Here is a 57,671-nt window from a genome sequence, read left to right as displayed (position 1 = left end):
GTCTGAGAACACGGCGGCAACCGTCGGCGTGGGCTCTATCGGCCTGGCTGCGCTGGTCACGGTGTATGTGGCGATGGATTTCTTCGCCCAGAAAGCCGCCGGCGTGCAGCTGTTCGAGCAAAGCCTGTGGACCTGGATGGCCGTCGGCAACTTCAATATCGGCGTGACCCTGGTGCTGGACGGCCTGTCGCTGACCATGCTGTCGGTGGTCACCGGCGTCGGCTTCTTCATCCACATGTTCGCTTCCTGGTACATGCGCGGTGAAGAGGGCTATTCGCGCTTCTTCGCCTACACCAACCTGTTTATCGCCAGCATGGTGGTTCTGGTGCTGGCGGACAACCTGCTGCTGATGTATCTGGGTTGGGAAGGCGTGGGCCTGTGCAGCTACCTGTTGATCGGCTTCTACTACAAAGATCCGGCCAACGGCGCGGCGGCGATGAAAGCCTTTATCGTCACCCGCGTGGGCGACGTGTTCCTGGCGTTCGCGCTGTTCATCCTCTACAACGAGCTGGGCACGCTGAACATCCGCGAGCTGATGATCCTGGCGCCGCAGAAACTGGCGGTGGGCGATACGGCCATCACCTGGGCGACGCTGATGCTGCTGGGCGGCGCGGTCGGTAAATCGGCGCAGCTGCCGTTGCAAACCTGGCTGGCGGACGCGATGGCGGGCCCAACCCCGGTTTCCGCACTGATCCACGCGGCGACCATGGTGACCGCAGGCGTCTACCTGATCGCCCGCACGCACGGCCTGTTCCTGATGGCGCCGGAAGTGCTGCATCTGGTGGGCATCGTCGGTGCGGTCACTCTGCTGCTGGCCGGCTTCGCCGCGCTGGTGCAGACCGACATCAAGCGCGTGCTCGCTTACTCCACCATGAGCCAGATCGGTTACATGTTCCTGGCGCTGGGCGTGCAGGCATGGGACGCGGCGATCTTCCACCTGATGACCCACGCGTTCTTCAAGGCGCTGCTGTTCCTGTCGTCCGGTTCGGTGATCCTGGCCTGCCACCACGAGCAAAACATCTTCAAGATGGGCGGCCTGCGCAAGAGCATCCCGCTGGTGTACGTCTGCTTCCTGGTGGGCGGCGCGGCGCTGTCTGCGTTGCCGCTGGTCACGGCCGGCTTCTTCAGTAAGGACGAGATCCTGGCGGGCGCGATGGCCAACGGCCACATCAACCTGATGGTTGCCGGCCTGGTCGGTGCGTTCATGACCTCGCTGTACACCTTCCGTATGATTTTCATCGTGTTCCATGGCGAAGAGAAAATCAAAGCGCATGCCGGTAAAGGCATCACTCACCACCTGCCGCTGCTGGTTCTGCTGGTGCTGTCCACCTTCGTCGGCGCGATGATCGTGCCGCCGTTGCAGGGCGTGCTGCCGGAGACGACCGAGCTGGCGCACGGCAGCGTGCTACGGCTTGAAATCACCTCCGGCGTGGTGGCTATCGTCGGCATTCTGCTGGCGGCCGCGCTGTGGCTGGGCAAACGCAGCCTGGTCAACAGCATCGCCAACAGCGCACCGGGGCGTTTCTTCTCGACCTGGTGGTTCCATGCCTGGGGCTTCGACTGGCTGTATGACAAAGTATTCGTCAAGCCGTATCTGGGCATTGCGAAGCTGCTGCAACGCGATCCGCTGAACTCGCTGATGAACCTGCCGGCCGTCTTCTCCCGTTGGGGGAACCGCGGTCTGACGGTGAGCGAGAACGGCCAGGTGCGTTGGTATATAGCGTCTATGGGTGTGGGTGCAGTGGTCGTATTGGCTCTGTTGATTCTGGTTTAATTGAATAATTTAAACAGACGCATTTTTCGGGCGTAGCGCCGGGCAGGCGCTACGTACAAAGTTTGAAATTATTCGTATAAGGGACACAAAACGCCATGCTATTACCTTGGCTAATTCTTATCCCCTTTATCGGCGGTCTGCTGTGCTGGCAGCTTGAGCGCTTCGGTACTAAGGTGCCGCGCTGGATAGCGCTGATCGCAATGGGGCTGACGTTGGCGCTCTCTCTGCAGCTGTGGATGCAGGGCGGCTATACATTGACCACGCCGAAAGGCATTCCGCAGTGGCAGAGCGAATTCCTGCTGCCGTGGATCCCGCGCTTCGGCATCTCCATCCACCTGGCGCTGGACGGTCTGTCACTGCTGATGGTGGTGTTGACCGGTCTGCTGGGCGTGCTGGCAATCCTCTGTTCCTGGCGTGAAATCCAGAAGTATCAGGGCTTCTTCCACCTCAACCTGCTGTGGATCCTGGGCGGCGTTATCGGCGTGTTCCTCGCCATCGACATGTTCCTGTTCTTCTTCTTCTGGGAAATGATGTTGGTGCCGATGTACTTCCTGATCGCGCTGTGGGGCCACAAGGCGTCGGACGGTAAAACCCGCATCACCGCGGCGACCAAGTTCTTCATCTACACCCAGGCCAGCGGTCTGGTGATGCTGATTGCGATCCTGGGCCTGGTGTTCGTGCACTACAACGCCACCGGCGTGTGGACCTTCGATTACGAAGACCTGCTGCAAACGCCGATGTCCCACAACGTGCAATATCTGCTGATGCTGGGCTTCTTCATCGCCTTCGCGGTGAAAATGCCGGTGGTGCCGCTGCACGGCTGGTTGCCGGACGCGCACAGCCAGGCGCCGACCGCAGGTTCCGTCGACCTGGCGGGCATCTTGCTGAAAACCGCGGCCTACGGCCTGCTGCGTTTCAGCCTGCCGCTGTTCCCTGAGGCTTCACACGAGTTCGCCCCAATCGCCATGTGGCTGGGCGTGGTCGGTATCTTCTACGGCGCCTGGATGGCGTTCGCGCAGACCGACATCAAGCGTCTTATCGCTTACACCTCGGTCTCGCACATGGGCTTCGTGCTGATCGCCATCTACACCGGCAGCCAGCTGGCTTACCAGGGCGCCGTGATCCAGATGATCGCGCACGGTCTGTCCGCCGCCGGCATGTTTATCATCTGCGGCCAGCTGTATGAACGTCTGCACACCCGCGACATGCGTCAGATGGGCGGCCTGTGGGGGCGTATCAAGTTCATCCCTGCGCTGTCGCTGTTCTTCGCCGTGGCTACGCTGGGGATGCCGGGTACCGGTAACTTCGTCGGCGAATTCATGATTCTGTTCGGCAGCTACCAGGTGGTGCCGGTGATCACCGTGATCTCCACCTTCGGTCTGGTGTTCGCTTCGGTTTACTCGCTGATCATGATGCAGCGCGCTTACTACGGTGCGCCTAAGTCAGACCAGCCGCTGCAGGGCATGACCGCGCGCGAACTGTTCATCATTCTGCTGCTGGTGGTGTTGCTGGTTCTGCTGGGGGTTTACCCGCAGCCGATTCTGGATACTTCCAACGCGGCGATGAGCAACGTGCAACACTGGTTTGGTTCGTCAGTTTCAGCAATTTCAACAACAAGGCCGTAATTCGCCATGACAATAACTCCTCAACAACTGATCGCACTGCTGCCGCTGTTGATCGTCGGATTGACGGTGGTGGTTGTGATGCTAGGCATTGCGTGGCGACGCGACCACTTTATCAACGCCACCCTGACCGTGATCGGTCTCAACCTGGCGCTGCTTTCGCTGTACTTTGTCGGCCAGGCAGGCCCAATGGACGTCACCCCGCTGCTGCGGGTTGACGGCTACTCGATGTTCTACACCGGGCTGGTGCTGCTGGCGAGTCTGGCGACCTGCACCTTCGCGTATCCGTGGCTGGTCGGCTATCCGGATAACCGCGAAGAGTTCTACCTGCTGGTGCTGATCGCCGCCATGGGCGGCATCCTGCTGGCGAGCGCCAACCATCTGGCTTCGCTGTTCATCGGTATCGAGCTGATCTCGCTGCCGCTGTTCGGCCTGGTGGGCTACGCCTACCGCCAGAAGCGCCCGCTGGAAGCCGCCATCAAGTACATGCTGCTGTCCGCCGCCGCGTCGTCGTTCCTGCTGTTCGGCATGGCGCTGCTGTATGCCGAATCCGGCGATCTGTCGCTGGCCGGCCTCGGCAAGAGCCTGCAGGAAAACATGATGCACCAGCCGCTGATCCTGGCCGGCATGGGCATGATGATCGTCGGTCTGGGCTTCAAGCTGTCTCTGGTGCCGTTCCAACTGTGGACGCCTGACGTGTATCAGGGCGCGCCTGCGCCGGTCTCGACCTTCCTGGCGACCGCCAGCAAGATCGCGATCTTCGCGGTCGTGATGCGCTTGTTCCTGTATGCCCCGGCCGCCGACAACGAAGCGCTGCGCATGGTGCTGTCGATCATCGCGTTCTGCTCCATCTTGTTCGGTAACCTGATGGCCATCAGCCAGACCAACATCAAGCGTCTGCTGGGCTACTCGTCGATCGCTCACCTGGGCTACCTGCTGGTGGCGCTGATTGCGGTGCAAACCCATCAGCTGTCGCTGGAAACCGCCGGCGTTTATCTGGCCGGTTACCTGTTCAGCAGCCTGGGCGCCTTCGGCGTGGTCAGCCTGATGTCCAGCCCATACCGCGGCCCGGATGCGGATTCGCTGTTCTCTTACCGCGGTCTGTTCTGGCATAAGCCAATCTTGTCCGCGGTAATGACGGTGATGATGCTGTCGCTGGCCGGTATTCCGATGACGCTGGGCTTTATCGGTAAGTTCTTCGTGATCGCGATGGGCGTCAGCGCACACCTGTGGTGGCTGACCGGCGCAGTCGTGGTAGGCAGCGCCATCGGTCTGTACTACTACCTGCGCGTGACCGTCAGCCTGTTCCTCAGCGCGCCGGAATCGCTGCAGCGCGACACCCCGAACAACTGGGCGTTGACCGCCGGTGGCGTCGTGGTGCTGATCTCCGCCGCGCTGGTGCTGCTGTTGGGTGTTTATCCGCAGCCGCTGATTTCGCTGGTGCAGATGGCGCAGCCGACGTTCTGATAACGCTTCAGACAGTAAAAAGGTCGCTTCGGCGGCCTTTTTTATGGGCGAAACGGCACTCAGCCGTAATGGGCGCTAAACGACGTTTCCAGCGCCTGCACCACCGCGCGCACGCGGGCGGCGCGTTGCAAATCGGGATGCAGCACCAGCCAGATATCCACCCAGTCTTTGTTCTCCGGGAACAGGCGCACCAGTTCCGGGTCTTTATCCGCCAAAAAAGCGGAGAGCAGGCCGATGCCCAGTCCGCTGCGGGTGGCGGAACGCAGCAGCAGCTGCGAATTGCATTGCAGCACGACGTTGGGCTCGTGCAGGGCCTCGCCGCAGAAATTGTTCCAGTGGCGCGGCACCAGCTCGCGAGGGAACATCAGCAGATCGTGGCCGCGCAACTGCTCGCCCTTGACCGGCATGCCGCGCCGCGCCAAGTAGTGCTGAGTGGCATACAGGCCCATTTCGATGGTGGCTAACCGTTTGATGATCAGCTCATCGTCATCGGGACGGGCGCCGCGGATCGCCAGATCTGCGCCGTGGTAAGAAATATCGGCGATGTTGACCGCCGTCAGCAGCGTGACGGTGATGGCCGGATAGCGTTCCCGCAGATCTTGCAGCGCAGGCATCACGAAGGCTTCGGCCAGGGTATCGGTGGTGGCGATGCGCACGTTGCCGCACAGGCTTTCGTCACCGCTGGCGGCTTTACGGTTGATCGCCTGCACCGCATTTTCCATCTTCATCACGTCCGCCAGCATTTCCTCCCCCAGCGGGCTGAGGGCGAAGGATTTCGGCGTGCGGATAAACAGCTTGGAGCCGAGCGCATCTTCGAAAGCGGAGAGCCGTCGGCCGACGGTCGCCTGATCGACATGCAGCTGGCTGGCGGCTTTGCGTAGCGTGCCGCAGCGCGCAACGGCGAGAAAAAATCGGGCGTCGTCCCAGTTCATTGCGCACCTCCTCTGTACAGACTGGCGGGAGGGGGAAGGAAGCGGTGTGATGCGGTGTTTATTCTGGTGTGGAGACCGAAAAAAATGCTTCGTATCATCATTATTTATAATGTTTCAGGATATGTATAAATGCATCACCGTGAAGCGGTTTTGCACCTTTATTTTTGTCTGGTAATGCTTATTCTTATCGGCGCTTATGCTGCGACCCGACGCACATTTTACACCAAGGCCACCCTAATGCATAAGCAATACGAATAAGAGCCGGTTCCCGTTATTTCTGGGCGACCGCCAAGTGGGATCGACTCTGAATCAAGTTAGCTCACGATGATATGACTGGATATAAAAAAATGGAGTCTCACGCAGAGATGCTGTGCCCCCCCGTTGCGTTGGCGACGGAGGACGGAGTCAGAGTTACCGTGGCGCCAGGCGCCGAGAAGATGGAACGCAACAACGCCGATTTCATTATTCAAGGCCTTGCAGCGCGCGGCATTCAACATATCTTTTTGGTCCCTGGCAAACTGGTTTACCCGTTAATCACTTCTATTGACCGTTCCGAGATTGTCGGCATCGTCGGTGCCCATGAAACCGCATGCGGATTTATGGCCGATGGCTATGCCCGCGCCAGCCGAAAGTTTGGCGTCTGTTTGGGCATTTCAGGCCCCGGCACCATGAATTTCCTGCCGGCGATGGCCGCCGCGCAAGCCGATAAGATCCCCGTGCTGTACCTGGCCGGCAGCATCGCCACCTATCATGAGGCGCAGGGCGCTTTTCAGGACGGCAGCAACAGCGGCATCGATGAGCTGACCATCGTCAAACCGTTGCTTTGCGCCGCGATAGAAACGAAAAACAACCTGACCTTGCAGCATGAGCTGCGCCGCAGCCTCTCCAGCCTGAACCCACAGCGGAAAGGGCGCGCCTATCTGAGCGTGCCGGTCGACATGCAGAAGAAAACCGCGTTCGGCGATCGTCGCGACCAGCCTGAGCGAGTGCCGCAGCACCGTGAAGCGGCCGTGGATGTGCAAGCGGTGGAACAACTGCTGCATGATTATCTGCTGCGCGGCCTCAACGTCGCCTGCCTGGTGGGCAACCGGATGAACAATCCGCAGGATGCCGCGCTGTTGTTGCGGGTAGCGGAAAAATACCGCTTGCCTGTCGCCACGACGTTGTCCGGCAAGGGCGCGTTTCCCGAAGGGCACGCCCTGGCATTAGGGGTCTACGGTTTTGCCGGGCATGCCCGCGCGGTAGAAACCCTCAACGGTGAAGGCGTCGACGTGCTGCTGGTGCTGGGCTGCGATCTCAGCCAGCGCGACAGTCTGAACTGGAACCCGAGACTGCACGGCAATAAAACGCTGGTGGCGATCGACGAAGACTTCGACAAAGTGAGCTCGCATTACCAGCCGGATCTGCAGATATTTTCCAGCCTGAGCGGTACGTTGCACTGTTTGTTGGCCGCGGTTGGCGATGAGGACGCGCGGCTTGGCGACGCGGCTCACCTGCGTGACGCCTGGTTGGAAGGGGTTCGCGCACTGCCGCTGGAACAGCCGCAGCCGACGTTGCAGGCGCGCATCGCCCAGGGCGAAAGCCGGCTGTATCCCGGCGATGCGATTAAACACATTCGCAGCCGCATGAACCCGGATACCAACGTCGTGGTCGATTCGGGCGCACACCGCATTTTCATGGCGCATCACTGGCTGGCGGCCGGGCGGGGGGATTATCACACCTCCAGCTCCCTGGCGCCGATGGGGTGGGCCATTTGCGCGGGCATCGGCATCAAGCTGGCGGCACCGCAGCGGGATTGCCTCGTGGTGACCGGCGACGGTTGCATGCTGATGCACGGCATCGAAATTCAGACCGCCGCGCGTTATGGCGTGAAGGTGGTGTTCGTGGTGATGAACAACAGCGCGCACGGCGCCATGCACATCGACACGCTGCAAAATCGCGGCATTTCCGCCGACTATACCGCCTTGCCCAACCATGACTGGAAAGCGTTTGCCAACAGCCTGGGGGTCGCTTCCGCGAAAGTGGAGACGCTGGAGGATCTGGACGAGGCCCTCGGCGCCGCAGCGAAACATCCGGGGCCGTACCTCATCGAAGTGATGGTGGGCAACTTTGCGGCGCCTAACCGCTACTACGCCGAGAGCATCGCAGAATACGAGCAGCGCATCAAAGGACTGTAGCACAACGCTGTTTTTTCAACTCGCCAGGTTCACCGCGCGCGGCGCCTGGCATTTTTACTCGCGGCAGTCAGGGAGCGATAAGATGGTTAAGTGGGGCATTTTGGCATTGTTGGCAGTATTTCAGGGGCCGGTTCAGGCTGCCGAGGGGCATGGCGAAGGCATCGTCAAAACGACGTTGCTCAAGACCGACAGCGCATGGGAGGGCTCGGCATATCGTCAGTATCCCGCCGGCGCGCCGCAGATCACCATGCTGAAGGTGACGGTAGAGCCGAACAAGGTACTGGCCTGGCATACGCATCCTTGCATCAGCGCAGTGTACATGAGCGGCGGCAGCGTTTCGCTCACCGTCAGGAAAACCGGTGAACGCCGCACGTTCCGGCAGGGGGATTCGTTTACCGATACCGTGGATATCGTGCATCAGGGCGTTTCCGGCGAGCAAGGCGCCGAAATGCTGGTGTTCTTCGCTTGCGCGGACGATAAACCGTTGACGGTGAAAGCCGCCGGGTAGTGTTGATACGGCCCTGACCAAAGGCCGTTAATAAGAGAAGATCATGGTAGCTTTGTGGATGGTCGTCGCCAGCGGATTCTTTGCGCTGATGGGTGCTTGCATCAAGTTGGCGTCGACGACGGTCGGATTTTTCGACATCATTTTTTATCGTTCTCTCATCAATGTGCTGATCGTCGCGGCGCTGATCAAGATCCAGCGCCTCGGTTTTCGCACCCGTCATCTCGGATTGCATATGAAGCGGGCGGCGATAGGCAATGCGGCGATGTACTGCGGCTTTTATTCGCTGATACATCTGCCGATCGCCACCGCCACCACGTTGGGTTACACCAACCCCCTCTTTCAGTCGGCGATCGCGTTCATCACGACCCGAGGGCAGCTGACCGGTCGGCTGTTGTTTTCCGTGCTGTTGGGCTTTACCGGCATTTTGGTCTTGCTGCGCCCCGACGCCCCCAACGGGGAGTACGTTGCCACGCTGGTCGGGCTGGCGGCCGGTCTGTTGACCGCGCTGGCTTACTTTAACGTCGGCAAGCTGGTGCGGCGCGGTGAGCCGGAACTGCGCGTGGTGTTCTATTTCTCGCTGATGGGAACGCTGGTTGGCGGCCTGATGACTGCGTTGCTGGGCTTTTCCTTGCTGGACGGCGCAATGCTGCTGTGCGTCTGCGCCATTGGCGTCTTCGGCAGTCTGGGGCAGATCGCCATGACTCGCGCCTACGGGGGCGGCAATGCGGTGATTGTCAGCATTCTCTCTTACAGCACCATTATTTTCTCTACGCTGCTTGGCTATCTGATATTTGGCGAGCAGCTGTCTTATATCGCCGCCGCCGGTATGGCGCTGATCGTGTTGTCCGGCGCGTTGGCGGTGCGCAAGCGTGCTTCGGCCAAGTCCGAGCAGGCGGCGGTGGCATAACGTGATAAGGAACGAAACAATGAACATGCGTCCGGTTGGCGTCATGGCGATGGCGGTCGTGTTTGGCATAGTGGCGACGCTGACGATGGATGGGGTGAACAGTGTCGCCTCCAGCGTCGGTCTCATCGGCAAGCTCAACCTGGCCTTCATCGGCAAACTGATGAATCAATGGCTGCAGGGGCAATTTTGGTTTTTGCGGCCTGGCGACATTCCCGATGTGCCAGAGGCTCTGATGATGGGCTACGGCGCGCACTATTTTGCCGGCATTAGCCTGGCGATCCCGTTCTATTGCCTGATCTGCCCGCACGTTAAGTCGGGGGGCGGCCTGCTCGTCGGGGCGCTGACGTATGGCCTGGCCTGTTCGCTGATCTCGCTGTGCTTCATTTATCCCTCGGTGGGGTTGGGGCTTTGGGGAATGGCCGGCAAAAATCCGGCTTTGCTGATCGCCAGCCTGGCCAACCATGCAGTGTATGGCGTGGCATTGGGCGGTTGCGCCATCGCTTGGCGGCGTCGCATGCTGCAGAAATGCATGCCTGACGCTGCGATGCTGCATTAATGAATCACGATGATGCATTCTTGGCTATTTTGGGCGTGATAGCCCAACGCTATGATAAGCGCGCTTCCTGAAGCCGCGTGGCATGCGGGAAGACGCATTTATTTAGGGCGAATGCCTGATCGATTCGGGAGTTGAACATGTCAGAAAGTATCGCCGTTGAAGAAACGGCTAAAGCGAAGGCGGGTACATCGCATTTCGCTATCTTGCTGTTTCTGGCGTTGGCATTGATGTCAGCGCTGTTGAACAGCAGCGCGCCGACGCCGCTTTATCCGCTTTATCAACATGAGCTGGCGTTGAGCTCGGTCAGCCTGACGATCATCTACGGCGCTTATGCCGCCGGCGTGCTGATTTCGCTGTTCGGCGTAGGCAATATGGCGGGGAAAGTAAAAGACCTGCGCAGCATGATCGTGCCGGCGCTGTTGGTGGTGTTGCTTGGCGCGCTGCTGTTTTCGGTGGCGTCGTCGTTCTTCATGATGTTTATGGCACGGCTGCTGGCCGGCGTCGGCACCGGCGCCCTGACCGGTGCGGCGAATATCGCGTTGGTGCGTTTCGGGCCGCAGGACGGCGGAAAAAATGCGGCGTTGATCGCGACGCTGTCCTTTACCACCGGATTGGCCCTGGGCCCGATCTTTAGCGGCGTCGCACTGCAAACCGGTTTTCATACCACGTCATTGCCGTTCATCATCATCATGGCCATTGCCGCCGTCGCCGCACTGGGCGTGATGCTGCGCTGGCCGCGAGAGGCGGTGGCGGCGCAGGCCGATAGCGCAGCGGCGGATAATGCGCCGGTGGCGAAAAGCTCTCTGGCGGATGGCCTGCGCGCGACCGGCGGTAAATTCTTCCTGTGCGCCGGGGCGTTGTTCATTTGTTGGGCGGTTGCCGCCAGCATTCTGGCGATAGGGCCGAGCGTCGCCGAAAAACTGTTGGATATGCAGAGCCGTGGCGTCTTTGGTTATGTGGTCGCCGTCTATCTGGTGATTGCCGGCATCAGCCAGATTTTGAGTCGTCGCATCAACGCCCGCCATTCGCTGATGTTCGGCTGCCTGGCTCAGGCTTTGTCGGTCGGGGTGTTCGCCGTGGCGATTCAGATCCATTCGCTGGCGCTGGCCGCCGCAGGCATGGTGATCGCCGGTTACGCCTATGGCGCGATCTTCGTCGGCAGCGCCACGCTGGTGAATCTGATTTCACCGAAAGCCAGCCATGCGCGTTTGATCTCCCTGTTCTACGTGATTGCGTATATCGCTAACTGGGTGCCGATCCTGTTGGGCGTTGTGATCGACCACGCCGATTTGCATTTGGCGACCCACTTGTTATTCCTGAGCAGCGCCGTGATTTGTTTGATGTTGAGCGTCATGGTAACGCGTGCGGGTTTCCCACGTTGAAACCGGCGTTCGGGAGGGGGGCGACAGGCGTCGCATGTAGGCATTTCATTTGAGATCGTGATTTCCCTGGTGTTGTGTTATTCCAGCGTGCTCGTCACGCTGGCTTTTTTTGTGATATGTATTGCTTTTTTGATATTTACATTTCCTTATTTGCATTTTTTTCGTGATTTTAGTCACGAAAAAATCACTCGCTTCGGGTAAACTGCGCGCTTTATTTTTGCCGCGGGTCACTTTATGAACGTTCTTTTCGCCATTGCCGTTACTACCGGGATCCTCTCCGGCGTTTGGGGCTGGGTTGCCGTCAGCCTGGGGCTGATCGGTTGGGCCGGTTTTCTCGGCTGCACGGCGTATTTCGCCTGCCCGCAGGGCGGGCTGAAAGGGCTGTTGATCGGCGCGTTGACCTGCTGCAGCGGCGTCTTCTGGGCAATGGCGATCATCCACGGCAGCGAACTGGCGCCGCAGTGGAATCTGCTGGGGTATCTGCTGACCGGCGTCGTGGCGTTCCTGATGTGTATTCAGGCCAAACAGCAGTGGCTGGGGTTCGTGCCCGGCACCTTTATCGGCGCCTGTGCGACCTTCGCCGGCGGCGGCGATTGGCCGCTGGTGACGCTTTCCCTGCTGGTGGGCCTGCTATTCGGCTATGCGATGAAAAACAGCGGTCTGTGGTGGGCGGCACGCAGCGAAAAAGCCCACGCTACGCCGCCGATTGGCCCGAATGCCGGCTCAAACGGTGCTGCCGAGTGAGAGACGGCAGTTCACCACCAGCGTTTGGTTACCCGGCGTTTGGGTTACGCCGGCCCATTGTGCGATGTCCTGTCGCGTAACGCGGAGGTGTTTCATTCGGTGGCCTTCACGGGCGGTGCGGCAAGGGGGATAGCGGCATGTTAACCCATCGATTTAGCGATAACAATGAATGTACTTCTATTGAAAATAGCCGTTTTTCAATCGGATAGATAAGTTTTACCCGCTGGCTGCCTGCGTGAGATCACGTTAAGGGTAACAGGGTTTCGTAACATGATTTTCAGTGATTTCCATCACGTTTTTACCGGTAACAATCGGCTGAGATAGAAGCCTGTCCGATTGGAGGCCTGATGGCCGGGAATCACTATGAACAATCTGTTTTCACTGGATAACAAGACCGTCTTGATCACCGGCGCCTCGCGCGGCATCGGTTTTCTGCTGGCACGCGGCCTGGCGCAGCAAGGCGCGCATATTCTGGTCAACGCCACCACCGAAGAGCATGCCCGGCACGCCGCCGAACGTTTGCGCGAAGAGGGGCTGCGCGCCGAGGCGGCGGCGTTCGATGTCACCGATTCCCAGGCGGTGCATGCCGCCATCGACCGTATCGAAGCTGACATCGGCGCGATAGACGTTTTGATCAACAACGCCGGCATCCAGCGCCGTCACCCGTTCACCGAGTTTCCGGAGCAAGACTGGGACGACATCATTGCCGTCAACCAGAAGGCGGTCTTCATCGTGTCGCAGACCGTGGCGCGTTACATGGTGCCGCGCCGGCGCGGCAAGATAGTCAACATCGGCTCGATGCAAAGTGAGCTGGGCCGCGACACCATCACCCCTTATGCGGCGTCCAAAGGGGCGGTGAAAATGCTCACGCGCGGCATGTGCGTGGAGCTGGCGCGCTACAACATTCAGGTCAACGGCATTGCCCCCGGCTACTTCAAAACCGAGATGACGCAGGCGCTGGCCGACGATCCGGCCTTCACCGCCTGGCTGACCCAACGCACGCCCGCCGCGCGCTGGGGCGATCCGCAGGAGCTGATCGGCGCGGCGGTGTTCCTGGCTGCCGACGCCTCCGCCTTCGTCAACGGGCAACTGCTGTTTGTCGATGGCGGCATGTCGGCGGCGGTGTAATCTTTTTCCGTGGAGTCTTGCGATGAAAATTCAAACTCAGTCCTGTGTGGTCAACGGCAAGCGAGACGTGGCGGTGATCGCGCAAGAAGTGGATTATCGAGGGCAGGGAACGCTGGTGAAAATCAGCCGCGGCGGCATCTGCGGCTCGGATCTGCATTACTTCCAGGAAGGCAAGGTCGGCAATTTTCAGGTGCGTCAGCCGATGGTGCTGGGCCATGAGGTGATTGGTGAGGTGGTCGCCAGCGATTCGCCGCAGTTGCCGGCCGGGCAGAAGGTGGCGCTCAATCCCAGCAAACCCTGCGGGCAGTGCAAATACTGTCTGGAGCAGCAAAGCAATCAATGCGTCGAGATGCGCTTTTTCGGCAGCGCGATGTATTTTCCGCACGTCGACGGCGCTTTTACCCAATACAAAGTGGTGGATAGCGCGCAGTGTATTCCTTACGCCGCCGATCGCGACGACAGGGTGATGGTGTTCGCCGAACCGCTGGCGGTGGCTGTCCACGCGGCTAAGCAGCCCGGCGATGTGGCGGGGAAAAAGATCTTCGTGTCCGGCGTCGGCCCGATCGGCTGTCTGCTGGTGGCGGCGCTGAAAGCGCTGGGCGCCGCCGAGATTGTCTGCGCCGATCTCAGTCCGCGCTGCCTGGCGATCGCCAGCCAAATGGGGGCCAATCGGTGCCTGCATGCCGCGGACGACGATTTTAGCGACTATCAGCAGGACAAGGGCTATTTCGATGTCGCTTTCGAAGTGGCGGGACATCCGCTGTCGCTGCAGCGCTGTCTGGAGATCACCCGCGCCAAAGGCACCGTGGTGCAGGTAGGCATGGGCGGCGGTTTCCCTGATTTCCCGCTGATGTTGTTGATCGCCAAAGAGTTGAACCTGCTCGGATCGTTTCGCTTCGTGGCGGAATTCGCGCTGGCGGTGGCCTGGCTGGCCGGCGATGTGGTCGATCCGCTGCCGCTGTTGTCGGCGGAATTCGCCGGGGACCAACTGGCGCAGGCGCTGGAGTTTGCCGGCGACAAGCGCCAGGCCGCCAAGGTGCAATTGGTGTTTTAGGGTAAAAGTCCGATGGCAGCAGGCGACGATCCTTGTCTATAGTGTAGGAACGCTTAATTTTTCAACCACGGAGATCTCACTATGGCAAGACATTCGGATGCTGAGCAAACTACGCTGGATGACGATCTGAGAATGCTGACCGAGACGCTGGAAGAAGTGTTGCAATACACCGGCGATCGCGCGGATCAGGCCTACATTGACATCAAGTCGCACGCCGAGCAGGCGCTGAGTGAGGTCAAGGCGCGCTGGGCGAACACCGGCGAATCCTACTATGCGCGCGCCAAAGAAGCGGTGCACCGCACCGACGACTACGTGCGGGATAAACCCTGGCACAGCGTAGGCATCGGTGCCACCGTCGGGCTGGTGCTGGGGCTGCTGCTGGCCCGCAAATAAATCATGTCATCGGGGCGGCGCAGGCCGCCTCGTGCTTTTGTGCAGACTGTGTCGTTCATCCCGCCGTTTCCCGATCGCTTTCCCTTATCCCGCCTATACTTCCCGCTGGCCGCCGTTGGAGCGCCTTTATCTCCCTTGTTTTTGTATGGACGGATTGAGCCGGCGTCGCCGCAAGTGTAAAGTGTTTGTGTTTTAATTGTTTGTTTTTTGTTCTAAATCAAACAATTATCTGGTGTAAACACCCAGGGATATACGGCGTTCTTGCGCTGGCGCAAAAGCCGTGAAAATAACACCTCATATAATACAGAACGTAACTACAGGCGCGGCGTCCGTCGGCTGCGCCGGGGACGATCTCTGCTAACTGACTTGTGAGCGAACTATGTCGACAAGTGTTTTTAATCGCCGGTGGGCGGCTGTGCTGCTCGAGGCGCTGGCCCGCCATGGGGTGCGGCATGTTTGTATCGCTCCGGGATCGCGCTCCACGCCGCTGACGCTGGCCGCTGCGGCCAACCGATCGTTTATCTGCCATACCCATTTTGATGAGCGCGGGCTCGGCCATTTGGCGCTCGGGCTGGCGAAGGCGGCGCGTGAGCCGGTGGCGGTGATCGTTACGTCCGGCACCGCGGCGGCGAACCTTTATCCCGCGTTGATCGAAGCCGGCCTGACCGGTGAACGGCTGGTGTTTCTCACCGCCGATCGGCCGCCGGAACTGATCGACTGCGGCGCCAATCAGGCGATCCGTCAAAACGGCCTCTACAGCAGCCACCCGACGTTGGCGATCGATCTGCCGCGTCCTACGCCGGATATTCCGGCCGCGTGGCTGGCCTCCTGCGTCGACAGCGCGATGGCGCGCCTGCAGCATGGCGCTTTGCATATCAACTGCCCGTTCGCCGAACCGCTGTACGGCGGCGATGAGCGTCACTATGCCGATTGGTCCGCCGCGCTGGGCGACTGGTGGCAGAGCGATCGTCCGTGGCTGCAGGAAAGCGAGACGCGTGCGGCGCCATTGCCACAACCGGACTGGTTCTCCTGGCGGCAAAAGCGCGGCGTGGTGCTGGCCGGTCGCATGAGCGCACAAGAGGGCGCGCGGCTGGCCGACTGGGCCGAAACGCTGGGCTGGCCGCTGATCGGCGATGTGCTGTCGCAGACCGGGCAACCGCTGCCCTGCGCCGATTTGTGGCTCGCGCATCCGCAGGCGCAGCGCGTACTGCAAGATGCGCAGCTGGTGGTGCAGTTCGGCGGCAGCCTGACCGGCAAACGCCTGCTGCAATGGCAGGCGCAGTGTCAGCCGGAAGAATATTGGATTATCGACGAGCTGCCGGGGCGGCTCGATCCGGCCCAACACCGGGGGCGGCGCCTGCGCGCCGGCGTGGCGCAGTGGTTGGCACAGCATCCGGCGCAACCGCGCGCGCCGTGGGCCGCCGGGCTGGCGGCGCTGGCGGATAAAGCGCTGACGGCGGCGTCCACGCATCTGCACGATAACTTTGGCGAAGCGCAGCTGGCGCACCGCCTGCCGGAACTGCTGCCGGAGAACGGCCAGCTGTTTCTCGGCAACAGCCTGGTGGTGCGACTGATCGACGCGTTAACGACGCTGCCTGTCGCTTACCCGGTATTCAGCAACCGCGGCGCCAGCGGCATCGACGGTCTGATTTCCACCGCCGCCGGCGTACAGCGCGCCACCGCCAGGCCGACGTTGGCGGTGGTGGGCGACCTTTCCGCTCTGTATGACCTCAATGCGCTGGCGCTGCTGCGCCACTGTTCGGCGCCGACGGTGCTGATCGTCGTCAATAACAACGGCGGCCAAATTTTCTCGTTGTTGCCGACGCCGGAAGAGGAGCGCCAACGCTTTTACTGCATGCCGCAGAACGTCGAGTTCAGCCACGCGGCGGCGATGTTCCAGCTTGGTTACGCGCGGCCGGAAAACTGGCGCCAACTGCAACAGGCGGTTGAGCAAGGCTGGCGGCGCGGCGGCGCCACGCTGATAGAACTGCAGGTGTCGCCGAGCGCAGGGGCCGAGAGTCTGCAATTCCTGGTGCAACAGATGGCGGTGCAATGATGCTGGCGACGCGAATTTTGCAACAGGGCGAAGCGGGGCGTCCGTGGCTGGTATGGCTGCACGGCCTGCTGGGCAACAACAATGAATGGCGGGTGATCGCCGCGCGTTGCCCGGAATGGCCGTCGCTGGCCATCGATCTGCCCGGCCACGGCGATTCCGTGGCGGTGAGCTGCCGCGGCTTTGACGACATCAGCACGCAAATCGCCGCGACCCTGCAACTGCGCAATATTGAACGTTATTGGCTGGTGGGCTACTCGCTCGGCGGGCGCATCGCCATGTATCACGCTTGCCACGGCCGCCACGACGGCCTGCAAGGCGTGATCGTCGAGGGCGGCAATCCGGGGCTTGAGGACGAACAACAGCGCCGCGATCGTTGCGAGCAGGATGCGCGATGGGCGGCGCGTTTTCGCAGTGAGCCGATTGCCGAAGTCCTGGCGGACTGGTATCAGCAACCGGTGTTCAAAGAGCTTAGCCATGTGCACCGCCAGGCGCTGATCGCCGCGCGCTCGGTCAACAGCGGCCCGGCGATTGCCGACATGCTCGAAGCCACATCGCTCGGGCGGCAGCCTTATCTGGCGCCGCAGCTGCGCCAACTGACCGTGCCGCTGCGGGTGCTGTACGGTGAGAACGACCCCAAATTTCAACGGCTGGCGCGCGACGCCGGGTTGCCGTTGCGCATCGTGCCGCAGGCCGGCCACAACGCGCATCTGGCCAATCCGCAGGATTTCGTCGCCGAGCTGCAGACCTTTCTCGTTAACCCTGGTTAAAGGAACCGAACATGCTTTATCCGAATGAAGAACAGCTGTATGCCGCCATCGCCTGGCAGGATTGCACCGGCGATTTCGAAGACATTCTGTATCACAAGTCCGCCGACGGCATCGCCAAAATCACCATCAACCGGCCGCAGGTGCGCAACGCGTTTCGCCCGCAAACGGTCAAAGAGATGATCGACGCGCTGGCCAACGCCCGTTATGACGACGGCATCGGCGTCATTATTCTCACCGGCGCCGGCGATAAGGCCTTCTGCTCCGGCGGCGATCAGAAAGTGCGCGGCGACTACGGCGGCTATCGCGACGACAGCGGCGTACATCACCTCAACGTGCTGGACTTCCAGCGCCAGATCCGCACCTGCCCGAAACCGGTGGTGGCGATGGTGGCCGGCTATTCGATCGGCGGCGGCCACGTGCTGCACATGATGTGCGATCTGACCATCGCGGCGGATAACGCCATCTTCGGCCAGACCGGCCCGAAAGTGGGCTCGTTCGACGGCGGCTGGGGCGCGTCTTACATGGCGCGCATCGTCGGCCAGAAGAAGGCGCGCGAAATCTGGTTCCTGTGCCGCCAGTACGACGCCGCCGCCGCGCTGGACATGGGCCTGGTCAATACCGTGGTGCCGCTGGCCGATCTGGAAAAAGAGACGGTGCGCTGGTGCCGCGAAATGCTGCAGAACAGCCCGATGGCGCTGCGCTGCCTGAAGGCGGCGCTGAATGCCGACTGCGACGGCCAGGCCGGTTTGCAGGAGCTGGCGGGCAACGCCACCATGTTGTTCTACATGACCGACGAAGGGCAGGAAGGGCGCAATGCCTTCAACGAGAAGCGCCAGCCGGATTTCAGCAAATTCAAGCGTAACCCGTAATGAGCGGGGCAAACCGCAGCGCGGCGCTATACCGTTACAGCCTGCCGATGGAGGCGGGCGTGGTGCTGCGCAATCAGCGGTTGAAAACGCGTGACGGATGGGTGGTGCAGCTGTGTCAGGGCGAGCGTGAGGGGTGGGGCGAGATCGCGCCGCTGCCGGAGTTCAGCCGGGAAACGCTGGAACAGGCCGAACGGGCCGCATTGGACTGGCTGCAGGCGTGGCTGGCGGGCAACGAACCGGATGACAGCGAGCTGCCCTCGGTGGCCTTTGGGCTCAGCTGTGCGCAGGCCGAGCTGGAGCAGCGTTTGCCGACGCAGGCGGATTTCCGCAAGGCGCCGCTGTGTACCGGCGATCCGGACGAGCTGTTCGAGACATTGAGCGCTTTGCCGGGCGAGAAAATCGCCAAGGTGAAAGTAGGGCTGTATGAGGCGGTGCGCGACGGCATGATCGTCAACGTGCTGCTGGAGGCGCTGCCGGATCTGCGGCTGCGGCTGGATGCCAACCGCAGTTGGACCCGCGCCAAGGCCGACGGCTTCGCCAAATACGTCAACCCGGCGTGGCGCGATCGCATCGCCTTTTTGGAGGAGCCCTGCAAGACCCGTGATGAATCGCGCGATTTCGCCCGGGCGACCGGCATTGCCATCGCCTGGGATGAGAGCGTGCGCGAGGCGGATTTTGTGGTGCAGGCCGAGCCGGGCGTGGCGGCCATCGTGATCAAACCGACGCTGGTCGGCAGCCTGGCGCGTTGCCAGACGCTGGTGGCGCAGGCGCACGCGGCGGGCCTGACGGCGGTGATCAGTTCCAGCCTCGAATCCAGCCTGGGGTTGAGCCAACTGGCGCGCATCGCCCATTGGCTGACGCCGGATACCGTGCCGGGTCTGGACACGCTGGGATTGATGATGGCGCAGGTGCTGCGCCCGTGGCCGGGCAGCGCGTTGCCGCTGCTGGATGTTTCGGCGCTGGAGTGTCTATGGCGCGGTTAAGCGATTGGCCGTGGCGGCACTGGGCGCGCCTTCAGCCGCAGGCGACGGCGCTGTTGCTCGGCGAACGGCCGCTGAGCTGGCTGGCGTTGCAAAGCCAGGTGGATGAACTGGCGGCGGATTTTCAGCACCAGGGCGTAGAACCGGGCTGCGGCGTGGCGCTGTGCGGTAAAAACAGCTATCCGCTGCTGCTGGCCTATCTGGCGCTGCTGCAGTGCGGCGCGCGTCTGTTGCCGCTCAATCCCGCCTTGCCGACGCCGCTGCTGGCGCAGCTGTTGCCGGAGTTGGATATGACCTTTGTCTTCGGCCCGGATCCGTTGCCGGCGCTGCCGGAAGAGGTGATTCGATTGACCCCGCCCTCGACCGAGCCGCGTTGGCCGAACCTGCCGATGTGGGAGGCGCAGCGTCTGGCGACGCTGACGTTGACTTCCGGTTCCAGCGGCATGCCGAAGGCGGCGGCGCACAGCTACGCCAATCATCTGGCCAGCGCCGCCGGGGTGTTGCAGCTGATGGATTTTCAACGCGAGGATTGCTGGCTGTTGTCACTGCCGCTGTTTCACGTCTCCGGCCAGGGCATCGTCTGGCGCTGGTTGGCGGCGGGCGCGCGGCTGGCGGTGCGCGAGACGCACCCGCTGGCGGAGGCATTGGCAGGATGCACGCATGCTTCGCTGGTGCCGACGCAGCTCTGGCGGCTGTTGGCGCAACCGCTGACGGGCATGACGTTGAAAGCGGTGCTGCTCGGCGGCGCGATGATCCCGGTGGAGCTGACCGAACGGGCGGAGGCGGCGGGGATCCGCTGCTGGTGCGGCTACGGGCTGACCGAACTGGCCTCCACGGTGTGCGCCAAGCGCGCCGATGCGCGGCCGGGCGTCGGCCTGCCGCTCGACGGCCGCGAAGTAAAACTGGTGGACGAAGAGGTCTGGATCCGCGCCGACAGCCTGGCGCTCGGCTACTGGCGCCATGGGCATCTGCAGCCGTTGGCCGATGAGCAGGGCTGGTTCGCGACTCGCGATCGCGGCGTGATGGCTGAGGGGGAACTGCGCATTCTCGGCCGGCTGGACAACCTGTTTTTCAGCGGCGGCGAAGGGGTGCAGCCCGAGGATATCGAACGCGTGCTGGCGGCGCACCCGCAGATCACGCAGGCGTTTGTGGTACCGATGGCGGACGCTGAGTTCGGCCAGCGGCCGGTGGCGGTGATCGACGGCGATCCGGCGCTGTCGTTGGGGGCGCTGCTCGCCTGGTCGCAGAACCAGCTGGCCAATTTCCAACGCCCGGTGGCGTTGCTCCCGTTACCCGAGGAACTGAAAAACGGCGGCATCAAGATTTCGCGCCGCCAGTTGCAGCAGTGGGTGGCGCAGCGTCTCTCCCAGGCATAAAAAAGCCGCCCGAAAGGGCGGCTGAGTGGATGGCTGCAGGGGGTTATTTCAGCCCCAACGCCTTGGCGACACCGGCACCGTAGTCCGGGTGCACCTTGGTGAACAGCTCGACCTGACGGCGCTGGATCTGTTCCGGCACCTGCGACAGTTCGCCGGCGATGCGGGTGAACATGCGCTGGTGCTCTTCGGCGCTCAGCAGGTTGAACAGCGCGCGCGGCTGGCTGTAGTAATCGTCGTCTTCACGATGGTTCCAGTGGTCGGCCGCGCCCTCAATGCTCAGCGGTGGTTCGCTGAAGTCCGGCTGCTCCTGGAACAGGCCGAAGCTGTTTGGTTCGTAGGTGGCGCCATTGCCGCTGTTGCCGTCCACGCGCATCGCGCCGTCGCGATGGTAGTTGTGGAACGGGCATTTGGCGCCGTTCACCGGGATCTGGTGGTGGTTGACGCCCAGACGGTAGCGGTGCGCATCGCCATAGGAGAACAGACGGCCCTGCAGCATTTTATCCGGCGAGAAACTGATGCCCGGCACCACGTTGGCGGGGTTCATCGCCACCTGCTCGACCTCGGAGAAGTAGTTGTCGGGATTGCGGTTCAGCTCGAAATAACCGACGTCGATCAGCGGGTAGTCGCCGTGCGGCCACACCTTGGTCAGATCGAATGGGTTATACGGCGTCTGCGAGGCCTCGTGTTCCGGCATGATCTGAATTTGCAGCTTCCAGCGCGGGAAGTCGCCGCGTTTGATCGCCTCGAACAGATCGCGCTGTGAGCTTTCGCGATCCTTGGCGATGATCGCTTCTGCCTCTTCATCCATCAGGTTTTCAATGCCTTGTTCGCAGCGGAAGTGGAATTTCACCCAGAAACGTTCGTTGGCGGCATTGATAAAGCTGAAGGTGTGGCTGCCGAAGCCGTGCATGTGGCGGTAGGACTTCGGAATACCGCGATCGCTGAAGTCGATGGTCAGCTGGTGCAGCGATTCCGGCAGGTGAGAGAAGAAGTCCCACTTGTAGACCGGGTTGCGCAGATTGGTATGCGGATCGCGTTTCACCACGTGGTTGAGATCGGGGAATTTCAGCGGATCGCGCAGATAGAACACCGGCGTATCGTTACCCACCAGATCCCAGTTACCTTCTTCGGTATAGAACTTCATGGCGAAGCCGCGAATGTCGCGTTCGGCGTCGGCGGCGCCGCGTTCACCGGCGACGGTGGAGAAGCGGATAAACATGTCGGTCTGCTTACCGATTTCGGAGAAGATCTTGGCGCGGGTGTAGCGGGTGATGTCGTGGGTGACGGTAAAGGTGCCGTAGGCGCCGGATCCCTTGGCGTGCATGCGGCGCTCGGGGATGACCTCACGGTCGAAGTGGGCCAGTTTTTCCAGGAACCACACGTCCTGCAACAGCATCGGGCCGCGTTTGCCCGCGGTGATCACGTTATTGTTATCGACAACCGGGGCGCCGGCTGCGGTGGTCAGTCCTTTCTTGCTCATCACTTGCTCCTTATCGTAGTGCAGTTAAGTAAAGACTCGGGCGGTTTAAGCGTTCATCAGCATAGTCCTTTGGCGGGGCTTCTTCCCCTGACCTTGGTCAAAGCCACTACTAGTTGTAGCCCTATTGCCGAGCGACGGCAAATAGGTCTCGGTTATCGTTGGCATCGCCTTGACGAATATGGATTGTTGTTTGCAAATATTTACATTTATTTGATTATTGAAGAATTTTTTCGCTTTTACCCCTTAAATACGCATTGAGCTTTGGTATAGACTCGTGACGTTATTATTATGCGTTGATTCGATCATTCGGTACGGATGACAAACCAGAGGGAAAGATGATGAAAAAGACTTGGGTCGCGTGCGCGGCAGGATTGCTGTTGGTGACCGGCGCGGCGAACGCCATCAGCGTGTCGGGCGAAGCCGGGCAGCACTACACCAATCTGGGCGTTGGCATGAGCACCGGCTCTTCAGGTCTGGGCCTGACCGGCAACTGGGCGCGCAGCGACCATGACGGCAACGTCGGCAGCGTGGGGTTGAACTTCGGCGTGCCGCTGGGGCCGTTGACGGCGACCGTGGGCGCCAAGGCGCTGTACCTCAGCCCGAAAGACGGGAAGAGCGGCGGGGCGGTGGCGCTGGGCGGCGGCCTGGAGTGGGAGATTAACCGTTACTTCAGCCTGCACGGCGAAGGTTACTTTGCCCCTGAGTCTTTCACCAGCGGCGTGAAGGCCTATAACGAAGCCAGCGGCGGCCTGCGCTGGAAGTTCCGTCCGCTGAGCGTGGACGTGGGCTACCGTTACATGCAGATGGAAGGCAAAGACGGGCGTCGCGACAACACCCTGGCCGATGGCCCTTATGTCGGCGTAGGGCTGAGCTTCTGACGCTCAGCAAAAAGGGGCCATTGCGGCCCCTTTCTCTTTATCATTTCTTGTCTTTCGTCGCTTACCCGACCGCCGGCAGCATGCCGCTGGCGATGCCCAGTTGGATGGCGATCACCGTTACCCCGCAGACAAACACCAACGCCAGCGCAGGGGTGCCGCCCCAGACGCGATACTGCGCCTGATGTTTTTGACGCGTCTTCCACACCAGCAGCGAAGGCAGCAGCAGCGCCAACACCGACAAGGCGATGGCGGCGAATCCCAGCGCCAGCACGAAACCGCGCGGATAGAACAGCGCGAAGGCCAGCGGCGGCAGGAAGGTGATGGCGCCGGTTTGCAGGCGGCCACGCACGTTATCTTGCCGCTTGAACAGGTCGGCCAGGAAATCGAACAGCCCGAGCGCCACGCCGAGGAACGAGGTTGCCAGCGCCAGATCGGCGAACAGATGCACCGCCAGTTCAACGTGCGGCGAAGCCACCGCGTCGCGCACCGCCTGCAACAGGCCGTTCAGCCCGGCCTGCTGCGCCAGAATGCCGACGAAGGTGTCGGAGCTGATGCTGCCCAGCGTCGCCAGTTGCCAGAAGATATAGGCCATCAGCGGGATGGCGCTGCCGATGATAAACACCCACCGCAGTTTGCGAATGTTGCCACCCATGTAGTTGACGATGCTCGGCACGCTGCCGTGGAAACCGAAAGAGGTGAAGATCACCGGAATGGCCGACAGCGCCAGGCCTTGCTCCAGCGGCAACGTCATCAGGTTGGTTTGGTGGATATTCGGCAACATCAGGCCGAGCATCACCACCAGAAACACCACTTTGGCGCTGAACAGGATGCGGTTGAACAAGTCGACCGAGTGGGTGCCGATGCACACCACGCCACCGGCCACCAGGGTGAACAGCAGGACGCCGAGCGACACCGGGAAGTCCTGTGACGTCCATTGGCTGATGCTGGTGGCAAGCAGTTCGCCGGCGCCGCTAATGTAGGCGGCGGTGAGGGCGTACATCAGGAACATCATGCTGAAGCTGGTCAGCCACTGGCCGCCGCCGCCGAGATAACGTTTGGCGAGGGTACCCAGGCCGGTATCCGCCTGCTCATGCTGGTAAACCTCTACCAGCAGCAGCGCGGTGTAACACATCAACAGCCACAGCCCGACCAGTAAGGCCAGCGTGACGCCGAAGCCGACGCCGGCCGCCGCCAGCGGCATCGCCAGCATCCCGGCGCCAATGGTGGTGCCCGCCACGATAAAAACACTGCCAAGAGTGCGATTCTTCACGTTTTTTCTCTACCAGCCGAAAGATTTTGAAAATTATAGGTAACGATTTATGAGGATGGCAGGATAGTGGAAGCCCTAATTTGTGTCAAACCGGCGTTACGCATGGTGTATATAAATATTTACATCGTGGCGGCCGGCATGGCACATGAGAAACGAACCCATGGCTGAAATTATCCGCAGGCGGCTAGTGAAAAGTTATTTACGGGCTTCTATAGTGGAATGACCAAAAAATGTGGGAGAGATCAATGTTAAGGGTGGAGATGCTCAGCACCGGCGATGAGGTGCTGCACGGGCAAATTATTGATACCAACGCCGCCTGGCTGGCGGACTACCTGTTCCAGCAGGGGGTGCCGATGAGCGGGCGTGAAACGGTCGGGGACAGCCTCTCTGCGTTGATCGAGATCCTGCAGGAACGCAGCCACATCGCCGATGTGTTGATCGTCAACGGCGGCCTGGGGCCGACCAGCGACGATCTCAGCGCGCTGGCCGCCGCGAAAGCCAGCGGCGTAGAGCTGGTCGAACGGGCTGACTGGTTGGCGCGCATGGAAGCCTATTTCGCCGAGCGCGGGCGGCCGATGGCCCCTTCCAATCGCAAGCAGGCGCAGATCCCGGCCAACGCGGAAATGCTGGATAATCCGGTAGGCACCGCCTGCGGGTTCGCGCTGCAGCTGAACCAATGCCTGATGTTCTTCACCCCCGGCGTGCCGTCGGAATTCAAAGTGATGGTTGAACAGCAGATCGTACCGCGTCTGCGCCAGCGCTTCACCTTGCCGGCGCCGCCGCTGTGCCTGCGCCTGACCACCTTCGGCACCTCCGAGAGCGATCTGGCCGCCGAGCTGGACGGCATGCCGCTGCCGCCGGATGTGGTGTTGGGTTACCGTTCCTCCAGTCCGATCATCGAACTGAAGCTGACCGGGCCGGAAAGCCGGCGTGCGGAAATGGAGCTGGCCTGGCGACGCGTGCGCGAAGTGGCGGGGGACAACTGCATCTTTGAAGGCACCGACGGGTTGCCGGCGACGCTGACGCAGCGTCTGAATCAGCAGGGGCTGAAGCTGGCGTTGAGCGAGCAGTTCAGCGGCGGTTTGATCAATCTGCAGCTGCAGAGCGAAGGGGCGCCGCTGGCGGGGGGCGAGCTGCTGCCGGCGCACTGCATCGAAACGCTGGAAACGACGCTGGCGCGCGCCCGCTCGCTGGCAGAATTGACCGGTGCGCCGTTGGCGTTGGCGGTCAGCGCCATGCGCGATGAGCAGGTGAGCATTGCGCTGCACACGCCGCGCGGCGGCATTGGCCAGACCGTGCGTTATCGCGCGTCGCGCCACGGCCTGCGGCTGCGTCAGGAGTCGGTGGCGATGCTGGCGTTGGATATGCTGCGCCGCTGGCTGAATGGGGGCCAGGCGTGCGGTAAAAACGCCTGGCTGGAGGTGGTGGACATTATCGAGTGACGGGTATTGGCGTTGCTGAGTCTCCCGTCTTGTCGGCTTCATCGCGCTGCATCAGCCGTTCGGACGCCAGGCGTGAAAGACGTATTGCCGCGGCGCCTCGCGTTTGCAGCTCTCTACCGTAGTTCCTGAGCGCCTGCGCGGCGCTGTCTGAGTGCGTCAGATGCGCCGCCAGGCTGGCGGCGTCTGCCAGCGCGGTGTTGGCGCCGAGCCCACCCGCCGGGCTCATGGCGTGCACGGCGTCGCCGAGAAAGGCGATGCGTTCGCTGTGCCATTCTGGCATCGCCGCCGTAACGTGCACCGTCCGCACGCTGAGCGACAGGGGATCCGCCAGCGCTAACGCCGTTTGCAAGGCGGGCGCCCATCCCTGCGAGATATGCCGTACGCGCGCCTGCAGCGCAGCGGTTCCCTCAGTTCGCACCGGCCCGCCGAGACGCTCAGCCGATCCGATACAGGCCCAATAGAGATAGTCGTCGACCGGTGAGAGGCGGCAATCGGGCGCGCAGTCGGCCGCCAGCTGCGCCATGGGGGCCTGAAAGCGCATCGGTTCAACCACCAGCGACACGCCGTCGGCGAAGATCACCGATACGCCGTTCAGCAGCTCGGGGGCCAATTGGGCCCCGGTCGCCGCATCGAGCGGTGTTTTACCGTAAAGGGTGACCGCGCCGCTGTCTTTGGGCCCTGCCTCAGGCAGGCAGCGCCGCTGTACCAGCGAGTTGACGCCGTCGGCGGCGATCAGCACATCGACCCGCACTTGCTCGCCGTTGGCGAACTGCAGTTCCACGCCCTGCGGCGTTTGTGCAAATTCACGCAAGGTATGGCCGAAGCGCACCTGGTCTTGCAGACCGGCAAGCAGGATCTCGCGCAGCGTTTGGCGATGAATGCCGAGATCGCCGCTCGGTTCTTGCGTTTGTCGCTGGCTGGAGGGCAACCAGTGCTCGGGACGCCGGCCGGTGAGCGGGGCAAGCTGCGGATCCCATAGATTGCTCTCGCCGCTGTTTTGCGCGCTGCCGGCGCAGAGCAACCGGTAGTGTGCCGGCGGCAGGCAGGCGGCCAGCGCCTGCTGGCCCGACGGATCGATGCGCAGCCGGTAGCCCTGATCGCGCGCCTGCGGTGTGGCGTCGCGTTCAAATACCGTGGCGTGGATGCCGAAACGGCGCAGTCCCTGAGCCAGACACAGGCCGCCGGGCCCGGCGCCGATAATGCCAATGCTGAGTGTTGTCATCATGTTCCCTTGTGAAACAGTGGCCACAGACGGTAGCGGCCGGAAGCATTTCATTATGTCGGCGCAGGAAAAGGTTGGTATAACGGTATCTGGACTTAAAATAGTGATTAGTGGCCAATATGGATGCAAACCTTCATGCCCTCGACGCTGACTGCAGCGAATGGTCCGCGGGCCCCTGGCTTATCGCTCTTGGCGGCCGCGACGCGGCAGGCCGGGAGTATCGGTTGGGCACGCGAGAATACGACTGGCATCAGCATGTGCGCGGGCAGTTGCTGTGCGTCGAAAGCGGCTTGCTGCATGTACGCACGGCGCAGGGCGATTGGGTGCTGCCGCCTCAGCGGGCGGGTTGGATCCCGCCGGCGACGGAGCACCGGGTGCAGGTCTGCGGCGCGCTGAGCGGCTGGAGTTTGCTGCTGGCGCCGGAGGCCTGCCACGATCTGTCGAATACACCTTGCGTTATCGGCATCAGCGCCGTGCTGCAGGCGCTGGCTCAGCGTGCGGAAGGCTGGGATAAACGCTGCGCGCTTACCCTGGAGCAGGATCGTATGGCGCAGGTGATGCGGGATGAGATACGTCAGGCGCCGACGGAGCCGCTGTATTTGCCGATGTCGTCCCATCCGCGCCTGGCCGGCGTTCTGCAGGCCTTGCTGGCGCAACCGGGGAGCGAACGTTCACTGGAGGCGTGGGCTGAATGGGGGGCGATGTCGCCGCGTACCTTGCGGCGGCTGATGATCGGCGAGACGGGGTTGAGTTTTGCCCAGTGGCGTCAGCAGGCCCGGTTGTCATATGCATTGGCGAAGCTGGCCGAAGGCGAAACGGTGCTGCAGATTGCGGAGGCGCTGGGGTATGCCTCGCCGAGCAATTTTATCGCCATGTTTCGTAAAGCCTTCGGCGATTCCCCGGCGCGTTATTTTGCCACATCGGCGGGAAAGGGGCGCTAAGCGAAATACTTTGAGGATAGTTATATATCCCTGATTAATCATAATCTTATAGGGGATATTCGCGGTGAGGGAATGCTGTTACTCTCTTGACGGGTGCTTGAGACTGTTCGTCTTGGGCATTGTGTGACAAGGCGGATAGATGAAAGCCCCAAACTGACTCTCAATCAGAATGGGGCTGCCCTAACGCCTAGACACCGTTATGGTAGCCCCTTCACAGCAAGGAGGCAAGCATGCGCTTAAGGCATGTGTTTCACTCGCTAACCGTTGTATGTATTACGGTTTTGTTATTTATCTGGATGATAAGAGACTCGCTGTGCGAGCTGAAAATCTACCAGGAAAATATCACTATCCTGATCAGGTTGGCGTGTGAGGTGAAGCGGTAATCCTAGGGCGGGGGCAACCCCGCCTTCTGGTCTCCAGGCGCGGTTTCCGGCACCCGACTTTACATTTCCAGCTCGATATCCGTCAGCGGCATGCAGCAGCAGGGCAGGATTTCGCCGGCGTTGATAAACGCCAGCGGCTGTTGGCGGTAGGCCACTTCGCCTTTCACCAGCTTCAGGCGGCAGGCGCCGCAATAGCCGGAGCGGCATTGGTACTCCACCTGCACGTCGTGCAGTTCCAGCACGTCGAGCAGGCAGTTTTCACTGTTAGGGCAAGAGAGCTGCGTGCCGGCGGCGCGCAGCGTTACGGTTGGCGTCGCCATCGCTTACAGTTCGAAGTCGCTCAGGTCGTCGGCGTTGATCTCCGAGTCGATCTGGCCAACCAGGTAGGAGCTCACTTCCACTTCCTGCGGCGCTACCTGCACGTTGTCGGACACCAACCAGGCGTTGATCCACGGGATCGGGTTGGAGCGGGTTTCGAACGGCAGACCGAGGCCGACCGCCTGCATGCGGATATTGGTGATGTATTCCACATACTGGCACAGGATGTCTTTATTCAGGCCAATCATCGAGCCGTCGCGGAACAGGTATTCCGCCCACTCTTTCTCCTGCTGAGCGGCCAGCACGAACAGATCGTAGCACTCTTGCTGGCACTCCTCGGCGATCTCCGCCATTTCAGGATCGTCCGCACCTGAACGCATCAGGTTCAGCATGTGCTGGGTGCCGGTCAGGTGCAGCGCTTCGTCGCGGGCGATCAGCTTGATGATCTTGGCGTTGCCTTCCATCAATTCGCGCTCAGCGAACGCGAAGGAGCAGGCAAAGCTGACGTAGAAACGGATCGCTTCCAGCGCGTTCACGCTCATCAGGCACAGGTACAGCTGCTTCTTCAGCGCACGCAGATTGACGGTGACGGTTTTACCGTTCACCTGGTGGGTGCCTTCACCCAACAGGTGATAGTAGCTGGTCATCTCGATCAGATCGTCGTAATAGCCTGAAATGTCTTTCGCGCGCTTCTTGATCTCTTCGTTGGTGACGATGTCGTCGAACACCAGCGCCGGATCGTTGACGATGTTGCGGATGATGTGGGTGTAGGAACGGGAGTGGATGGTCTCGGAGAACGACCAGGTTTCCACCCAGGTTTCCAGTTCAGGGATCGAGATCAGCGGCAGCAGGGCGACGTTCGGGCTGCGGCCCTGAATGGAGTCCAGCAGGGTCTGATACTTCAGGTTGCTGATGAAGATGTGCTTCTCGTGCTCCGGCAGCGCCTGATAATCGATGCGATCGCGAGAGACGTCAACCTCTTCCGGGCGCCAGAAGAAGGAGAGCTGTTTTTCGATCAGTTTTTCGAAGATTTCATGCTTTTGCTGGTCGAAACGCGCAACGTTTACCGATTGGCCGAAGAACATCGGCTCTTGCAGCTGGTCGTTTTTGGTCTGAGAAAAAGTGGTGTAAGCCATAAGCCTGAATCCATCGTAACGTGGCTAAATGAAGGGGCCGGAAAATTCCGGCCCGCTAGGTCAAACTTTAGATCTTGCAGGCGCCGCTTTCGCAGTCGTCATCGCCGGCCTTGGCAGGCTGCAAATCTTCCTGGGCGTCTTCCGCGCCGTCGCGGGTGTTTTGGTAGTACAGCGTTTTCACGCCGAACTTGTAGGTGGTGAGCAGGTCTTTCAACAGCTGCTTCATCGGCACCTTGCCGCCCGGGAAGCGGGTCGGATCGTAGTTGGTGTTGGCCGAAATCGACTGGTCGATGAATTTCTGCATCAGCCCCACCAGCTGCAGATAGCCGTCGTTGCTCGGCATTTCCCACAGCAGCTCGTAGTTGTCTTTCAGACGCTCATACTCCGGCACTACCTGGCGCAGGATGCCGTCTTTCGACGCCTTGATGCTGATGTGGCCGCGCGGCGGCTCGATGCCGTTGGTGGCGTTGGAAATCTGCGAAGAGGTTTCCGACGGCATCAGGGCGGACAGCGTCGAGTTGCGCAGACCGGTTTCCTGGATCTCTTTACGCAGGGTTTCCCAGTCGTAGTGCAGCGGTTCGTTGCAGATCGCATCCAGGTCTTTCTTGTAGGTGTCGATCGGCAGGATACCCTGCGAATAGGTGGTTTCTTTGAACCACGGGCAAGCGCCTTGTTCCTGAGCCAGGCGGTTGGAGGCTTTCAGCAGGTAGTACTGAATGGCTTCGAACGTTTTGTGGGTCAGGTTGTTGGCGCTGCCATCGGAGTAGCGCACGCCGTTCTTCGCCAGGTAATAGGCGAAGTTGATCACGCCAATACCCAGGGTGCGACGCCCCATCGCGCCACGGTGTGCGGCCTTGATCGGATAATCCTGATAATCCAGCAGGGCGTCGAGTGAACGCACCGCCAGGGTAGCCAGTTCTTCCAGATCGTCCAGGCTGTCGATCGCGCCCAGGTTGAAGGCGGACAGGGTGCACAGTGCAATTTCGCCGTTCTCGTCGTTGACGTCTTCCAGCGGCTTGGTCGGCAGGGCGATTTCCAGGCACAGGTTGGACTGACGCACCGGCGCGATCTGCGGATCGAACGGGCTGTGGGTGTTGCAGTGGTCGACGTTCTGGATGTAGATGCGGCCGGTAGAGGCGCGCTCTTGCATCATTAGCGAGAACAGCTCAACCGCTTTCACGCGCTTCTGGCGAATGCTGTCGTCTTTTTCGTACTGGGTGTACAGACGCTCGAATTCGTCCTGATCGGCGAAGAATGCGTCATACAGCCCCGGCACGTCGGACGGGCTGAACAGGGTGATGTCTTCGCCCTTGATCAGACGCTGGTACATCAGACGGTTCAGCTGCACGCCGTAGTCCATGTGACGCACGCGGTTGCCTTCAACGCCGCGGTTGTTTTTCAGCACCAGCAGGCTTTCCACTTCCAGGTGCCACATCGGGTAGAACAGCGTTGCCGCGCCACCGCGCACGCCGCCCTGCGAGCAGGATTTGACGGCGGTCTGGAAGTGTTTGTAGAACGGGATGCAGCCGGTATGGAAAGCTTCCCCGCCACGGATCGGGCTGCCCAGCGCGCGGATGCGGCCGGCGTTGATGCCGATGCCGGCGCGTTGCGAAACGTATTTCACAATGGCGCTGGAGGTGGCGTTGATGGAGTCCAGGCTGTCGCCGCACTCGATCAGCACGCAGGAGCTGAACTGGCGGGTTGGGGTGCGCACGCCGGACATGATCGGCGTAGGCAGCGAAATCTTGAAGGTGGAAATCGCGTCGTAGAAACGTTTGACGTAGTCCAGACGAGTTTCACGCGGGTAGTTGGAGAACAGGCACGCGGACACCAGCATGTACAGGAACTGGGCGCTTTCGTAGATCTCGCCGCTGACGCGGTTCTGCACCAGATACTTGCCTTCCAGCTGCTTGACGGCGGCATAAGAGAAGTTCATGTCGCGCCAGTGATCGATAAAGGAGTCCATCTGCTCGAACTCTTCAGCGCTGTAGTCTTCCAGCAGATGTTTATCGTATTTGCCCATCTCGACCATGCGCGTCACGTGAGCGTGCAGCTTCGGCGGCTCGAATTGGCCGTAAGCCTTTTTACGCAAGTGGAAGATCGCCAGGCGAGCGGCCAGGTACTGATAGTCCGGCGCATCGCGGGAGATCAGATCGGCAGCGGCTTTGATGATGGTTTCGTGAATGTCGGCGGTTTTGATGCCGTCATAAAACTGAATGTGGGAACGCAACTCTACTTGAGAAACCGAGACGTTGTGCAATCCTTCTGCGGCCCAATCGATGACCCGGTGGATTTTGTCGAGGTTGATGCGCTCTTTACGGCCATCGCGTTTAGTTACAAGCAGACTTTGGTTCATGTGGTGTTTTACCTGTCCGTATGGTGCCCCTAAGCAGAAGTGTAGTCGCTCTGCTCAGTATGTAAACACTATATATAGGGGTTGTATGTCGGTGAGGTAACAAGATAGTGAGAAAAAACGGCGTTTGCAAGTGAACAAAACCGGCCTAATTTGTGGATAACTTGGGGGTGAAATGTAACTTGCCGTTCGCAGTGCGCGCCGTGACTGGCGCGACAAGCTTGTCAATAAGCGAGATCAGATTTTCCTTAAAAACTGAAAAAACCGATCGTTTGGCGCTTTATTAAACGTTAGAAAAAAACGGCATATTGATCTGATTTAATATTCTAAAAAACTGTTTACAACCGCTATTTTGATCGAAGTCGCGAAAATTAGGTATTTTTCAGAATACGTCAATGGCGCCGCCCCCCGGTAATGCAGGGCCGGCGCGGTTTACCGCGTTTAACCTTCGTGCTGGGTGTGCACCATGTAGTTTACGTCAACGTTGCGCCCAAGCTTGAAATGATCGGTGATCGGGTTGTAATGCAGGCCGATCATGTGCTTTTCGCGCAGCGGCGTGCCGTCGACCCAGCCGATCAGTTCGGAAGGGCGAATAAACTTCTTATGATCGTGGGTGCCCTGCGGCACCATCTTCAGCACGTACTCCGCGCCGATCACCGCCATCAGCCAGGCTTTGGTGTTGCGGTTGATGGTGGAGAAGAACACGTGGCCGCCCGGTTTCACCAGTTGGGCGCAGGCGCGCACCACCGAGGCCGGATCGGGCACGTGCTCCAGCATCTCCATGCAGGTGACCACGTCGTAGCGCTGCGGATTGGCCTGAGCGTGGCTTTCCACCGTCTCCTGCACATAGGTGACGTCCATACCGCTTTCCAGCGCGTGCAGCCGGGCGACCTGCAGCGGCTCTGCGCCCATGTCCAGCCCGGTTACCTTGGCGCCTTCGCGCGCCATGCTCTCCGCCAGAATGCCGCCGCCGCAGCCCACGTCGAGCACCTGCTTGTCAAAAATGCCGCCGGCGCGCTGCATGATGTAGTTCAGGCGCAGCGGGTTGATGCGGTGCAGCGGTTTGAACTCGCCTTCCAGATCCCACCAGCGGGAGGCGACGGCCTCGAACTTGGCGATTTCCTGGTGGTCAACGTTTTGCACTCGGCTGGATGATTCTGCGTTCATGGGCTTGTCTGGCTCCTTGTTCTCGTTGCGCGGATTATACATGTTCCAGCGCGGCATCGTCTGTGCCGATGCGTTTTTAGCGCACTTATCTGCACAATTTCCGTGAAACAGCGGCGGTTATTTTCCCGTAAAGCGTGCTTTGTGATATAGTTTTACACCTTTGCCACTATGGCAGCGGGCAGATGAATCATTAGTAGAGGGATAGCAGCTCCATGAGCGACCTTGCCAGAGAAATCACACCGGTAAACATCGAAGACGAGTTGAAAAACTCGTATCTGGACTATGCGATGTCCGTTATTGTCGGACGTGCGCTGCCAGATGTTCGTGATGGACTGAAGCCGGTTCACCGCCGCGTTCTGTACGCGATGAGCGTATTGGGTAACGACTGGAATAAACCATACAAGAAATCGGCCCGTGTCGTCGGGGACGTGATCGGTAAATATCACCCGCACGGTGACAGCGCGGTTTACGACACTATCGTGCGTATGGCTCAGCCGTTTTCACTGCGCTACATGCTGGTGGACGGCCAGGGTAACTTCGGTTCCGTCGACGGCGACTCCGCGGCGGCGATGCGTTATACCGAAGTGCGCATGTCCAAGATTGCTCACGAACTGTTGGCGGATCTGGAAAAAGAAACCGTCGACTTCGTGCCTAACTATGATGGCACCGAGCAGATCCCGGCCGTCATGCCGACCAAGATCCCGAACCTGCTGGTCAACGGCTCGTCGGGCATCGCCGTGGGCATGGCCACCAATATTCCGCCGCACAACCTGGCGGAAGTCGTCAACGGCTGCCTGGCCTATATCGACGATGAAAACATCAGCATCGAAGGGCTGATGGAACACATCCCGGGGCCGGACTTCCCGACGGCGGCGATCATCAACGGCCGCCGTGGCATTGAAGAGGCCTACCGCACCGGGCGCGGCAAAGTCTACCTGCGCGCGCGCGCGGAAGTGGAAGCCGACGCCAAGACCGGGCGCGAAACCATCATCGTTCACGAAATCCCGTATCAGGTGAACAAGGCGCGTCTGATCGAGAAGATCGCCGAGCTGGTGAAAGAAAAACGCGTGGAAGGCATCAGCGCGCTGCGCGACGAGTCCGATAAAGACGGCATGCGCATCGTGATCGAAGTCAAACGCGACGCGGTCGGCGAAGTGGTGCTGAACAACCTGTATGCGCTGACGCAACTGCAGGTCACCTTCGGCATCAACATGGTCGCGCTGCATCAGGGGCAGCCTAAACTGCTGAACCTGAAAGACATCCTCGAAGCCTTCGTGCGCCACCGCCGCGAAGTGGTCACCCGCCGCACCATCTTCGAACTGCGCAAGGCCCGTGACCGCGCCCATATCCTGGAAGCGCTGGCCATCGCGCTCGCCAACATCGATCCGATCATCGAGCTGATTCGCCGTGCGCCGACCCCGGCGGAAGCGAAAGTCGCGCTGGTGGCGCAGCCGTGGGATCTGGGCAACGTCAGCGCCATGCTGGAACGCGCCGGTGACGACGCCGCTCGCCCTGAGTGGCTGGAGCCGGAGTTCGGCATCCGCGACGGCAAATACTACCTGACCGAGCAGCAGGCTCAGGCGATTCTGGATCTGCGCCTGCAGAAACTGACCGGCCTGGAGCACGAGAAGCTGCTGGACGAATATAAAGAACTGCTCAACTTTATCGCCGAGCTGATCTTTATTCTGGAAAGCCCAGAGCGCCTGATGGAAGTGATCCGCGAAGAGCTGGTGGCGGTCAAAGAGCTGTACAACGACGGCCGCCGCACCGAGATCACCGCCAATACTTCCGACATCAACATCGAAGACCTGATCAACCAGGAAGACGTGGTGGTGACCCTGTCTCACCAGGGCTACGTGAAGTATCAGCCGCTGTCCGACTATGAAGCGCAGCGCCGCGGCGGCAAAGGCAAGTCCGCCGCGCGTATTAAAGAAGAAGACTTTATCGATCGCCTGCTGGTGGCCAACACCCACGATACGATCCTGTGCTTCTCCAGCCGTGGCCGCCTGTATTGGATGAAGGTGTACCAACTGCCTGAAGCCAGCCGTGGCGCGCGCGGTCGCCCAATCGTCAACCTGCTGCCGCTGGAAGCCGATGAGCGTATCACCGCCATTCTGCCGGTGCGCGAGTATGAAGAAGGGCGCCACGTGTTCATGGCCACCGCCAGCGGTACCGTGAAGAAAACTGCGCTGACCGAGTTCAGCCGCCCACGCAGCGCCGGCATCATCGCCGTCAACCTCAACGAGGGCGACGAGCTGATCGGTGTCGATCTGACCGACGGCAGCAACGAAGTGATGTTGTTCTCCGCCAACGGTAAAGTGGTGCGCTTCCCGGAAACGCAGGTGCGTTCGATGGGCCGTACCGCGACCGGCGTGCGCGGCATCAACCTCGGCGAAGGCGACAGCGTGATCTCACTGATCGTGCCGCGCGGCGAGGGTGACATCCTGACCGTGACGCAAAACGGCTTCGGTAAACGCACCGCGGTGACCGAGTATCCGACCAAGTCACGCGCCACTCAGGGGGTTATCTCCATCAAGGTGAGCGAGCGTAACGGCCAGGTGGTCGGCGCCGTGCAGGTGGAAACCAGCGATCAGATCATGATGATCACTGATGCCGGCACGCTGGTGCGTACCCGCGTTTCGGAAGTCAGCGTGGTCGGTCGTAACACCCAGGGCGTGACGCTGATCCGCACGGCGGAAGACGAAAACGTCGTCGGTCTGCAGCGCGTGGCCGAACCGGTGGAAGACGAAGAGCTGGACAGCCTGGAACCGGGCGCGGAAGCGGTGGAAGAAGACACCACGCCGCTGGACGATGGCGACGACGCGGCTGAGCCGATGGACGACGACAACGTTTAAGCAAGGTGAGGGCGTCGGCATGCCGACACCGTAATGCACTGAGACAGAAGGGCCTGGCAGCGATGCTAGGCCCTTTTTCAGTTATATGGTTTAATTGGCGCACCGAGCCGCCGGCCGCCGCGCCGGCGACAACGCGCGCCGTCACTGACTTTCGTATGGTATCCGATTGAAATACTTAGCCTCTTTTCGAACTACGCTGAAAATATCCCGCTATTTGTTCCGGGTGCTGGCGATTTTGCTGTGGTCGTTGGGGGCGCTGCTCACCACCTTTTATATTCTGAATATCCTGCATCAGAAAGAATCTGACATCCGCCAGGAGTACAACCTCAGCTTCGATCAGGCGCAGGGCTACATCCGTCACTCCGCCGACATCATCCGCGACATCAAGTATATGGCGGAGAATCGCCTCAACGGTTCGGTCAGCAGCCTGGACATGTTCAGCGGCGTGTTTCCCGGCAAAGGCAGCCCGCCGCAATTCTTTCCGCTGTACCCGGAGTCCAACTGCGCGCTGAGCACCACCTACCGCAGTTCGCTCGATTCGCTGAGCGGCCTGATCCAGTACTGGAAAGAGAACTTCGTGGCGGCCTACGATCTTAACCGGGTGTTCTTCATCGGCGGCGACAGCCTGTGCATGGCGGAATTCGGCGGCGGCAACGCGAGCGCCAATCGGGAAAACGTGCTGAAGTCCCTGCATGAGCGCATTCTGAAATACCGCAACGCCAAGAATCTGGACAAAGACAACAACCTGTATTGGATCAGCCCCAGCGCGCAGCGGCCCGACATCGGTTATCTGTATGTGCTGACGCCTCTCTATATCGGTAATAAGCTGGAGGCGCTGCTGGGCATCGAGCAAACCGTCCGGCTGGAAGATTTCGTCACCGCCGGCAGCCTGCCGATCGGCGTCACGCTGCTGGATGAGAATAACGAGCCGGTGCTGCGCCTGGCGGACGGCGATCGCTATGCCGCCTCACTGAACCACTATCCCGCAGATCATGCCTACTTCGGCTATGTCGACAATTACCGCGACCTGATCCTGAAGAAAGCGTTGCCGCCTTCGTCATTGAGCATCGTTTATGCGCTGCCGGTTAAAAGCGTGGTGGAACGCTTCAAGATGCTGATCCTCAACGCGCTGTTGCTGAACCTGTTATCGGCTATCGTGCTGTTCACGCTGGCCTGGCTGTTTGAACGCAAGATGTTCTTGCCGGCGGAGGAGAACGCCTTCCGTCTGGAAGAACACGAGCAGTTCAACCGCAAGATTGTCGCCTCGGCGCCGGTGGGCATCTGCATCCTGCGTATCAGCGACGGCACCAATATCCTGAGTAACGAACTGGCGCATAACTACATCAACCTGTTGACCCACGAAGATCGCGATCGCATTACGCGCATCATTTGCGAACAGCAGGCGAATTTCGTCGATGTGATGACCAGCAACAATAACAACCTGCAGATCAGCTTTGTCCACTCGCGCTACCGCAACGAAGAAGTGGCGATCTGCGTACTGGTGGACGTCAGCGCGCGCGTGAAGATGGAAGAGTCGCTGCAGGAGATGGCGGCGGCGGCGGAGCAGGCCAGCCAGTCCAAATCGATGTTCCTGGCCACCGTCAGCCATGAGTTGCGCACGCCGCTGTACGGCATTATCGGCAACCTCGATTTGCTGCAGACCAAGGCGCTGCCGCAAGGGGTCGATCGGCTGGTCAACGCGATGAATAACTCTTCCGGCCTGCTGCTGAAAATCATCAGCGATATTCTCGATTTCTCCAAAATCGAGTCCGAGCAGCTGAAGATCGAACCGCGCGAGTTCTCCTGCCTGGAGGTGATCACCCATATCGCCGGGAACTATTTGCCGCTGGTGGTGAAGAAACGTCTGGGGCTGTACTGCTTTATCGAACAGAACGTGCCGGAGCGCATTTTCGGCGATCCGGTGCGGCTGCAGCAGGTGCTCTCCAACCTGGTGAACAACGCCATCAAGTTCACCGATACCGGCTGTATCGTGCTGCAGGTTTGCACCCGTGGCAGTTACCTGGAGTTCAGCGTGCGCGATACCGGCGTCGGTATCCCGGAGAAGGAAATCTCGCGCCTGTTCGATCCGTTCTTCCAGGTGGGCACCGGCGTGCAGCGCCACTTCCAGGGCACCGGTTTGGGGCTGGCGATCTGCGAGAAGTTGGTCAACCTGATGGACGGCGACGTCTCCGTCGAGTCCGAACCGGGGCTGGGCAGCTTGTTCAGCATTCGCATTCCATTGTTTAACGCCCAGTTCCCAATCCCGCAGGCCAGCGATACCTGGCAGGGCCGGCGGCTGTGGCTGGATATCCGCAATCAGCGCCTGGAAAGTTACCTGATGGCGATTCTGGGCGGCTACGGCGCCGATATCCAGCGCTATGACGGGCAGGATACCGCCGCCGGCGAGGTGATGCTCAGCGATTACCCGCTGATGCTGAACACGCCGCTGCTGGCTCAGATCCAGTTCTCCACCGAACATATCGGTCCATCGCAGGAAACCCGGCCGGGCTATTGGATGCACAGCACCTCTACGCCGCGTGAAACGCTGACCTTAATCAACCGGTTGTTCGGCGTCGGCAACGGCGCGGCAGAGGCGCTGGTACAGCTGCCGGTGCCCGCCAAGGCCAGTGCGGCGGACAACGGCGATATTTATCTGCTGGTGGTTGACGATCATCCGATCAACCGTCGCCTGCTGTCCGATCAGCTGGGGTCGCTGGGGTATCAGGTGGTGACCGCCAACGACGGCGTCGACGCGCTCGGCGTGCTGAAACAGCACCACGTCGATATTGTGCTGACCGACGTCAATATGCCGAACATGGACGGCTATCGTCTGACGCAGACCTTGCGGCAGATGCAGTTCAGCGCGCCGGTGATCGGCGTGACGGCGAACGCGTTGGCGGAGGAGAAGCAGCGCTGCCTCGAAGCGGGCATGGATAATTGCCTGTCGAAGCCGGTTACGCTGGAGACGCTGGAGCAGACATTGGCTTATTACAGCCAGCAGGTACGCTACAACCGCAGCGAGGCCTGAAAAGCAAACAGGCACGGCGGATGCCGTGCCTGTTTGGCGTTAACCTGCCGTGAGGCGGGCTTTAGTCTTTGTCCAACGGCGTCATGCTGACGGACGAGAGGTAGTTGAGCAGGGCGATGTCGTTCTCGACGCCCAGCTTCATCATCGCCGATTTCTTCTGGCTGCTGATGGTTTTGATGCTGCGGTTGAGTTTCTTGGCGATTTCGGTCACCAGGAAACCTTCGGCGAACAGACGCAGCACTTCACTCTCTTTCGGCGACAGGCGTTTGTCGCCATAGCCGCTGGCGCTGATCTTCTCCAGCAGTTTGGAGACGCTTTCCGGCGTGAACTTCTTGCCTTTTTGCAGGGCGGCCAGCGCCTTCGGCAGATCGGTCGGCGCGCCTTGTTTCAGCACGATGCCTTCGATATCCAGATCCAGTACCGCGCTCAGGATCGCCGGGTTGTTGTTCATGGTCAGCACGATGATCGACAACTGCGGATAATGACGCTTGATGTATTTAATCAGCGTGATGCCGTCGCCATATTTGTCACCCGGCATCGACAGATCGGTGATCAGCACGTTGGCGTCCAGCTTGGACAGATTGTTGATCAGTGCGGTTGAGTCTTCGAACTCCCCAACGACATTCACCCATTCAATTTGCTCAAGTGACTTCCGGATGCCAAACAGTACGATAGGATGGTCATCAGCAATAATTACGTTCAGGTTATTCATGTTGTTGGCTACCTTGCTTCAGCAGTCTGCTGACGAAAAAATCAATCTGACTGATGTTATTCTCGATCTCGGGCGCATCACCTTCTGCGATGCGCTGTTCTAACGATTCGCACAGCTGCTTGCCGGGAAGCAGATTTAACATGGCAAACACGCCTTTCAGACGGTGTGCGGTTTGTGACAGCGCATTGAAATCACTGCTGCCCGCCTCAGTATACAGTTTTTTGACATCGTCGGGTACTGTATCGACAAACAGCCCATAGTAATCACTTGATTTCAATTGTTTTTCATAGAGTTGGATATCTTCTGAGCTCAATGAAAGCGGGCTTTCTTCCTGTTCCAGCGCGGCCATTTGCTGTTCGATCAGCATTAGCACGGCGTCGATTAATGCGCCGTTCAGATTATAGTTCACCCGAATGTAGCGTTTATCCAGCGCTTGCCAGCCCGGCTCATCGGTCGCCAGCAACAGGGTGTAATCATCGGCGCGCTGCGGGTTATCGGTCAGCAGCACGTCATAATCGCGGTTGACCGCGCGATCTTCGGCGACGAGGCAGTCGGCGCCGTAGGCCTGCAGCAGACGGGTCACAATGCCGCGCACTTCATCCGACGTGACGTCCAGCAAGGCGGTGACGCCGTCGAGCAGCTTTTCCTGCTCCTGCGGCTCTTTTTTCTCCATCTCCATGGCGACGCGAATGGTGTAGCGAGTGCCGATATCCACCTTGCTGCGAATGTCCAACTGGCCGTTAAGCTTCTTGCACAGCTGATTGCACAGGAAGAAAGTGAGGCCGGAACCGTGGTTGAAGCGATCCACCAGCGTCTGGCTGAGGAACGGATAGTTAAGGTTGCTGATCTCTTCGTTGGAGATGCCGGAGCCGGTGTCGTTGATTTGGAAAATCAGGCGGTCAGGGTGCTCGGGCTCATGGTCGATAACCAGAGAAACCTTGCCGCAGGCGGTGGTGATAATGGCGTAATGCACCAGCAGCGAGATCACCTTGCGCAGCGCGTTGGCGTCGCCGATATAGTTCTGCTCGACGTCCAGCTGGAAATGCTTGAACAGCGCCAGCCCCTTCTGATTCAGGGCAGGCAGGGCCTCAAGCAGCAACTCGTCGATCATCGCCGTCGGGTTGAACGGTTCGCGCGTGGGTTGCCAGTCCTGGGTTTCCAGCCGGGTCAGCAGGGTGATGTTATCGATCAACTCCAGCACCGAAGCCGACGCCGCCGTCAGCTGGCCCAGCAGCGCCTGCTGTTGTTCCTCATCCGGCCGGCTGTGCAGACGGTCGACCAGATCGTGCATCTTGCGTACCGGCTGATTCAGCTCAATGCCAAGATTGTGCAGCATCAGCTTGCGTGCCTGAACGTTTTTGTCGTATTCGCGCCGCGCCTGCTGCAGCCGCTTGTTCACCATCACCTCTTTATCCTGATCGTGCATCAGGAACAGGTAGGTGTCCGGCGACAGCTGGCTGCGAAAAATGCGGATTTCATACACCTCGTTGTTGACCGTCGCCTGGATCACCCCGTGATGCTGTTCGGCCATATGGGCGATCTTTTGCAGGCTGAGGTGCGGCAGCAGGTGCTCGGCGATTTTGTTGCTGGCGATCACCGTATTGTTGGCGAAGCTGTAGACCAGCAGGCCGGAGGGCAGGCTGGAGACGATCTCCTGATTCAGCGCGCGCTCGGCCTCCAGCTCTACCGCCATGTTTTCGCTCGGGCGAATGTACTGGCGGCGGATAAAGTAGATGCTCAGCATCGACAGCGCCAGCAGCAGCAAGTTGACTGCGATCAGCCAAATATTGTTGCGCAGCAGATCGATGGCCAGATTGATGGCCGAAACGCGATACATCACCTTCAGCGGCGCATTGGGCAGAGCGGCGCTGAACTCCACCCAGCCGCCGCTCATCGTCGCATGGGTACCGAGGACGGTTTCCGCCGGGATGGCGCTATCGTCGAGATCGACATCGTCCGGCAGCAGCAGGAAATTGGCGCGGGCCAGATTGGCCGGAATGATGTCGTTGATTGGCAAATCGAAGGCGATCACCGTCGCCAGATGCCCCGGCTGATTGAAAGTGGTGCGAATCGAGAACGAATAGGCGTTCTGGAAGCGCTGCTTGCGCAGGTCTGAAAAGCTCTCGCGTTCGTCGAGCATATTGGCCTGTTGCAGCATCTCGGCGCGGCGTTCATCCGCCGAGGTGGTCAGGTAGCTTTCCCGAAAGCGCGAAGCCAGCTCTTTGAGCGGCTGGGTGGTGATCAGGCTGAGGCTATTGTCCTGACCATTGAGGTAATACATGGCGTAGTTCTCGGTCTTGGCGCCCCAGCGGGTGTCCAGGTAGTCCGAGATGTTGGCGATCATCGCCAGCGTGTTTTCGTCATGGCTGCCGAAGATCACCGCGTCGGTTTTCTTGTGCGGTTTCTCGACATAATAGACATCGGGCCGCAGGCGGGTTTCCTGCAAACCGGGATCGACATTCTGCGCCGGCGCATTGCCGAACTTGTCATAGACCTGATAGGTCATATAGCGGTAGGCATCGATACGCTTTTGCAGCGAACCGGCGATGCTGTTCAGCGTGTACTTCTTTTCCGCCAGCCAGGCGTTGGTGTAGTTGTAGCCATACAGGCCGATGCCGATCGTCAGCAGCACGATAAACAGCAGGAAGCAGCGGGTAATATTGCTGGAGCTTATGGTCAATTGTTTATTTTGCATAGTGGCTGCGTATTCCTGAATCAGCGAGTGACGGCCCTGGCGCTGGCGGCCACCGCCAACAGCAGAGCGGCTACGCAAGCGAAGGCCACCGTCAGGCTGGAAAACTGAGCGATGAAGCCGATCAGCGCCGGGCCGGCCAGAATACCGGCATAGCCGACGGTGGTGACGGAGGCGATCGCCAAGTTGGCCGGCATGTCGCGCTGGTTGCCTGCGGCGCTGAACAGGATCGGCACGACGTTCGAGGCGCCCAGGCCGACCAGCATGAAACCGACCAGCGAAACGGTAGCGTGATTGAAGGCGATGGCCAGGCTCAGGCCGAGAGCGGCACACAGGCTGCCCAGCAGCAGCACCCGGTAGCGGCCCAGCGAGTTCACCACCCGATCGCCATTGAGCCGGCCGAGCGTCATGGTGATGGAAAACAGCGCATAGCCCAGACCGGCCTGGCTGTGTTCGACGCCGCGCAATGTGGTGAGAAACAGCGCGCTCCAGTCGAGCATCGATCCTTCCGCCAAAAACATGATAAAGCACAGAATGCCGATGAACATCACCCAGCCGCGCGGCAAGACGAACATCGGCCCGCCGTCATCGGCGCCGCTCTCACGCAGCAGATGGCGGCTGGCCAGCGTCAGCAGCGCGATCACCGCCAGCACGGTGAGCAGGGTGGATTGCAGCGGCGTCAGCCCCAGCCACAGCAGCGCGCTGACGCCGCCGGCGCCGGCAATGCCGCCGATGCTGAAGAAACCGTGAAAACCGGACATCATCGCCTTGCCGCTGGCGCGTTCGACGATCACCGCCTGCACGTTCATCGCTACGTCGATCATGCCGATCGCCGCGCCGAACAGCAGCAGCGCCGCGGCCATGCCGCCGAGGGAGTCCATCAGCGCCAACAGCGGCAGATCGATGCACAACCCGAGCCCGGCCATCAGGATCACCGCACGGCAACCCAGTTTGCCGGTCAGGAAACCGGTCAGCGGCATCGCCAACATGGAGCCGGCGCCGATACAGAGCAGCAACAGGCCGAGCGAGCCGTCATCGATACCGATGCGCGCTTTGGCGAAGGGAACCAGCGGCGCCCAGGCGGCCATGCCGAGACCGGCGACGAAAAAGGCCAGACGGGTGGCGATCTGTTGAGGAACGCCGGGCGTTTGCTGTTCATTGCACAAGGTGGCTGTCATGTAAGCGTCAGGATCTTGGGTCAAAAGAATGGTGAAAGTTACTGACAGTTTTTATCACAATCCGCGATCCGGGTCGAAAATATTCGTGCCTGACACATCCCTGGCACCGCCTCTGCGCACCAGCCACAGCGCGATAGCCTGGACAATATAGTCCTTTTGCTGTTCGTCCAGTGCGACGCCCTGCGGTATGCCGTGCCACTTTTCCAGACAGCCGCGGCAGCAGGTGGCAGTGGCGTGCTGGGCGACGAACACCGGGTGGCCACGCATCGGGGTCTGCTTGCCGTCGTTTTTAGGATGGGCGGCGGCCAGGCGGCGGTCGATAAAATCGCGGGCATGGCTGAGGATCAGCGGCAATCCCTTACCCTCGAGATAAGTCTGGTCCTTGGCATTTAAACGGAAGCGAGCGCGGAAGGGGGAACTTTGCAGCCGCCGCCACAGCACGTCGGGTTGAAAGGGCATCATGAATTTTACTCGCTGAAGGTGCGCTTTTTTCAGATTACCAGAACTGAATCTCTGCGGCTAATTGTGCCTGCGGCGGGAAATAATCGATGAGATAAAGCACGAAATGAAAAGCAAGTTCAATTTGTAGGCTAAAATAAGGAAAAAGATTAGCAATTAGTGCGAAATTAAATTAATGAAACTATATCATTAGGTTATTTATTTGCGTGCTATTTGTACGGGCTGAAATTGTGAGGAGAGTAGGGAGGAAAATAAAAAACCGGCCAGAAGCCGGTTAAAGGAATGCAGAAATTATCTTCGGATAATGAAGGTAATAATGAAAATAATGATGATAGCGAGGTGATTATAGCGGCTGCGTGTGGTTCGCGTTTTGGCACAATGTGCTTATTGTCTCGCTCAATTGTATGGTTGGCTTTTTTTTCTTAAAGATATGTATAACTACATGATTTTTTATCAATTAGTCTATTTTTTATCTTTAAGTGCTTTATTTTGTTTGTCTGTAATGTTTTGTGAAAGTTCGCGCGTATTTACATTTTGAAACCTTTATTAATTACAATGAAACACTATCGGATACTTGGTATCATTTTCTTTCTGGATTAATATAACCCTTGTTACCAGAATGGTAATGCACAGTCGTGCTAATAATGCTCGAAAAGGGCAGTGGCCGTAGCTCGACATAATTAACGAGGATAATAACGATGAAACTTCGAGTACTCTCTCTGATGGTACCCGCACTGCTGGTTGCAGGCACAGCAGGCGCGGCGGAAATCTACAACAAAGACGGTAATAAACTGGATTTGTACGGTAAAGTAAACGGGCTTCACTATTTCTCCAGCAACAACGGCGTGGACGGCGATCAGTCTTATATGCGTTTTGGCCTGCGCGGCGAAACGCAAATCAGCGATCAGCTGACCGGTTACGGCCAGTGGGAATATCAGGCGAACCTGAACCACGCTGAAAGCCAGGACAACAAGAACTTCACCCGTTACGGCTTCGCCGGTCTGAAATTCGGCGACTACGGCTCCTTCGACTACGGCCGTAACACCGGCGTGCTGTACGACGTCGCGGCGTATACCGACTTGCAGCCCGAGTTCGACGGTATGACCTACGGCGCCGACCAGTTCATGTTCCAGCGTTCCAGCGGCCTGGCGACCTACCGTAACAACGACTTCTTCGGTCTGGTTGACGGCCTGAACTTCGCCCTGCAGTACCAGGGTAAAAACGGCAACGGCGAAGAGACCAACAACGGTCGTGACGTTCTGGGCCAAAACGGCGAAGGCTACGGCATGTCCATGAGCTATGACATGGGCTACGGCATCAGCGCCGCGGGCGCCTTCTTCAACTCTCGCCGCACCAGCGAGCAGAACGGCGCTAACGGTCACCAGAACATCATGGGCCGCGGCGACAAGGCCGAAGGTTACTCCGGCGGTCTGAAATATGACGCCAACGATGTCTACCTGGCGGTGATGTTCACCCAGTCCTATAACGCGGCGCGTTTCGGCAGCTCCGACAGCAGCGTTTACGGCTACGCCAATAAGGCGCAGAGCTTCGAAGCCTATGCGCACTACCAGTTCGACTTCGGTCTGCGTCCGTTCGTGGGCTATAACCAGACCAAAGGTAAAGACCTGGGCCGCGCCGGCAACGGCAAGGACTACGGCGATCAAGACCTGGTCAAATTCGTCGACCTGGGTGCGACCTACTTCTTCAACAAAAACATGTCTACCTATGTTGATTACAAAATCAACCTGGTGGACAACAACGATTTCACCGACGCTGCCGGCATCAACACCGACAACGTGGTTGCCGTGGGCCTGGTTTACCAGTTCTAAGCACCAGCGTGTGAATCACACAGCGCGGCCTTCGGGCCGCGTTTTTTTTTGCTGGTAAAAAGCACGGATTGATCCGTTGTCGGCTCGGGAAGCGCTTCGGCTCGCCTCCGTTCGACCTACGCTGTCAGAACGGAAAACAGAGCGGAGGCTATTATGGAACTCAAGATCGACAGGGTGATAGAAACGGTGCTGTACGTCAGCGATATTGAACGCGCGGACGCTTTTTACCAGGAGGTGCTGAAGCTGCCGACGATGGCCGCCAACGAACGGTTTCGCGCCTACAACGTCGGCGATCGGAGCGTACTATTGTTGTTTATCGAAGGTGATTCGCTGCGCGGGGCGCACTATCCGACCGGGTTTATTCCTGCGCACGATGGCGTGGGGCCGGCGCATATCGGGCTGGCGGTGGCGAAAGAGCAGTTGCCGCACTGGGAACGGCATCTGGTGGCCAACGGCGTGGAGATTGAGGGGCGGATGCGCTGGGAACACGGCGGAGAGAGCATTTATTTTCGCGATCCCGACGCCCATCTGTTGGAACTGGTGACGCCGGGCATTTGGGCTAATTACTGATCGAACCCGCCTTGCGCCAACATGTCCAACGCGGCATTCAGCACCTGCAGCGCGGCCTGTGGTTGCCGCTCTATCTGCACTCTGACGATGGCGCCGTCGATCAGCATCGCCAGCATTGCCGCCCGCTGTTCCCGCTGTGGGCCGGCGGGCAGGTGACGTGCCAGTTCATCCGCCATTTGCCGTTTATGCAGACCGGCGATTTGCAGGCTTTCCGGCAGCAGATCGGCGATTTCCACCGCCGTATTGATAAACGCGCAGCCGCGAAAGCGCGGATCGTCGAACCATTCCGCCAGGCAGGGCGCCAGCGCCGGCAGCAACCCGCCGGTTTGTGCCACATGGCGATCCAGCGCTGTGCTGAACCAGGTGAGCCACTGCTGGTGGCGATAGGCCAAAAACGCCGTAATCAAATCGTTCTTGCTGGGAAAGTGGCGGTAAAACGTCACTTTAGTGACACCTGATTCTTTGATGATGCGATCGATGCCGGTGGCGCGGATCCCTTCCTGATAAAACAGATCGTGAGCCGTCAACAGGATGCGCTGGCGGGCGGGTAAGGTATTGCGATCGGCGGTCATCATTTTCTCCCAGGCTATTTTCGAGTGATTGTAGACAACTCTGTCTACGTGCGCTAGCGTAATAATGTAGACAGAGTTGTCTACATTATTACGCAGGAGATGATCATGAGCATTAAACCCCCATTGCCGCCTTTCACCCGTGAATCGGCCAGCGAAAAAGTGCGGTTGGCGGAGGATGCCTGGAACAGCCGCGATCCTGAGCGGGTGTCGCAGGTCTATTCTCTCGATACCCATTGGCGTAATCGCGCGGAGTTTGTCGACGGCCGCGCGGCGGTGGTCGCATTTTTGCAACGCAAGTGGGTGAAAGAGCTGGAGTATCGGCTGATTAAGGAACTGTGGGCGTTTGACGGCGCGCGCATCGCGGTGCGTTTCGCCTATGAGTGGCGCGATGATTCCGGCAACTGGTATCGCAGCTTTGGCAATGAAAACTGGGAGTTTAATCAGGATGGATTGATGATTAACCGCCATGCCTGCATCAACGACATGCCGATTCGCGAACAGGATCGGCGTTTTCATTGGCCGCTCGGTCGGCGCCCGGACGATGTCCCGGCGCTGAGCGATTTCGGTTTCTGATCCTACTTAGCGGTAGTAGTGTCGCAGCTCGGCGTGGATGGCGGAAATCAGCCGCTTTCGCCACTCCGGCTCGCCTTTTCGGTATTGAGAAAAAAGGTGACCGATAGCCAGGTTATCGCTAATCGGCAGCGCGCTTAACCCGTGCTTGTCGGGCTGGGCGGTAAACCATGGTTGAGGCACTACCGCCAGCAACGGCGCGCGGCGCAGCACCGGCGGAAGTTGTGCGTAGTCGGCGCAGTTCAGGGCAATGCGGCGGTGCAACCCCTGGCGCTCAAGCTGCCGATCCAGCTCGTTTTCCGTTTGTGGCCACGGATGGCAATAATAGTGCGCGTAATCCGCCAGTTCGCTGAAGGCCAGCGCGCGTTTATCTTGCAGGACTGGGTATAGCGGCGGGCCATACAGCGCAATCAGGCGAGTGCGCCCAAGCGCTTCATAATGCAGTGCGCTGGTGCGTTGTTGATGATCGCCCACCGCCAGCACCAGATCGACGCTCCCCTCAAGCAGCTCTTCGCGCCAGGCGCGTCGTTCAAAGTTTTGGCAGTGAATATCGGCATGGCAAGCGGCGCCCTTTTCCGCCAGCAAAGGCAACAGAATAGGGTGCAGAGCGGGGGGCGCCACCAGCGTGAAGCGACGCGGCGCCTGCGGTTGTTGGCCGAACATTTCACTGTCCAGCGAGGAGAACAGCGGCGCCAACTTGTCTTTCAACGACAGTGCAAACAGGGTGGGAACCTGGCGATGTCCTTCTCGGCGAAACAGCGGGTCATCCAACACTTCCCGCAGGCGAGCCAGCGCATGACTGACGGCGGAGGTGCTGATGCCCAGCCGCTCAGCGGTTTTACGGCTGGAACCCGTTACCATCAGCAGATACAGCACTTTCAGCAGATTCATGTCCATTTGTAGAATATTCATCAATTGTCCTTTTTTTAATTGAATACTGTTCAATGTCAGGCCGAGTATACTCCTGCCCGGTTGACACAGACAGAAGAGAAAAATGAAAAAAAGCATGCATTATCTGATGGCGATGGCCTTTTCCTTGAGCTTCTCCACGCAGGCGAAGTTAGACCCGGCGCAGCCGTTGTCTAGCGCTCCGCCATACTCTCTGTTTGAAGAGTGGGCGCAGCCGATAGCGCCGTTCCAGATCTTTGAGCAGGTGTATTATGTCGGCACGAGCAACCTGTCGTCGGTATTGTTGAGCACGCCGCAGGGATTGATTTTGATCGATGCGGGGTTGGAGAGCAGTGCGCCGGGCATCAAAGCGAATATCGAACGGCTGGGGTTTAGCATTAAGGATCTGAAATATATCCTGAACAGCCATGCAAGGCTCGATCAGGCCGGCGGCATTGCGCAGCTGAAACGCTGGAGCGGCGCGAGGCTGGTGGCCAGCGCGGCCAATGCGCGGCAGTTGGCGTTAGGTGGACGGCAGGATTTCGCGTTGGGGGATTCGCTCACTTTCCCGGCCGTGCAAACGGATATTGTGGTTGCCGATGGCGACAGCATCACCCTTGGCGGCCTGACGCTGACCGCGATGATGACGCCGGGGCATCTGCCGGGCGCGACGTCGTGGTTGACCACGCTACGGCATAACGGCAAGCCGTATCGCTTTATCTATGCTGACAGCCTGGCTACACCGGATTACTACCTGATCGGCAACAAAAACTATCCGCAGCTGATTGAGGACATTCGCGGCAGTTTCGCCCGTTTGGCACGGGTGCAGGCGGATATATTTATCGCCAATAAAGGGACGCGTTTCGCTTTAGCCGACAAATGGCGGCGTTTGCAGGCCGGCGATACGCAGGCATTTATCGATCCCGCAGGGCTGCAGCGTTACGTGCAGGAGTCACAGCAGGGGTTTGAAGAGCAGCTGAAACGACAGGAAAACGTCAAACGCTGATCGACGAGCGTAAACCGCACCGATCGACAAATGGGAATTTGTAGAAAAGCCTTTCCACTTCTAGACTTAGGGGACAACAAACGTACTCCAAGAGGACAAGCTATGACGAAGAAGTTGGTTTTGGCCGTCGGCACTGCCGCGGTATTTTCCATTCTTGCCGGCTGCACCGCCTATGACCGCGCAACCAGCTATGTCAATGAGCCGGTGGTCAGCGATGTCAAAGTAGGGATGACCAAGCAGCAGGTGCGGGCGATTGCCGGTCCGCCGTCGACGTCTGCCACGCTGATTCATGCGCAAGGCACTTGCGATACCTATGCGGTCGCGCCGCGCGATGGCAAAGTGCAAACGTACTTTGTCAGCTACAACGACACGGGCCATGTCATGAACAAGGGCTATCAAACCTGTTCCGACTACGATTCGCAGCCGAAGTAATCGCGTTTCAGCCGAACATAAAAGCCTCGCTTTTGCGGGGCTTTTCATTTTTTAAGCGTTTAAGGCCTGAAGTTTAGGCAACTGCACCGCCCATGCCATTTTTTTGCATCAAAATGATAGACATTTCATAACGGTATCGCTAATATCAGCGCCCATTGGAAGGATGGCCGAGTGGTTTAAGGCAACGGTCTTGAAAACCGTCGAGTGTAACAGCTCCCAGAGTTCGAATCTCTGTCCTTCCGCCAAATTCAGCCGGCTTAGCTCAGTAGGTAGAGCAACTGACTTGTAATCAGTAGGTCACCAGTTCGATTCCGGTAGCCGGCACCATGACAGAGGCCCCAGCAGCGATGCTGGGGCTTTTTGTTATGGTATATATGCGCTGGAAAAGTGCACACTAACCAACCGATAACCGGATGGGGGAGGCACCGCGTCAAGCCCATTAATCAAGGGCCGAGCGTTTGCTGTATTCTGGCGGTAAAATAGCCGGTTGAGGAGCCCAGCCATCAGGTTGGGTTTATATATCAGTGACCAGCCACTGATCCGCTTCTTCGAACATCTCTTCCAACATCCGGTTCAGCTTTTCGCGATCGCTTTTGCTGGCGTCGGAATTCAGGCCGTTGGCCTGCATCGGTTTCACGCGCACTTCCGCCTCCGGGAACAGCGCATGCACGCGTTTTTCCAGCTCGCTGCGAATAATCTCGGCGGCGTTGGGCAGCCCAGCGACGTTGCGTTTGTCGTACACCAATTCTACAAACATGACTCACCTGTAAATACTGATTTAATGTACAGTATTCTGGCCTGAGGAAGGCCGGTTGGCAAGAGGGGGGGCGGAATTTTGCATGATGCGATCATTCTTGCGCGGCGCGCGGTAACCTCTGCAACTGAATCACTAATTCCGCCAGGCTGGCGGCTTGCATTTTCTCCATCACTTTCGCCCGGTGAACCTCTACGGTGCGCAGGGCGATATTCAACCGCTCCGCCATTTCCCTGTTCATCATGCCTCGCACCACCAGCTGCGCGATGTCGCGTTCTTTCGGCGTGAGCGTGCGGTAGCGGCCGCAAGTTTCATGGCGTCGCCAGGCTTTGGCCGAGACCTGCCGCGCCCGTTCGAGGGCGGCGATCAGCGGTTCAGCGGCGATCGGTTTTTGCAGGAAGTCCACCGCGCCGTACTTCATCTGCTCCACCGCCATCGGCACGTCGCCATGGCCGGACAGGAACACCACCGCCAGCGTGCTGCCGAGGCGGCGCAGCTCAGCGTAGGCCTGGTGCCCATCGAGTTTCGGCATCCTCATGTCCAGCAAGATGATCCCGGTCTGAAACAGGTTGGCCTGTGCCAAAAAGTCGGTGCTGTCATTCCAGCATTGCACGTCGTGGCCGAGGCTGGTCAGTAAAAAATAGCAGGCGTCGGTGACGGCGACGTCATCGTCCACCAGATGAATTAGCGACATGGTTTTCCTCATCGTTAAATATGAAATGCAGGGTGACGCATAGCCCATTGCGGCTGTCGGGGGCGGGGCGGTTAGCCAGTTGGATCTCGCCGCCGCCATACCGGGCCAGGCGGCGGCAAATGGCCAACCCCAGCCCCATGCCGCCGGCCTTGGTGGTGTTGAAGGGGCGGAAAGCCTGCTCCAGCCCGGCCGCGCTCATCCCGCCCGCGTTGTCCTGCAAACGCACATCGAGCGCCCGTTCGTGCTCGTCGGCAGAAAGCCAGACGGCGTTGGCGCCGGCCTGCGCCGCATTCAGCAGCAGGTTCGCCAGCAGCTGTTCCAGCAGCGCCGGTGGCAGGGTTAGCGTCAGCGAAGGCGCCACGTTGTTGAACAGTTTCAGGTCGGGATAGCGCTGCGTCAGGCGCAGCAGTGCCCACACCCGCTCGGCGGTTTCGTTCACCGCGATGGGGCGCCAGCTCGCCTTGTCTACCGTCTCGGTGGGGGGCTGCACCCACTGGCGCAGGTTATGAATCGTCTCGCCGCCGCGCTGCGCCTGCCGATCAATATTTTCCAGCGGCGTCAGCAGCGGGTGCCCGGCGTCCGTTTTGCGCAGTTGGATCAGGCACCCTTGCGCATAGTGGCGAATGGCTGCCAGCGGCTGGTTGAGCTCATGCGCAAAGCCGGAGGCCATCTCTCCCAGCACGTTCAACTGCCTGGCGTTCTCCAGCGCCTGCTCCTGACGGCGCAGTTGTTCTCCGGCATGGAGCAGCTGTCGCCCACGCCGGCGCACCAGCAGCGCGATCCAGATATGGTTGACGATCAACAGCGCCAGCACCGCCAGCGACAGGCTGACGGCCGTCTGATGCTGGATCAGCCAGCTCTTGATATCCAGCCACAGGCGCCGCTGTTCCGGGTGCTGATTGACGGCGCGCAGCAGCGCTTCCACTGCGCTAGTCGAGGCCGGTGCGCCCCACTGAAAGGGAGACTGCGGCGGTGCGGTCAGCAAGGCTCTTGCCACCGCATCCACCAGTGAGTTATCCAGACCGGGCAGGGCGGCGAACGACCAGTTGGGATAAAGCGGCGTGCTGGTGACGCAGGGCACCGATGTGGGCCGTTGCAACAGCGGGCGAAAATCCGCCGGGTTGATCAAGCCTTCCCGACCCATTTTCTCCAGCAGACAGACGGGAACGATGGCGGCCTGAATGGCGCGCTCGCGCAACAGATAGAGCAGGGCGTCGGCAGGGAAACCGGTAAAGCGCAGGTGAAAATCGCGCTCGGGCCGCATACCGGCATCGCTGAGCGCCTTATAGCCGGTCAGATAGCCGCCGAAGGCCTGCGGCGCGATGGCGCCCACCGTTTTGCCCATCAGCGCCTGCGGCGTCGTTATGCCGCTGTCGCGCCGCACCAAAATCACGCTGCCGATGATGTTGCCCGTTGCCCGATCGCCGTTGGCGGCGCGCAACGACGCCAGCCAGCGCAGATGATAGTGGCTGTTCAACTGCACGAACTGCGCCGGATTAGTGACCACGAACTGCACGCTGCCCCGATTGACCGCTTCGCGCATCTGCGCCAGATCGAGCGGCTGCAGGCGAAAGCGCTCACCGCCGACGCTGCCGTTGAGCCTGTCGATCAGCGGCTGCCAGTCACGCGCGGTCGCCGCATCGCCGCGCATCGCCAGCACGCCGACCGACCACTCGCCCGCCTGTGCCGCCATCCCCCAGCCGAGACTGAGCAGCAGTAATAACACGACCCTCACGGCCCCTCCTGATGGGCAATCTGCCTGCCGTCACTTGTTTTAGATCAACGTTAGGTTCGGTATGTGGTTAACCACAATAGAGCTGAGCCCAATGTCATTTTTACACTGTAAATCATCGACATTGTTTATTCATCTAACGGGCATCAATAGCGTGATCGGGGTGATGCCCAGGACGTGGGAGAGGCGCATGGATTTCGGTAAACGGCAGTTTTTACAGCGGCTGGGCGTGTTGACGGCAGGGGCTTCGCTGATCTCCGTGGCGGAGGCCGGGCTGACGTTAGCACCGACGCGGCGCGAGGGGGATGCGAGCCGCCGTTACGCGATGCTGATCGACCTGCGGCGCTGCGTAGGGTGCCAGGCTTGTACCGTGAGCTGCGCCATTGAAAACCAGACGCCGCACGGTGAGTTTCGCACCACGGTAAACCAGTATCAGGTCAGCCTCGAAGGGGAAGCCGCCGCGACCAACGTGCTGTTGCCCAGGTTGTGCAACCACTGCGACAACCCGCCCTGCGTGCCGGTATGTCCGGTGCAGGCCACCTTTCAGCGCGAGGACGGGATCGTGGTGGTCGACAACAAACGCTGCGTGGGTTGCGCCTATTGCGTGCAAGCTTGCCCATACGATGCCCGTTTTATCAATCACACGACCCAAACGGCGGACAAATGCACCTTTTGCGTGCACCGGCTGGAGGCGGGATTGTTGCCGGCATGCGTGGAGTCGTGCGTGGGAGGGGCGCGGATCATCGGCGATATGCGCGATCCGCACAGCACGCTGAGCAAGCTGCTGCGGTGCCACGAGGCCGAGATAAAAGTCCTCAAGCCGGAGAACCAAACCGCGCCCCACGTGTTCTATCTGGGGCTGGATGACGCCTTCGTCACGCCGCTGCCGGGGCGGGCGCAGGTCGCCTTATGGGGAGAAAGACGATGAGCCGCCAACTGATGATCGCAGAAGTGCTGAGCCAGCCGCAGGCGGTGAGCTGGCTGCCGTGGGCCGTACAATATTTCTTCTTTATCGGCATTGCCGCCTGCGCCGCGCTGCTGGCCTGCGTGTGGCGCTGGCGCGGTGGAGATAACGCCGCGCATCTGGAGCGCATGGCGCTGTTTATCGGGCTGACGTGCGCCATTACCGCGCCGCTGGCGTTGACCGCCGACCTGCATCAAACCGCCCGCTTCTGGCATTTCTACGCCTACCCGACGCCCTGGTCGTGGATGCCGTGGGGCGCGCTGTTCTTGCCGCTGTTTACCCTGCTGATCGGCCTGTGGTTTATCGCGATTGAATTTACGCGGCTGACGGGCAGACCGGTTGCGCTGCTGCGTGGGATAGCGCCCGCCTGCGCGCTGGTGGCTATCGGCCTGCTGTTGTACACCGGGCGAGAGGTTTCCATCGTGCGCGCCCGCCCAATTTGGTTCAGCTACGGGTTTCCGATCGTGATGTTCCTCAGCGCGCTGCAGGCGCTCTTGGCTTTGCTGCTGCTGGCGATGCGCGACCGGCCCGGTCTGCAGGCGCCGCTGGCGCGCGGGATGCTGCTGACGTTACTGCTGCTCGGCGGGGCGATCCTGCTGTGGGTATGCGGCGATACGTTATCCGGCGCGGCGGTACGCCACTGGCTGCAGACGCAGGCGATGGCGCGCCGGTATGCCGCAGGATGGATTGCGCTATGGGGGCTGACGCTGGCGTGCGCCGCCTGGGCCGGCTATCGGCGCTTGCCGCGCGGCGGTGCGCCGCTGCTGGTGGCCGGCGCACTAGGGCTGAGCTGGCTGATGCGCTGGACGCTGTTGATCGAAGTACAAACCATCCCGAAATACAGCGCGTCTAACTCCTCTTATAGCCTGCCGCTCGGCACCGACGGTTTGCTGGCGATCGTCGGTACCTTCGGCTTGTGGCTGGCGTTAATGATCATGGTGCGTGAGGCACAGGCGTTTTTACTGCGGAGAAAACAACATGGCTAAACTCACCCGGCGTCAGTGGTTGAAAGTGGGCCTGGCCTTCGGCGGATTGTCCGCTTTCGGCCTGAGCTATCGTGAAGTCGCCAAACGGGCGATCGACGGCTTGATTCATGGCACCTCAGGGCGGGTGACTCTGGATCGCATCAACGGCAACTCCCTGCCGCCCGAAGGACGGGCAATGCCGGAATGGCAAGGCAATCCGCAGCAGGCCATCTCGATGACCCAGTGTTTCGGCTGCTGGACGCAATGCGGCGTGCGGGTTCGGGTGGACAGGCAGACCGACCGGGTATTGCGCATTGCCGGCAACCCTTATCATCCACTGTCTCAGGAACGGCACGTCGACTCTGCGTTGCCGCTGCAAGACGCGTTGGCGCAGTTGGGCGGCGAAAGCGGCCTTGATGCCCGTTCCACCGCCTGCGCACGTGGCGCCACGCTGCTGGAGGGGCTTTACAGCCCGCTGCGCGTGCTGGAGCCGATGAAGCGCGTCGGCAAACGCGGCGAGGGCAAGTGGCAGCGCATCAGCTTTGAGCAGTTGATCGCCGAAGTGGTGGAGGGAGGTAATCTGTTCGGCGAGGGGCATGTGGACGGTCTGCGGGCGATCCGCGATCTGGAGACGCCGATCGATGCCCGACGGCCGGGGCTGGGGCCGAAAGCCAACCAGCTATTGGTGACCAACGCCGGTGACGACGGGCGCGATAGCTTCCTGCGGCGCTTCGCCCAGAACAGTTTCGGCAGCAAAAACTTCGGCGCGCACGGCGCCTACTGCGGGCTGGCCTACCGTGCCGGTTCCGGCGCGTTGATGAACGATCTGGACAAGAACCCGCACGTGAAACCGGACTGGGAACAGGTCGAATTCGCGCTGTTTATGGGGACCTCGCCGGCGCAGTCCGGCAACCCGTTCAAGCGCCAGGCCCGGCAATTGGCCAGCGCCAGATTGCGCAGCGAATTCCGTTATGCGGTAGTGGCGCCGGCGCTGCCGCTGACCACCACGTTGGCGGACGATCATGGCCATTGGGTCCCGATATTGCCGGGTACCGACTCGGCGCTGGCGATGGCGATGATCCGTTGGATCCTCGACCACCGGCGTTATCAGGCCGATTATCTCGCCATCCCGTCGGAGGCCGCCATGCAACGCGCCGGCGAGAAGAGCTGGACCAATGCCACGCATCTGGTGATCGCCGAGAGCGAGCATCCGCGGGCGGGGCAGCATCTGACGCTGGCCGATCTCAACGGCGCCGGGTCGGCGTCGCCGCTGGTGGTCAACGGCGCGGGTGAGCTGGTGGCGGCCGAGACGTGCGACAGCGCCGAGCTGTGGGTAACCCGTACGGTGACGCTGCACGATGGCGCGCAGGTGGAGGTGAAAAGCGGCTTCCAGTGTTTGAAAGAGGCCGCCGACAAGCTGTCGCCGGAGGCGTACAGCCGGCAATGCGGCGTGCCGGTGGCACGCATCGCGGCACTGGCCGAGGTCTTTACCGCCCATGGGCGCAAGGCGGCAGTGATCGCCCATGGCGGGATGATGGCGGCGAACGGGTTTTACAATACCTGGGCGGTGATGATGCTTAACGTGCTGATCGGCAACCTGAGCCTGGCGGGGGGCGTGTTCGTCGGCGGCGGTAAATTCAACGGCTTCGCCGAGGGGCCGCGCTATAACCTGGTCGAGTTTCCTGGCCTGGTAAAACCGAAAGGGCTGAATATCGCGCGCAGCAAGGCCACCTATGAAACCTCCGACGAATACCGCGAAAAAGTGGCGGCGGGCGTTTCGCCCTGGCCGGCTAAAGCGCCCTGGTATCCGTTCGTCGCCGGGCAGTTGACCGAGCTGCTGACCTCGGCGTTGGCGGGGTACCCCTACGGGCTGAAAGCCTGGATCTCGAACATGACCAATCCCTTGTACGGTATCGCCGGGTTGCGCGGCGTGGCGGAGGAGCGGCTGAAAGATCCGGCGCGTTTGCCGCTGTTTATCGCTATCGATGCGTTTATCAACGAAACGACGGCGCTGGCCGACTATATCGTCCCTGACACCCATAATTTTGAGAGTTGGGGATTCAGCGCCCCCTGGGGCGGCGTCGCCAGTAAGACCACCACCGCGCGCTGGCCGATAGTGACGCCGGCGACTGTGCAAACGGCGCAAGGGCAGCCGATTTCCATGGAAGCGTTTTGCATTGCCATCGCCAAACGCCTGGCATTGCCGGGGTTCGGCGATCGCGCTCTCGGCGACGGCCAGGGCGGGCTGCTGCCGCTCAACCGTGCCGAGGATTATTATCTGCGCGCCGCTGCCAACGTGGCGTTTGCCGGCAAGGCGCCGGTGCCGGCCGCGAGGGCGGACGAACTGGCGCTGAGCGGTGTCGATCGCTTGCTGCCGCAGCTGGCGCAGACGCTGCGCGCCGACGAGATCGACCGCGTGGCGTTTATCTACAGCCGCGGCGGCCGCTTCGCCGATCACGACAGCGGCCGCCGCGACGGCAGCGTGGGCA

General features: G+C 60.1%; 48 protein-coding genes and 2 tRNA genes (1 of these 50 running past the window's edge). 33 read left to right on the top strand and 17 right to left on the bottom strand.

Translation table 11 applies throughout. The annotated features are described in order from the left end of the window. The 3 genes from nuoL to nuoN all read left to right on the top strand — a co-directional run. Positions 1-1,774, top strand: partial view of an NADH-quinone oxidoreductase subunit L gene (gene nuoL, locus ACJ8PN_RS19925; RefSeq protein WP_004936005.1) — the 3' portion only. 74 nt of this gene lie to the left of the window's left edge; only the last 1,774 of its 1,848 coding nucleotides appear in the window; its start codon lies off the left edge, out of view; its stop codon occupies positions 1,772-1,774. A 95-nt stretch (positions 1,775-1,869) separates the two neighbouring features. After that, a complete protein-coding gene (gene nuoM / locus ACJ8PN_RS19920; RefSeq protein ID WP_004936002.1) occupies positions 1,870-3,399 on the top strand; it encodes an NADH-quinone oxidoreductase subunit M in 1,530 nt (509 codons plus the stop codon). A 6-nt stretch (positions 3,400-3,405) separates the two neighbouring features. Further along, entirely contained in the window at positions 3,406-4,863 is a 1,458-nt protein-coding gene (gene nuoN / locus ACJ8PN_RS19915; RefSeq protein ID WP_033635324.1) for an NADH-quinone oxidoreductase subunit NuoN, read from the top strand. A 59-nt stretch (positions 4,864-4,922) separates the two neighbouring features. Here nuoN and ACJ8PN_RS19910 read toward each other — a convergent pair whose 3' ends face one another. Next, positions 4,923-5,795: a LysR family transcriptional regulator gene (locus tag ACJ8PN_RS19910; RefSeq protein ID WP_004935995.1), complete on the bottom strand. Its 873-nt coding sequence runs from the start codon at positions 5,793-5,795 to the stop codon at positions 4,923-4,925. A 347-nt stretch (positions 5,796-6,142) separates the two neighbouring features. Between ACJ8PN_RS19910 and ACJ8PN_RS19905 the strand changes: the two genes are divergently transcribed. The 14 genes from ACJ8PN_RS19905 to menE all read left to right on the top strand — a co-directional run bounded on the left by ACJ8PN_RS19905 (position 6,143) and on the right by menE (position 20,692). After that, on the top strand, positions 6,143-7,972 hold the full coding sequence (locus tag ACJ8PN_RS19905; protein WP_442535171.1) for a thiamine pyrophosphate-binding protein: 1,830 nt from the start codon (positions 6,143-6,145) through the stop codon (positions 7,970-7,972). An 82-nt stretch (positions 7,973-8,054) separates the two neighbouring features. Continuing rightward, entirely contained in the window at positions 8,055-8,480 is a 426-nt protein-coding gene (locus tag ACJ8PN_RS19900; RefSeq protein ID WP_004935988.1) for a cupin domain-containing protein, read from the top strand. Positions 8,481-8,523: 43 nt separating this feature from the next. Then, the gene (locus tag ACJ8PN_RS19895; RefSeq protein ID WP_171454443.1) at positions 8,524-9,387 is read left to right on the top strand and encodes a DMT family transporter; all 864 of its coding nucleotides are present in this window, start codon (positions 8,524-8,526) and stop codon (positions 9,385-9,387) included. Positions 9,388-9,406: 19 nt separating this feature from the next. Next, positions 9,407-9,943, top strand: a complete 537-nt coding sequence (locus tag ACJ8PN_RS19890) for a DUF2938 family protein (protein WP_442535170.1) — start codon at positions 9,407-9,409, stop codon at positions 9,941-9,943. A 137-nt stretch (positions 9,944-10,080) separates the two neighbouring features. Continuing rightward, positions 10,081-11,325 carry an MFS transporter gene (locus ACJ8PN_RS19885; RefSeq protein ID WP_004935980.1) on the top strand — a complete coding sequence of 415 codons (1,245 nt, stop codon included), beginning with the start codon at positions 10,081-10,083 and terminating at the stop codon, positions 11,323-11,325. 234 nt (positions 11,326-11,559) lie between these two features. Then, complete coding sequence (locus ACJ8PN_RS19880) at positions 11,560-12,069, top strand: DUF1097 domain-containing protein (RefSeq protein ID WP_171454441.1); 510 nt, start codon at positions 11,560-11,562, stop codon at positions 12,067-12,069. A gap of 363 nt (positions 12,070-12,432) precedes the next feature. After that, positions 12,433-13,197 carry a gluconate 5-dehydrogenase gene (gene idnO / locus ACJ8PN_RS19875; RefSeq protein ID WP_033632515.1) on the top strand — a complete coding sequence of 255 codons (765 nt, stop codon included), beginning with the start codon at positions 12,433-12,435 and terminating at the stop codon, positions 13,195-13,197. A 22-nt stretch (positions 13,198-13,219) separates the two neighbouring features. After that, on the top strand, positions 13,220-14,251 hold the full coding sequence (gene idnD / locus ACJ8PN_RS19870; protein ID WP_135638395.1) for an L-idonate 5-dehydrogenase: 1,032 nt from the start codon (positions 13,220-13,222) through the stop codon (positions 14,249-14,251). 81 nt (positions 14,252-14,332) lie between these two features. Further along, positions 14,333-14,644, top strand: a complete 312-nt coding sequence (gene elaB, locus ACJ8PN_RS19865; protein ID WP_004935964.1) for a stress response protein ElaB — start codon at positions 14,333-14,335, stop codon at positions 14,642-14,644. Positions 14,645-15,023: 379 nt separating this feature from the next. Continuing rightward, the gene (menD, locus tag ACJ8PN_RS19860) at positions 15,024-16,700 is read left to right on the top strand and encodes a 2-succinyl-5-enolpyruvyl-6-hydroxy-3-cyclohexene-1-carboxylic-acid synthase (protein ID WP_171454439.1); all 1,677 of its coding nucleotides are present in this window, start codon (positions 15,024-15,026) and stop codon (positions 16,698-16,700) included. Beyond that, entirely contained in the window at positions 16,697-17,467 is a 771-nt protein-coding gene (gene menH, locus ACJ8PN_RS19855) for a 2-succinyl-6-hydroxy-2,4-cyclohexadiene-1-carboxylate synthase (protein WP_351109442.1), read from the top strand. Before menD ends, menH begins: the two co-directional genes overlap by 4 nt. Positions 17,468-17,478: 11 nt before the next feature. Further along, positions 17,479-18,336 carry a 1,4-dihydroxy-2-naphthoyl-CoA synthase gene (gene menB / locus ACJ8PN_RS19850; RefSeq protein ID WP_033635308.1) on the top strand — a complete coding sequence of 286 codons (858 nt, stop codon included), beginning with the start codon at positions 17,479-17,481 and terminating at the stop codon, positions 18,334-18,336. After that, positions 18,336-19,319: an o-succinylbenzoate synthase gene (menC, locus tag ACJ8PN_RS19845; protein ID WP_351109440.1), complete on the top strand. Its 984-nt coding sequence runs from the start codon at positions 18,336-18,338 to the stop codon at positions 19,317-19,319. Before menB ends, menC begins: the two co-directional genes overlap by 1 nt. Then, positions 19,307-20,692 (top strand): o-succinylbenzoate--CoA ligase, encoded by a 1,386-nt coding sequence (gene menE / locus ACJ8PN_RS19840; RefSeq protein ID WP_351109438.1) that lies wholly within the window; start codon positions 19,307-19,309, stop codon positions 20,690-20,692. Before menC ends, menE begins: the two co-directional genes overlap by 13 nt. A 43-nt stretch (positions 20,693-20,735) precedes the next feature. Here menE and katA read toward each other — a convergent pair whose 3' ends face one another. Continuing rightward, the gene (katA, locus tag ACJ8PN_RS19835; RefSeq protein WP_015378563.1) at positions 20,736-22,172 is read right to left on the bottom strand and encodes a catalase KatA; all 1,437 of its coding nucleotides are present in this window, start codon (positions 22,170-22,172) and stop codon (positions 20,736-20,738) included. Between the two features lie 338 nt (positions 22,173-22,510). On the opposite strand from katA, the gene ACJ8PN_RS19830 reads away from it, so the two are divergent. Next, positions 22,511-23,050, top strand: coding sequence for a YfaZ family outer membrane protein (locus ACJ8PN_RS19830; protein WP_004935943.1), 540 nt, complete (start codon positions 22,511-22,513; stop codon positions 23,048-23,050). A 61-nt stretch (positions 23,051-23,111) separates the two neighbouring features. Here ACJ8PN_RS19830 and tyrP read toward each other — a convergent pair whose 3' ends face one another. Next, positions 23,112-24,320 carry a tyrosine transporter TyrP gene (gene tyrP / locus ACJ8PN_RS19825; protein ID WP_015378562.1) on the bottom strand — a complete coding sequence of 403 codons (1,209 nt, stop codon included), beginning with the start codon at positions 24,318-24,320 and terminating at the stop codon, positions 23,112-23,114. A gap of 245 nt (positions 24,321-24,565) precedes the next feature. Here tyrP and ACJ8PN_RS19820 point away from each other — a divergent pair, with 245 nt between their 5' ends. Further along, positions 24,566-25,762: a nicotinamide mononucleotide deamidase-related protein YfaY gene (locus ACJ8PN_RS19820; protein WP_044030807.1), complete on the top strand. Its 1,197-nt coding sequence runs from the start codon at positions 24,566-24,568 to the stop codon at positions 25,760-25,762. On the opposite strand, the gene ACJ8PN_RS19815 is transcribed toward ACJ8PN_RS19820, so the two are convergent. Beyond that, positions 25,752-26,987, bottom strand: a complete 1,236-nt coding sequence (locus tag ACJ8PN_RS19815; RefSeq protein WP_437188605.1) for an FAD-dependent oxidoreductase — start codon at positions 26,985-26,987, stop codon at positions 25,752-25,754. The genes ACJ8PN_RS19820 and ACJ8PN_RS19815 overlap by 11 nt on opposite strands. Before the next feature lie 221 nt (positions 26,988-27,208). Here ACJ8PN_RS19815 and ACJ8PN_RS19810 point away from each other — a divergent pair, with 221 nt between their 5' ends. Both ACJ8PN_RS19810 and ACJ8PN_RS19805 read left to right on the top strand, forming a co-directional pair. Further along, positions 27,209-27,925 carry an AraC family transcriptional regulator gene (locus ACJ8PN_RS19810; RefSeq protein WP_253718477.1) on the top strand — a complete coding sequence of 239 codons (717 nt, stop codon included), beginning with the start codon at positions 27,209-27,211 and terminating at the stop codon, positions 27,923-27,925. Between the two features lie 230 nt (positions 27,926-28,155). Further along, on the top strand, positions 28,156-28,308 hold the full coding sequence (locus ACJ8PN_RS19805) for a Hok/Gef family protein (RefSeq protein WP_004935921.1): 153 nt from the start codon (positions 28,156-28,158) through the stop codon (positions 28,306-28,308). A gap of 59 nt (positions 28,309-28,367) precedes the next feature. On the opposite strand, the gene yfaE is transcribed toward ACJ8PN_RS19805, so the two are convergent. From yfaE to ubiG, 4 genes are all read right to left on the bottom strand, one after another. Continuing rightward, on the bottom strand, positions 28,368-28,628 hold the full coding sequence (yfaE, locus tag ACJ8PN_RS19800; RefSeq protein ID WP_015378558.1) for a class I ribonucleotide reductase maintenance protein YfaE: 261 nt from the start codon (positions 28,626-28,628) through the stop codon (positions 28,368-28,370). Positions 28,629-28,631: 3 nt separating this feature from the next. Then, complete coding sequence (gene nrdB / locus ACJ8PN_RS19795) at positions 28,632-29,762, bottom strand: class Ia ribonucleoside-diphosphate reductase subunit beta (protein ID WP_004935915.1); 1,131 nt, start codon at positions 29,760-29,762, stop codon at positions 28,632-28,634. 67 nt (positions 29,763-29,829) lie between these two features. Continuing rightward, the gene (gene nrdA, locus ACJ8PN_RS19790; protein WP_004935912.1) at positions 29,830-32,118 is read right to left on the bottom strand and encodes a class 1a ribonucleoside-diphosphate reductase subunit alpha; all 2,289 of its coding nucleotides are present in this window, start codon (positions 32,116-32,118) and stop codon (positions 29,830-29,832) included. A gap of 438 nt (positions 32,119-32,556) precedes the next feature. After that, positions 32,557-33,282, bottom strand: a complete 726-nt coding sequence (gene ubiG / locus ACJ8PN_RS19785) for a bifunctional 2-polyprenyl-6-hydroxyphenol methylase/3-demethylubiquinol 3-O-methyltransferase UbiG (protein WP_004935909.1) — start codon at positions 33,280-33,282, stop codon at positions 32,557-32,559. Between the two features lie 212 nt (positions 33,283-33,494). Here ubiG and gyrA point away from each other — a divergent pair, with 212 nt between their 5' ends. Continuing rightward, positions 33,495-36,137 carry a DNA topoisomerase (ATP-hydrolyzing) subunit A gene (gene gyrA, locus ACJ8PN_RS19780; protein WP_004935906.1) on the top strand — a complete coding sequence of 881 codons (2,643 nt, stop codon included), beginning with the start codon at positions 33,495-33,497 and terminating at the stop codon, positions 36,135-36,137. A gap of 166 nt (positions 36,138-36,303) precedes the next feature. Continuing rightward, a complete protein-coding gene (gene rcsC, locus ACJ8PN_RS19775) occupies positions 36,304-39,165 on the top strand; it encodes a two-component system sensor histidine kinase RcsC (RefSeq protein ID WP_171454435.1) in 2,862 nt (953 codons plus the stop codon). 61 nt (positions 39,166-39,226) lie between these two features. Here the strand turns inward: rcsC and rcsB are convergent, their stop codons facing one another. The 4 genes from rcsB to ACJ8PN_RS19755 are packed head-to-tail and all read right to left on the bottom strand — an operon-like array spanning position 39,227 to position 44,209. Next, entirely contained in the window at positions 39,227-39,877 is a 651-nt protein-coding gene (gene rcsB / locus ACJ8PN_RS19770; protein ID WP_004935900.1) for a response regulator transcription factor RcsB, read from the bottom strand. Further along, positions 39,870-42,572 (bottom strand): phosphotransferase RcsD, encoded by a 2,703-nt coding sequence (gene rcsD, locus ACJ8PN_RS19765; protein WP_171454434.1) that lies wholly within the window; start codon positions 42,570-42,572, stop codon positions 39,870-39,872. Before rcsD ends, rcsB begins: the two co-directional genes overlap by 8 nt. 20 nt (positions 42,573-42,592) lie before the next feature. Further along, entirely contained in the window at positions 42,593-43,747 is a 1,155-nt protein-coding gene (locus ACJ8PN_RS19760; protein ID WP_031300733.1) for an MFS transporter, read from the bottom strand. 54 nt (positions 43,748-43,801) lie between these two features. After that, positions 43,802-44,209 (bottom strand): DUF4186 domain-containing protein, encoded by a 408-nt coding sequence (locus ACJ8PN_RS19755; protein WP_015378553.1) that lies wholly within the window; start codon positions 44,207-44,209, stop codon positions 43,802-43,804. A gap of 695 nt (positions 44,210-44,904) precedes the next feature. On the opposite strand from ACJ8PN_RS19755, the gene ompC reads away from it, so the two are divergent. Next, positions 44,905-46,035 (top strand): porin OmpC, encoded by a 1,131-nt coding sequence (gene ompC, locus ACJ8PN_RS19750; protein WP_004935890.1) that lies wholly within the window; start codon positions 44,905-44,907, stop codon positions 46,033-46,035. A 153-nt stretch (positions 46,036-46,188) separates the two neighbouring features. Further along, positions 46,189-46,605: a VOC family protein gene (locus ACJ8PN_RS19745; RefSeq protein WP_021505936.1), complete on the top strand. Its 417-nt coding sequence runs from the start codon at positions 46,189-46,191 to the stop codon at positions 46,603-46,605. On the opposite strand, the gene ACJ8PN_RS19740 is transcribed toward ACJ8PN_RS19745, so the two are convergent. Then, positions 46,599-47,177: a TetR/AcrR family transcriptional regulator gene (locus ACJ8PN_RS19740; protein ID WP_171455089.1), complete on the bottom strand. Its 579-nt coding sequence runs from the start codon at positions 47,175-47,177 to the stop codon at positions 46,599-46,601. The genes ACJ8PN_RS19745 and ACJ8PN_RS19740 overlap by 7 nt on opposite strands. A 105-nt stretch (positions 47,178-47,282) precedes the next feature. Here ACJ8PN_RS19740 and ACJ8PN_RS19735 point away from each other — a divergent pair, with 105 nt between their 5' ends. Next, positions 47,283-47,750: a nuclear transport factor 2 family protein gene (locus ACJ8PN_RS19735; protein WP_171454432.1), complete on the top strand. Its 468-nt coding sequence runs from the start codon at positions 47,283-47,285 to the stop codon at positions 47,748-47,750. 6 nt (positions 47,751-47,756) lie between these two features. Here ACJ8PN_RS19735 and ACJ8PN_RS19730 read toward each other — a convergent pair whose 3' ends face one another. Further along, positions 47,757-48,659 carry a LysR family transcriptional regulator gene (locus tag ACJ8PN_RS19730; protein WP_015378549.1) on the bottom strand — a complete coding sequence of 301 codons (903 nt, stop codon included), beginning with the start codon at positions 48,657-48,659 and terminating at the stop codon, positions 47,757-47,759. 82 nt (positions 48,660-48,741) lie between these two features. Between ACJ8PN_RS19730 and blaSPR the strand changes: the two genes are divergently transcribed. From blaSPR to ACJ8PN_RS19710, 4 genes are all read left to right on the top strand, one after another. Then, complete coding sequence (gene blaSPR / locus ACJ8PN_RS19725; protein WP_021505933.1) at positions 48,742-49,641, top strand: SPR family subclass B3 metallo-beta-lactamase; 900 nt, start codon at positions 48,742-48,744, stop codon at positions 49,639-49,641. 102 nt (positions 49,642-49,743) lie between these two features. Next, positions 49,744-50,073 carry an osmotically-inducible lipoprotein OsmE gene (gene osmE, locus ACJ8PN_RS19720; protein WP_004935874.1) on the top strand — a complete coding sequence of 110 codons (330 nt, stop codon included), beginning with the start codon at positions 49,744-49,746 and terminating at the stop codon, positions 50,071-50,073. Between the two features lie 157 nt (positions 50,074-50,230). Then, positions 50,231-50,318, top strand: a tRNA-Ser gene (locus tag ACJ8PN_RS19715). Positions 50,319-50,324: 6 nt separating this feature from the next. Beyond that, positions 50,325-50,400 (top strand) — tRNA-Thr (locus tag ACJ8PN_RS19710). Between the two features lie 187 nt (positions 50,401-50,587). On the opposite strand, the gene ACJ8PN_RS19705 is transcribed toward ACJ8PN_RS19710, so the two are convergent. The 3 genes from ACJ8PN_RS19705 to ttrS form a co-directional block, all read right to left on the bottom strand. Then, complete coding sequence (locus ACJ8PN_RS19705; RefSeq protein ID WP_033652519.1) at positions 50,588-50,830, bottom strand: DinI family protein; 243 nt, start codon at positions 50,828-50,830, stop codon at positions 50,588-50,590. A gap of 91 nt (positions 50,831-50,921) precedes the next feature. Continuing rightward, a complete protein-coding gene (gene ttrR / locus ACJ8PN_RS19700) occupies positions 50,922-51,521 on the bottom strand; it encodes a tetrathionate respiration response regulator TtrR (protein ID WP_442535169.1) in 600 nt (199 codons plus the stop codon). After that, positions 51,493-53,214: a tetrathionate respiration histidine kinase TtrS gene (gene ttrS, locus ACJ8PN_RS19695; RefSeq protein ID WP_253718556.1), complete on the bottom strand. Its 1,722-nt coding sequence runs from the start codon at positions 53,212-53,214 to the stop codon at positions 51,493-51,495. The genes ttrR and ttrS overlap by 29 nt, the downstream gene beginning before the upstream one ends. 229 nt (positions 53,215-53,443) lie before the next feature. Between ttrS and ttrB the strand changes: the two genes are divergently transcribed. The 3 genes from ttrB to ACJ8PN_RS19680 form a co-directional block, all read left to right on the top strand. Continuing rightward, positions 53,444-54,181, top strand: a complete 738-nt coding sequence (gene ttrB, locus ACJ8PN_RS19690) for a tetrathionate reductase subunit TtrB (protein ID WP_351109428.1) — start codon at positions 53,444-53,446, stop codon at positions 54,179-54,181. Then, positions 54,178-55,203 carry a tetrathionate reductase subunit TtrC gene (ttrC, locus tag ACJ8PN_RS19685; RefSeq protein WP_351109426.1) on the top strand — a complete coding sequence of 342 codons (1,026 nt, stop codon included), beginning with the start codon at positions 54,178-54,180 and terminating at the stop codon, positions 55,201-55,203. The genes ttrB and ttrC overlap by 4 nt, the downstream gene beginning before the upstream one ends. Further along, positions 55,196-57,671: molybdopterin-dependent oxidoreductase (locus ACJ8PN_RS19680; RefSeq protein WP_442535168.1), on the top strand; the 2,476-nt coding region annotated here is incomplete at its 3' end. The genes ttrC and ACJ8PN_RS19680, both read left to right, overlap by 8 nt.

The sequence above is a fragment of the Serratia sp. CY76391 genome (assembly GCF_052166695.1).
In the GTDB taxonomy this organism is placed as follows: domain Bacteria; phylum Pseudomonadota; class Gammaproteobacteria; order Enterobacterales; family Enterobacteriaceae; genus Serratia; species Serratia nematodiphila.
The sequence above is the reverse complement of the archived record's forward strand: the minus strand, read 5'-3'. Positions and strand labels throughout refer to the sequence as shown.

Coding starts and splice junctions, on each gene's coding strand:
- nuoN (WP_033635324.1), top strand. CDS start 3,406: ATGACAATAACTCCTCAACAACTGATCGCACTGCTGCCGCTGTTGATC.
- ttrB (WP_351109428.1), top strand. CDS start 53,444: ATGGATTTCGGTAAACGGCAGTTTTTACAGCGGCTGGGCGTGTTGACG.
- menB (WP_033635308.1), top strand. CDS start 17,479: ATGCTTTATCCGAATGAAGAACAGCTGTATGCCGCCATCGCCTGGCAG.
- ACJ8PN_RS19905 (WP_442535171.1), top strand. CDS start 6,143: ATGGAGTCTCACGCAGAGATGCTGTGCCCCCCCGTTGCGTTGGCGACG.
- ACJ8PN_RS19705 (WP_033652519.1), bottom strand. CDS start 50,830: ATGTTTGTAGAATTGGTGTACGACAAACGCAACGTCGCTGGGCTGCCC.
- gyrA (WP_004935906.1), top strand. CDS start 33,495: ATGAGCGACCTTGCCAGAGAAATCACACCGGTAAACATCGAAGACGAG.
- ttrC (WP_351109426.1), top strand. CDS start 54,178: ATGAGCCGCCAACTGATGATCGCAGAAGTGCTGAGCCAGCCGCAGGCG.
- ACJ8PN_RS19910 (WP_004935995.1), bottom strand. CDS start 5,795: ATGAACTGGGACGACGCCCGATTTTTTCTCGCCGTTGCGCGCTGCGGC.
- blaSPR (WP_021505933.1), top strand. CDS start 48,742: ATGAAAAAAAGCATGCATTATCTGATGGCGATGGCCTTTTCCTTGAGC.
- menH (WP_351109442.1), top strand. CDS start 16,697: ATGATGCTGGCGACGCGAATTTTGCAACAGGGCGAAGCGGGGCGTCCG.
- yfaE (WP_015378558.1), bottom strand. CDS start 28,628: ATGGCGACGCCAACCGTAACGCTGCGCGCCGCCGGCACGCAGCTCTCT.
- ACJ8PN_RS19895 (WP_171454443.1), top strand. CDS start 8,524: ATGGTAGCTTTGTGGATGGTCGTCGCCAGCGGATTCTTTGCGCTGATG.
- menC (WP_351109440.1), top strand. CDS start 18,336: ATGAGCGGGGCAAACCGCAGCGCGGCGCTATACCGTTACAGCCTGCCG.
- ACJ8PN_RS19815 (WP_437188605.1), bottom strand. CDS start 26,987: ATGATGACAACACTCAGCATTGGCATTATCGGCGCCGGGCCCGGCGGC.
- nrdB (WP_004935915.1), bottom strand. CDS start 29,762: ATGGCTTACACCACTTTTTCTCAGACCAAAAACGACCAGCTGCAAGAG.
- ACJ8PN_RS19740 (WP_171455089.1), bottom strand. CDS start 47,177: ATGACCGCCGATCGCAATACCTTACCCGCCCGCCAGCGCATCCTGTTG.
- ACJ8PN_RS19735 (WP_171454432.1), top strand. CDS start 47,283: ATGAGCATTAAACCCCCATTGCCGCCTTTCACCCGTGAATCGGCCAGC.
- menE (WP_351109438.1), top strand. CDS start 19,307: ATGGCGCGGTTAAGCGATTGGCCGTGGCGGCACTGGGCGCGCCTTCAG.
- osmE (WP_004935874.1), top strand. CDS start 49,744: ATGACGAAGAAGTTGGTTTTGGCCGTCGGCACTGCCGCGGTATTTTCC.
- ACJ8PN_RS19880 (WP_171454441.1), top strand. CDS start 11,560: ATGAACGTTCTTTTCGCCATTGCCGTTACTACCGGGATCCTCTCCGGC.
- ACJ8PN_RS19755 (WP_015378553.1), bottom strand. CDS start 44,209: ATGATGCCCTTTCAACCCGACGTGCTGTGGCGGCGGCTGCAAAGTTCC.
- ACJ8PN_RS19900 (WP_004935988.1), top strand. CDS start 8,055: ATGGTTAAGTGGGGCATTTTGGCATTGTTGGCAGTATTTCAGGGGCCG.
- idnO (WP_033632515.1), top strand. CDS start 12,433: ATGAACAATCTGTTTTCACTGGATAACAAGACCGTCTTGATCACCGGC.
- ubiG (WP_004935909.1), bottom strand. CDS start 33,282: ATGAACGCAGAATCATCCAGCCGAGTGCAAAACGTTGACCACCAGGAA.
- ttrR (WP_442535169.1), bottom strand. CDS start 51,521: ATGTCGCTAATTCATCTGGTGGACGATGACGTCGCCGTCACCGACGCC.
- ACJ8PN_RS19890 (WP_442535170.1), top strand. CDS start 9,407: ATGAACATGCGTCCGGTTGGCGTCATGGCGATGGCGGTCGTGTTTGGC.
- rcsD (WP_171454434.1), bottom strand. CDS start 42,572: ATGCAAAATAAACAATTGACCATAAGCTCCAGCAATATTACCCGCTGC.
- nrdA (WP_004935912.1), bottom strand. CDS start 32,118: ATGAACCAAAGTCTGCTTGTAACTAAACGCGATGGCCGTAAAGAGCGC.
- ACJ8PN_RS19745 (WP_021505936.1), top strand. CDS start 46,189: ATGGAACTCAAGATCGACAGGGTGATAGAAACGGTGCTGTACGTCAGC.
- ACJ8PN_RS19730 (WP_015378549.1), bottom strand. CDS start 48,659: ATGAATATTCTACAAATGGACATGAATCTGCTGAAAGTGCTGTATCTG.
- nuoM (WP_004936002.1), top strand. CDS start 1,870: ATGCTATTACCTTGGCTAATTCTTATCCCCTTTATCGGCGGTCTGCTG.
- ACJ8PN_RS19805 (WP_004935921.1), top strand. CDS start 28,156: ATGCGCTTAAGGCATGTGTTTCACTCGCTAACCGTTGTATGTATTACG.
- ACJ8PN_RS19830 (WP_004935943.1), top strand. CDS start 22,511: ATGAAAAAGACTTGGGTCGCGTGCGCGGCAGGATTGCTGTTGGTGACC.
- katA (WP_015378563.1), bottom strand. CDS start 22,172: ATGAGCAAGAAAGGACTGACCACCGCAGCCGGCGCCCCGGTTGTCGAT.
- idnD (WP_135638395.1), top strand. CDS start 13,220: ATGAAAATTCAAACTCAGTCCTGTGTGGTCAACGGCAAGCGAGACGTG.
- ACJ8PN_RS19885 (WP_004935980.1), top strand. CDS start 10,081: ATGTCAGAAAGTATCGCCGTTGAAGAAACGGCTAAAGCGAAGGCGGGT.
- ACJ8PN_RS19820 (WP_044030807.1), top strand. CDS start 24,566: ATGTTAAGGGTGGAGATGCTCAGCACCGGCGATGAGGTGCTGCACGGG.
- elaB (WP_004935964.1), top strand. CDS start 14,333: ATGGCAAGACATTCGGATGCTGAGCAAACTACGCTGGATGACGATCTG.
- menD (WP_171454439.1), top strand. CDS start 15,024: ATGTCGACAAGTGTTTTTAATCGCCGGTGGGCGGCTGTGCTGCTCGAG.
- ACJ8PN_RS19760 (WP_031300733.1), bottom strand. CDS start 43,747: ATGACAGCCACCTTGTGCAATGAACAGCAAACGCCCGGCGTTCCTCAA.
- ompC (WP_004935890.1), top strand. CDS start 44,905: ATGAAACTTCGAGTACTCTCTCTGATGGTACCCGCACTGCTGGTTGCA.
- rcsB (WP_004935900.1), bottom strand. CDS start 39,877: ATGAATAACCTGAACGTAATTATTGCTGATGACCATCCTATCGTACTG.
- ttrS (WP_253718556.1), bottom strand. CDS start 53,214: ATGGCGGCACAGGCGGGCGAGTGGTCGGTCGGCGTGCTGGCGATGCGC.